Annotated in this window: 49 protein-coding genes and 1 pseudogene (1 of these 50 running past the window's edge); 13 read left to right on the top strand and 37 right to left on the bottom strand. The window is 64.0% G+C overall.

Annotated features, from left to right (window positions below; all coding sequences use genetic code 11):
* On the top strand, positions 1-709 hold the final stretch of the coding sequence (locus ASD04_RS14975; protein WP_056258606.1) for a hypothetical protein. The gene continues 839 nt to the left of window position 1, outside the view; 709 of the gene's 1,548 nt are visible here — the last part of the coding sequence; its start codon lies beyond the left edge, outside the window; it ends in the stop codon at positions 707-709.
* A gap of 16 nt (positions 710-725) precedes the next feature.
* On the opposite strand, the gene ASD04_RS14970 is transcribed toward ASD04_RS14975, so the two are convergent.
* The 21 genes from ASD04_RS14970 to ASD04_RS14865 all read right to left on the bottom strand — a co-directional run bounded on the left by ASD04_RS14970 (position 726) and on the right by ASD04_RS14865 (position 23,026).
* On the bottom strand, positions 726-1,124 hold the full coding sequence (locus tag ASD04_RS14970; protein ID WP_056258603.1) for a VOC family protein: 399 nt from the start codon (positions 1,122-1,124) through the stop codon (positions 726-728).
* Positions 1,125-1,390: 266 nt separating this feature from the next.
* The gene (locus ASD04_RS14965; RefSeq protein ID WP_056258600.1) at positions 1,391-1,981 is read right to left on the bottom strand and encodes an SCO family protein; all 591 of its coding nucleotides are present in this window, start codon (positions 1,979-1,981) and stop codon (positions 1,391-1,393) included.
* Positions 1,981-2,466, bottom strand: coding sequence for a copper chaperone PCu(A)C (locus ASD04_RS14960; RefSeq protein ID WP_056258598.1), 486 nt, complete (start codon positions 2,464-2,466; stop codon positions 1,981-1,983). The genes ASD04_RS14965 and ASD04_RS14960 overlap by 1 nt, the downstream gene beginning before the upstream one ends.
* A gap of 51 nt (positions 2,467-2,517) precedes the next feature.
* Entirely contained in the window at positions 2,518-2,898 is a 381-nt protein-coding gene (locus ASD04_RS14955; RefSeq protein WP_056258595.1) for a hypothetical protein, read from the bottom strand.
* 68 nt (positions 2,899-2,966) lie between these two features.
* On the bottom strand, positions 2,967-3,878 hold the full coding sequence (locus ASD04_RS14950) for a LysR family transcriptional regulator (RefSeq protein WP_056258593.1): 912 nt from the start codon (positions 3,876-3,878) through the stop codon (positions 2,967-2,969).
* 35 nt (positions 3,879-3,913) lie between these two features.
* Positions 3,914-4,651: a TSUP family transporter gene (locus ASD04_RS14945; protein WP_056258590.1), complete on the bottom strand. Its 738-nt coding sequence runs from the start codon at positions 4,649-4,651 to the stop codon at positions 3,914-3,916.
* Positions 4,652-4,766: 115 nt separating this feature from the next.
* Positions 4,767-6,665: an ABC transporter ATP-binding protein gene (locus ASD04_RS14940; protein WP_056258587.1), complete on the bottom strand. Its 1,899-nt coding sequence runs from the start codon at positions 6,663-6,665 to the stop codon at positions 4,767-4,769.
* The gene (locus ASD04_RS14935; RefSeq protein WP_082531257.1) at positions 6,662-8,518 is read right to left on the bottom strand and encodes an ABC transporter ATP-binding protein; all 1,857 of its coding nucleotides are present in this window, start codon (positions 8,516-8,518) and stop codon (positions 6,662-6,664) included. Before ASD04_RS14935 ends, ASD04_RS14940 begins: the two co-directional genes overlap by 4 nt.
* Positions 8,519-8,690: 172 nt before the next feature.
* A complete protein-coding gene (locus tag ASD04_RS14930) occupies positions 8,691-9,665 on the bottom strand; it encodes a heparan-alpha-glucosaminide N-acetyltransferase (RefSeq protein WP_056258585.1) in 975 nt (324 codons plus the stop codon).
* A 166-nt stretch (positions 9,666-9,831) separates the two neighbouring features.
* Positions 9,832-11,664 carry a DNA helicase RecQ gene (recQ, locus tag ASD04_RS14925; protein WP_056258583.1) on the bottom strand — a complete coding sequence of 611 codons (1,833 nt, stop codon included), beginning with the start codon at positions 11,662-11,664 and terminating at the stop codon, positions 9,832-9,834.
* 165 nt (positions 11,665-11,829) lie between these two features.
* Complete coding sequence (locus ASD04_RS14920) at positions 11,830-12,147, bottom strand: hypothetical protein (RefSeq protein WP_056258581.1); 318 nt, start codon at positions 12,145-12,147, stop codon at positions 11,830-11,832.
* 315 nt (positions 12,148-12,462) lie between these two features.
* The gene (locus ASD04_RS14915) at positions 12,463-13,014 is read right to left on the bottom strand and encodes a DNA-3-methyladenine glycosylase (RefSeq protein ID WP_056258579.1); all 552 of its coding nucleotides are present in this window, start codon (positions 13,012-13,014) and stop codon (positions 12,463-12,465) included.
* Between the two features lie 170 nt (positions 13,015-13,184).
* The gene (locus ASD04_RS14910) at positions 13,185-14,195 is read right to left on the bottom strand and encodes an ABC transporter ATP-binding protein (protein ID WP_244488332.1); all 1,011 of its coding nucleotides are present in this window, start codon (positions 14,193-14,195) and stop codon (positions 13,185-13,187) included.
* Between the two features lie 144 nt (positions 14,196-14,339).
* Positions 14,340-15,311: an ABC transporter ATP-binding protein gene (locus tag ASD04_RS14905; protein WP_056258575.1), complete on the bottom strand. Its 972-nt coding sequence runs from the start codon at positions 15,309-15,311 to the stop codon at positions 14,340-14,342.
* Positions 15,301-16,245 (bottom strand): ABC transporter permease, encoded by a 945-nt coding sequence (locus ASD04_RS14900; RefSeq protein WP_082531285.1) that lies wholly within the window; start codon positions 16,243-16,245, stop codon positions 15,301-15,303. Before ASD04_RS14900 ends, ASD04_RS14905 begins: the two co-directional genes overlap by 11 nt.
* A 270-nt stretch (positions 16,246-16,515) precedes the next feature.
* On the bottom strand, positions 16,516-17,487 hold the full coding sequence (locus ASD04_RS14890) for an ABC transporter permease (protein WP_056258570.1): 972 nt from the start codon (positions 17,485-17,487) through the stop codon (positions 16,516-16,518).
* A 75-nt stretch (positions 17,488-17,562) separates the two neighbouring features.
* Entirely contained in the window at positions 17,563-19,242 is a 1,680-nt protein-coding gene (locus ASD04_RS14885) for an ABC transporter substrate-binding protein (protein ID WP_162245142.1), read from the bottom strand.
* Positions 19,243-19,414: 172 nt separating this feature from the next.
* Positions 19,415-20,422 (bottom strand): LacI family DNA-binding transcriptional regulator, encoded by a 1,008-nt coding sequence (locus ASD04_RS14880; RefSeq protein WP_056258565.1) that lies wholly within the window; start codon positions 20,420-20,422, stop codon positions 19,415-19,417.
* A 374-nt stretch (positions 20,423-20,796) separates the two neighbouring features.
* Positions 20,797-21,858, bottom strand: a complete 1,062-nt coding sequence (locus tag ASD04_RS14875) for a D-TA family PLP-dependent enzyme (RefSeq protein WP_056258564.1) — start codon at positions 21,856-21,858, stop codon at positions 20,797-20,799.
* A complete protein-coding gene (locus ASD04_RS14870; RefSeq protein WP_056258561.1) occupies positions 21,855-22,631 on the bottom strand; it encodes an SDR family oxidoreductase in 777 nt (258 codons plus the stop codon). Before ASD04_RS14870 ends, ASD04_RS14875 begins: the two co-directional genes overlap by 4 nt.
* 11 nt (positions 22,632-22,642) lie before the next feature.
* Positions 22,643-23,026 carry a RidA family protein gene (locus ASD04_RS14865; protein ID WP_056258558.1) on the bottom strand — a complete coding sequence of 128 codons (384 nt, stop codon included), beginning with the start codon at positions 23,024-23,026 and terminating at the stop codon, positions 22,643-22,645.
* 200 nt (positions 23,027-23,226) lie between these two features.
* Between ASD04_RS14865 and ASD04_RS14860 the strand changes: the two genes are divergently transcribed.
* A complete protein-coding gene (locus tag ASD04_RS14860; RefSeq protein ID WP_056258556.1) occupies positions 23,227-24,687 on the top strand; it encodes a M81 family metallopeptidase in 1,461 nt (486 codons plus the stop codon).
* A 205-nt stretch (positions 24,688-24,892) separates the two neighbouring features.
* On the opposite strand, the gene ASD04_RS14855 is transcribed toward ASD04_RS14860, so the two are convergent.
* The 8 genes from ASD04_RS14855 to ASD04_RS20010 all read right to left on the bottom strand — a co-directional run bounded on the left by ASD04_RS14855 (position 24,893) and on the right by ASD04_RS20010 (position 34,075).
* A complete protein-coding gene (locus ASD04_RS14855; RefSeq protein ID WP_056258553.1) occupies positions 24,893-26,905 on the bottom strand; it encodes a beta-N-acetylhexosaminidase in 2,013 nt (670 codons plus the stop codon).
* A gap of 199 nt (positions 26,906-27,104) precedes the next feature.
* Positions 27,105-27,971 carry a MurR/RpiR family transcriptional regulator gene (locus ASD04_RS14850; RefSeq protein ID WP_056258550.1) on the bottom strand — a complete coding sequence of 289 codons (867 nt, stop codon included), beginning with the start codon at positions 27,969-27,971 and terminating at the stop codon, positions 27,105-27,107.
* Positions 27,972-28,181: 210 nt separating this feature from the next.
* Positions 28,182-29,258 (bottom strand): sn-glycerol-3-phosphate ABC transporter ATP-binding protein UgpC, encoded by a 1,077-nt coding sequence (ugpC, locus tag ASD04_RS14845; protein WP_056258548.1) that lies wholly within the window; start codon positions 29,256-29,258, stop codon positions 28,182-28,184.
* A 197-nt stretch (positions 29,259-29,455) separates the two neighbouring features.
* A complete protein-coding gene (locus ASD04_RS14840; protein WP_056258546.1) occupies positions 29,456-30,670 on the bottom strand; it encodes a sugar ABC transporter substrate-binding protein in 1,215 nt (404 codons plus the stop codon).
* Positions 30,671-30,787: 117 nt separating this feature from the next.
* On the bottom strand, positions 30,788-31,630 hold the full coding sequence (locus ASD04_RS14835; RefSeq protein ID WP_056259263.1) for a carbohydrate ABC transporter permease: 843 nt from the start codon (positions 31,628-31,630) through the stop codon (positions 30,788-30,790).
* A gap of 110 nt (positions 31,631-31,740) precedes the next feature.
* Positions 31,741-32,625 carry a sugar ABC transporter permease gene (locus tag ASD04_RS14830; protein WP_056258543.1) on the bottom strand — a complete coding sequence of 295 codons (885 nt, stop codon included), beginning with the start codon at positions 32,623-32,625 and terminating at the stop codon, positions 31,741-31,743.
* A gap of 10 nt (positions 32,626-32,635) precedes the next feature.
* A complete protein-coding gene (locus ASD04_RS14825) occupies positions 32,636-33,790 on the bottom strand; it encodes a Gfo/Idh/MocA family oxidoreductase (RefSeq protein WP_056258541.1) in 1,155 nt (384 codons plus the stop codon).
* A gap of 150 nt (positions 33,791-33,940) precedes the next feature.
* The gene (locus tag ASD04_RS20010; protein WP_280137679.1) at positions 33,941-34,075 is read right to left on the bottom strand and encodes a hypothetical protein; all 135 of its coding nucleotides are present in this window, start codon (positions 34,073-34,075) and stop codon (positions 33,941-33,943) included.
* A gap of 92 nt (positions 34,076-34,167) precedes the next feature.
* On the opposite strand from ASD04_RS20010, the gene ASD04_RS14820 reads away from it, so the two are divergent.
* The 4 genes from ASD04_RS14820 to ASD04_RS14805 all read left to right on the top strand — a co-directional run bounded on the left by ASD04_RS14820 (position 34,168) and on the right by ASD04_RS14805 (position 38,272).
* A complete protein-coding gene (locus tag ASD04_RS14820) occupies positions 34,168-34,659 on the top strand; it encodes a hypothetical protein (protein WP_056258540.1) in 492 nt (163 codons plus the stop codon).
* Positions 34,660-34,825: 166 nt separating this feature from the next.
* Entirely contained in the window at positions 34,826-36,013 is a 1,188-nt protein-coding gene (locus tag ASD04_RS14815) for an MFS transporter (RefSeq protein WP_056258538.1), read from the top strand.
* Positions 36,013-37,443, top strand: coding sequence for a M81 family metallopeptidase (locus ASD04_RS14810; protein WP_056258535.1), 1,431 nt, complete (start codon positions 36,013-36,015; stop codon positions 37,441-37,443). Before ASD04_RS14815 ends, ASD04_RS14810 begins: the two co-directional genes overlap by 1 nt.
* Before the next feature lie 49 nt (positions 37,444-37,492).
* Positions 37,493-38,272, top strand: a complete 780-nt coding sequence (locus ASD04_RS14805; RefSeq protein ID WP_056258532.1) for an SDR family NAD(P)-dependent oxidoreductase — start codon at positions 37,493-37,495, stop codon at positions 38,270-38,272.
* Positions 38,273-38,619: 347 nt separating this feature from the next.
* On the opposite strand, the gene ASD04_RS14800 is transcribed toward ASD04_RS14805, so the two are convergent.
* The 3 genes from ASD04_RS14800 to ASD04_RS14790 form a co-directional block, all read right to left on the bottom strand.
* Positions 38,620-39,822: a mandelate racemase/muconate lactonizing enzyme family protein gene (locus ASD04_RS14800; protein ID WP_056258529.1), complete on the bottom strand. Its 1,203-nt coding sequence runs from the start codon at positions 39,820-39,822 to the stop codon at positions 38,620-38,622.
* 158 nt (positions 39,823-39,980) lie between these two features.
* Positions 39,981-41,336, bottom strand: coding sequence for a mandelate racemase/muconate lactonizing enzyme family protein (locus tag ASD04_RS14795; RefSeq protein ID WP_056258527.1), 1,356 nt, complete (start codon positions 41,334-41,336; stop codon positions 39,981-39,983).
* A gap of 118 nt (positions 41,337-41,454) precedes the next feature.
* Positions 41,455-42,159 (bottom strand): GntR family transcriptional regulator, encoded by a 705-nt coding sequence (locus tag ASD04_RS14790; RefSeq protein WP_056258524.1) that lies wholly within the window; start codon positions 42,157-42,159, stop codon positions 41,455-41,457.
* A gap of 366 nt (positions 42,160-42,525) precedes the next feature.
* On the opposite strand from ASD04_RS14790, the gene ASD04_RS14785 reads away from it, so the two are divergent.
* The 6 genes from ASD04_RS14785 to ASD04_RS14755 all read left to right on the top strand — a co-directional run bounded on the left by ASD04_RS14785 (position 42,526) and on the right by ASD04_RS14755 (position 49,157).
* Complete coding sequence (locus ASD04_RS14785) at positions 42,526-43,929, top strand: extracellular solute-binding protein (protein ID WP_244488341.1); 1,404 nt, start codon at positions 42,526-42,528, stop codon at positions 43,927-43,929.
* A 79-nt stretch (positions 43,930-44,008) separates the two neighbouring features.
* On the top strand, positions 44,009-44,968 hold the full coding sequence (locus ASD04_RS14780) for a sugar ABC transporter permease (RefSeq protein ID WP_156461269.1): 960 nt from the start codon (positions 44,009-44,011) through the stop codon (positions 44,966-44,968).
* Between the two features lie 275 nt (positions 44,969-45,243).
* A complete protein-coding gene (locus ASD04_RS14770; protein ID WP_056258518.1) occupies positions 45,244-46,128 on the top strand; it encodes a carbohydrate ABC transporter permease in 885 nt (294 codons plus the stop codon).
* 11 nt (positions 46,129-46,139) lie between these two features.
* Positions 46,140-47,225 carry an ABC transporter ATP-binding protein gene (locus tag ASD04_RS14765; protein ID WP_056258517.1) on the top strand — a complete coding sequence of 362 codons (1,086 nt, stop codon included), beginning with the start codon at positions 46,140-46,142 and terminating at the stop codon, positions 47,223-47,225.
* A 2-nt stretch (positions 47,226-47,227) separates the two neighbouring features.
* Positions 47,228-48,382: a mandelate racemase/muconate lactonizing enzyme family protein gene (locus ASD04_RS14760; protein WP_056258514.1), complete on the top strand. Its 1,155-nt coding sequence runs from the start codon at positions 47,228-47,230 to the stop codon at positions 48,380-48,382.
* A gap of 28 nt (positions 48,383-48,410) precedes the next feature.
* Positions 48,411-49,157 (top strand): ribonuclease activity regulator RraA, encoded by a 747-nt coding sequence (locus ASD04_RS14755; RefSeq protein ID WP_056258509.1) that lies wholly within the window; start codon positions 48,411-48,413, stop codon positions 49,155-49,157.
* A 207-nt stretch (positions 49,158-49,364) separates the two neighbouring features.
* On the opposite strand, the gene ASD04_RS14750 is transcribed toward ASD04_RS14755, so the two are convergent.
* Entirely contained in the window at positions 49,365-53,747 is a 4,383-nt protein-coding gene (locus ASD04_RS14750) for a VWA domain-containing protein (protein WP_056258502.1), read from the bottom strand.
* On the opposite strand from ASD04_RS14750, the gene ASD04_RS19480 reads away from it, so the two are divergent.
* Positions 53,746-53,925 carry a hypothetical protein gene (locus tag ASD04_RS19480; protein WP_156461268.1) on the top strand — a complete coding sequence of 60 codons (180 nt, stop codon included), beginning with the start codon at positions 53,746-53,748 and terminating at the stop codon, positions 53,923-53,925. The genes ASD04_RS14750 and ASD04_RS19480 overlap by 2 nt on opposite strands.
* Positions 53,926-53,959: 34 nt before the next feature.
* Here ASD04_RS19480 and ASD04_RS14745 read toward each other — a convergent pair whose 3' ends face one another.
* The 4 genes and pseudogenes from ASD04_RS14745 to ASD04_RS14730 form a co-directional block, all read right to left on the bottom strand.
* Positions 53,960-55,264: a TRAP transporter large permease gene (locus ASD04_RS14745; protein WP_056258498.1), complete on the bottom strand. Its 1,305-nt coding sequence runs from the start codon at positions 55,262-55,264 to the stop codon at positions 53,960-53,962.
* Positions 55,261-55,758: a TRAP transporter small permease gene (locus ASD04_RS14740; RefSeq protein ID WP_056258497.1), complete on the bottom strand. Its 498-nt coding sequence runs from the start codon at positions 55,756-55,758 to the stop codon at positions 55,261-55,263. The genes ASD04_RS14745 and ASD04_RS14740 overlap by 4 nt, the downstream gene beginning before the upstream one ends.
* A gap of 73 nt (positions 55,759-55,831) precedes the next feature.
* Entirely contained in the window at positions 55,832-56,956 is a 1,125-nt protein-coding gene (locus tag ASD04_RS14735) for a C4-dicarboxylate TRAP transporter substrate-binding protein (protein ID WP_056258495.1), read from the bottom strand.
* Positions 56,957-57,036: 80 nt separating this feature from the next.
* Positions 57,037-57,546 (bottom strand): annotated as a pseudogene (locus ASD04_RS14730) (amidohydrolase family protein); the annotation flags it as partial.
* Positions 57,547-57,671 lie beyond the last annotated feature (125 nt).

Genomic DNA, 57,671 nt, shown 5'->3' with positions numbered 1-57,671 from the left:
CGTTGCCACGGAAGACCGGCGCGACGAGGCCGCCAAATCGCTGGGGCAGCTGTCGCAGGGCGGCAATCCGGCCTTCGAGGGCGCGCTGTCGGAACTGGCGAGGGCGCTGGGCCGCGAGGATATCCAGACCCTGCTGGCCGAGGCCCGCCGCACCCGCACCGGCCAGGACGACACCATCGTCGCGCAGATCGACGACGCGCGGGCCCGGGCCAAGGAAGAGGAAAACGAGACGCGCGAGCAGAACGAGCGGCTCAAGACCCTGGCGGCGCGGCGGCGCGAGCTGGAAGACATCCAGTGGGAATTCAAGAAGCAGCGGTTCGACGATCCGCGCTCGACCTTCCGCGACGACAAGCTGGTGGGCGACGTGCTCAACGACTTCCTGCGCGGCGGCATTTCGGCCGCGTCCTATTGGGACCAGTGGCGGCGCAGCCAGAACTGGAGCGCCGGCACCTCGGACTGGGGGGGCGGTGTGGGCCTGCCCAATAATGGCCGTTCGCGCTCCAATTCGCCCTGGCCTGATGCCGGCGGCAGCACGTTCAACTGGCCCGATTCCAGCTTTGGCGGCGGGGGCAGCGGCAAGACCAAGAGCAAGGGCGGTTTCGGCGGGGGCTGGGGCGGCGGTTCAGGCGGGGGCGGATTTTCGCGCCCGCGCACCGGCTCGGTGGGTACGCGCAAACATTCCGGCTTCAAGACGGGCGGCGGGTTTTAGGGGTAGTGTCATGCCCTCAATTCGCCGGCGGCTGGGCCATCAGTTCCCAGACATTGCCTTCGCTATCCTCGAAATAGGCAGAGTAACCCCATTCAGACTGGGTGCCTTCGGTAATGATGGCGCCGCCGGCCAGCAGCACCTTGCGCAGGATGTCGTCGACCTCGGCGGGACTCGTGGCCTGATGGCTCAGCACGAAGCCGGGCGTGCCGGCGACGGCGACATCCTTGCCCGCGGTCTGGGCGATCTGTTCGCGCGGGAAGAGGACGAAGGAAAAGTCGTCGGGAAAGAAGAAGGCCACATGGTCGTCCCCTGCCCCGATCTGCTCGTCGGCAATGTCGAACAGGGCCCGATAGAAGGCGAAGGCCCGCTCCAGATCGTCGACGCCGATGGTAATGATGGAAATCGACGGCTTCATGGGCGGCTCCTGTTGTTCCCGTTAGACTAGCCACCGCGTCATTCCCGCGAAAGCGGGAATCCCTCTTCAGGCCTCACAGAGGGAGATTCCCGCTTTCGCGGGAATGACGACGTGGCTGGGAGGCAGTTTTACTCGTAGTAGACCGAAATCCGCTGGCCGCCGATTTGGTGGACCTTGATGCCCATGTCCCAGATATCGGACAGCGCCGCGGATCGATCATGTGCTCAAACTGCCCGACCCGAACTTATTCGGATCGGGCTTGTGCGTCAGGACTTGGCCAAAAGGTTGCGCAGCTTGCCAAGCGCCGTCGCCATGTCCTCGCGATAGGCGATGGTGCCCTGGAACTGGCCCTTGGCATCGAGCAGGAAGACCGAGGCGGTGTGGTCCATGGTGTAGCCGCCGCCCTCGAGCGGCACCTTTTCATGGAACACGCCCCAGGCATCGGCCAGGCGATCGATCTGGTCGGGCGCGCCGGTAATGCCGGTGATGCGGTCGCTGACCCAGCTCACATAATCGCCCAGCACCTGGGGCGTATCGCGTTCGGGGTCGATGCTGACGAACCAGGCGCGGAGGTCCGCCCCCTCATCGCCCAAGGCGTCGAACCAGGCGCTCATCTCGGCCATGGTGGTGGGGCAGACTTCGGGGCAATGGGTGAAGCCGAAGAACAGTGCTGAGGGATGGCCGACAAAGACGGTCTCGTCGACCGGGTTGCCGTTCTGGTCGACGAGGTCGAAATCGGCGACGCCGAAGCCGCTGGCGGGCGGCGACTGGCGCAGCAGGAAGGCCGCGGTGCCCCCCGTCAGCGCCAGCGCGACCACCGCCACCCAGAGCCAGGTACGGATGGTGCGAAGGGCCATCAGTGTGCATGCTCCATGGCCGTCGGCGCATCGGCGGCCGCGGCCTCGACCGGCAGCAGGATTTCGACCGTGCCGGCCTTTTCGAAGGTCAGGGTCACGGTGACACTTTCGCCTTCGACCAGGGTCTGCTTGAGGCCCATGAACATGATGTGGAAGCCGCCGGGGGCGAGCACAACGGTCTCGCCGGCCGGAATTTCGAGCCCGTCGGCAAGCTGGCGCATCTTCATGACATCGCCCTGCATGGCCATTTCATGGATCTGGGTTTCGCCGGCAATGTCGGAGCTGACCGAGACCAGGCGGTCGGGCTCGGTGCCGGTATTCTCGATGGTGAGAAAGCCCCCGGCGACCGGCGCATTAGGCAGGGTGGCGCGGGTGAAGGGCAGCGAGATGTTGATCGGCCCCAGATGGGTGACGCCATTATGGGCGAAAGCGGGGGTGACGAGGAGGATGGCAGCCGCAAAAGCAGCGCGAAGCAGACGGATCATGATGATATTTCCGGTGATTTGAATGGGTCTGGACGGCCAAAGGCCGGTGGTTCAGACCGAAACCGGAGGCCCGCGCGGGCCGCCTGATGGCGCTACGGCGCGCGGCAGGAAAGCAGGAAGCGTCGTGGATCGCTGCGCCGCCAGAGCGATGTCATGGCGTACCGGCATGGCATCGAGCACGGGCAGGACAAGGTCGGTCTTGCCGATGCCGGCGGCGGGGCATTTGGCGACGAGGACGTCGTTGTCCTGGCCATCGGCACCTGATGGCGTGCAGAGCACCCAGCTCGCTTCCGTGGTGGCAAAGCCCAGTTCCTCGAAGGCCAGTTGGCTGGCGCGGGCATGGTGCATCGGCGCCAGCACCGTCAGCAGATAGATGGCCAGCACGGCAAGAGCCGTCCCGATCTCCCTGCTCATGGTGCGTGTCTGGTGCATGCGGCTACTCATAGGACGGCGGGCGGAAAGGGGAAAGGGATCAAGTGTCGCAACGAGATTATACCCGGCTACACGCTTGGCGCATAAGTTTCGCTGCACAGGGCGATGAAGCTCTTCATCGCCGCCGACAGGGGCGAGGTCTTGCGGCGCGCCACCAGCAATTGGCGCAGCGCCCAGGGCTCGGCCAGGGGCGCGCAGACCAGGTCCGTGCCGGCCAGCAAATGGAGACTGGTGGAGCGCAGGAAGCCGATGCCGAAGCCGGCCTCGACCATGCGGACCAAAGCCGGGAAGCTCTCGACGCGCACGCTTTCGACCAACGGCTTGCCGGCCTTCCTGGCCGCCTCGCCCAGCAGCCGGTCGAGCGAACCCGCCTGATGGATGCCGACGATGGGATAGTCGATCACCGTATCGAAACCGATATCCCGGCGCGGTTCGATCGCGGCGGCGAGCGGGTGATCGGGCGGCACCAGCACCCAGACGCGGTCATCCTCGAAGGCCTTGATCTCGAAGCGGGTGAAATCGTAGTTGTCGGAGACGATGGCGATATCCGCCCTGCCCTCGTCCAGCGCCAGCAGCGCCTTGGCGGCGCCCATCTCCTGGATATCGAGGGCGATGCCATCATGCTTGGCCGCATAGCGCGCCAGCAGTTCCGGCAGCCGGCCAGTCAGGGCCGAGCTGGTGCAGGCGAGCCTGAGACTGCCGCGCAAGCCGCTGCCGAAATCGGACATCACCGCATCGAGATCGGCAATGGCGCGCAGCACGGTTCGGCAGCCCTGGGCATAGGCCTCGCCCGCAGAGGTCAGCTTGACGCCATGCGCCGATCGGTCGAACAGCACGACGCCCAGCCGGCTTTCAAGGTCCGATACGCGCCGGCTGACCGCCGAAGAGGCAATACCCTCGCGCTCGGCCGCGCGGCCGATGGAGCCGGTTTCGGCCAGCAGAAGGATGAGGCGCGCCGTGACGCTGTCGAATGGTGCCATGTCGTCTCCCTGAACCGGCACCATACTCATCGGCGTCAGATCAGCAAGCTCAGGCCGCGCATCAGGTAGTAAATACCGATGGCGGTGACCAGCAGCCGCGTCCAGGATTTGAAATTGGCATCGGTGAGGCGCTGCAGCACCCAATAGCCCGCGCTGGTGCCGAGCACGGCAAAAGGGGCCGCCAGCGCCACGGCGCCCCATTCCCAGCCGGTCAGCACCATGGTCGCATTCCAGTAGAACAGCACCTTGCCGACATGGTTGATCACCTGTGCCGCCGCCTTGGTGGCGATGATAGTGCGCCGGTCCATGGGCGTGCGGATGAAGAACATGTCGACGGTGGGGCCGGCGACGCCCACGGCCAGATTGACGCCGCCACCCAGAAAACCGCAGATGAAGGCATGATGCGGCTTGCTGGCATCGAGCGACAGCCAGGATTGTGGAATCCACAGCAGGATGGGCAGGAGGCCGATGGTGATGCAGACCGTGGCCAGATCGGGCACGTAACGCAGGCTGAACAGCAGAGCGGCGGCGGCGAGCAGGCCCATGGCCATGATCGACAGCACGCGCCAATCAATGAAAGCGCGCGAGAACCAGGCGCGCGAGCCGTTGGCGATAATCTGGATGGCGCCCTGCACCGCAATGGCGGTGCCGACCGGCAGGATCAGCAGCAGGATGCCCAGCAGCACCAGTCCGCCCGCCATGCCGAAGATGCCCGACAGCATGGAGGTGAAGAACACCGCCACCAGGAGGGCGGCGGTAATCGAAAGAGTCATGACCCGATCCCCAACACCCTGTTGTCATGCGCCCGGCGCTCGATTTGCGCCATGACGGATGCGGCAAGAGGGGGTGCCGAAGGGGCGTTTGCGCGTGTGGCCCACCCCACCGGACTTACGTATTCGCGGCCTTTGCATTGACCTGGGCCACCAGTTCGTCGGGGATGTCGTCGAAGCTGGCATAATTCATGTTGTAGAGCTTGGCGTAGAGGCCGTTCTTTTCCATGAGCTGGTCGTGGTTGCCGGTCTCGATCAGTTCGCCATTCTGCAGCACGATGATGCGGTCGGCGCCGCGGATCGTGGCGAGGCGGTGGGCGATGACCATGCCGGTGCGGCCTTCGAGCAGGGTCAGCAGCGCCTTCTGGATTTGCCGCTCGGTGTAGCTGTCGATATTGGCCGTGGCCTCGTCGAGCACGAGGATCTTGGCATCGGCGACCAGCGCCCGGGCGAAGCTCAGCAGCTGGCGCTGGCCAAGGGACAGGTTGGAGCCGCGCTGCTCCAGCATGCCGTCATAGCCGCCCGGCAGGCGGGTGATGAAATCATGCGCGCCGACGGCCTTGGCGGCGGCGATCACATCCTCGCGGGTGGCCGAGGCCTTGTTGTAGCGGATATTGTCGAAGACGCTGCCGGTGAACAGGAACGGCTCCTGCAGCACCATGGCGACCTGCTCGCCAAGGCTTTCCTGGGTGATATCGCGCACGTCGTGACCGCCGACCAGCACGGCGCCGGACTGCACCTCGTAGAAACGGTGGACCAGCGACATGGCGCTGGTCTTGCCCGAGCCGGTGGGGCCGACGAGAGCGACCGTCTCGCCGGGATTGACCTTGAAGCTGACATTGCGCAGCACCGGGCGGTCGGCAGCATAGCCGAAGACCACGTCCTTGAACTCGACCGAGCCATCCATGTCCCGCGTCAGCGCGATGGCATCGGGCTTGTCGTTGATCGAGGCCGGGATATCGAGCACTTCGGTAATGCGGCGGCCCGAGGTCATGGCGCGCTGCATGATGGAATATTGCATGGTCAGCGAGCGGATCGGGTCGAAGAAGCGCTGGATGTAGAAGATGAAGGCGACGATGACGCCGATCTCCAGGCTTCCATTGAGCACCAGCGAGCCACCCACGACGACCACGATGGCCATGGCGATGCCGGTGAGGCTATCGACGATGGGCACCATGACCTGGGCAAAGCGCGAACCGGTCAGCTGGGTCTGCAGGTTGTTGTAGGCCTTGTCGTCATAGAGGTCGAAATTGACCTTCTGGCGATCGAGATTCTGCACGGTGCGCACGCCGTTGATGCCCTCGGCCATGGCGCCGGCGGTGATCGAATTGGTTTCATGCGCCGCCCAGAAGGCGCGCTTGGCCGGCGGCAGCCAGAAGATGCGCACGATGAACAGCACCGGCATGGTGCTGAGCGTGAGCAGGCCCAACCGGAAGTCGAGGGTCAGCAGCACGAAGACGATGCCGAACAGCAGCACCAGGTCGCCGACCGAGATCACCGAGGTTTCGAGGAATTCCTGCATGGAATTGACGTCGCCCTGCAGCCGGCTCATCAGGCGGCCGACCTCGGTCTTGTCCATGAAGCTCAGGGAAACGCGCTGGAGCTGGGCAAACATGGCGCGGCGCATGTCGAACAGCACGTTTTCGGCCACCTGCCCCACCTGGCTTTCCTGCACCCAGGAGGCGGCATAATTGACCAGCACGGCGAAGGCGAAGGCGCCCACCGCCCAGAGCAGATTGGTCGAATTGCCGCCCTGGGTCATGCCGCTGTCGATGGCGCGGCCGATGATCAGCGGGATGGCGAGCTGGGTGGCGGTAAACACCAGCACCGCGGCAACCGAGAGGTAAATCTTGGCCTGGTAGGGACGCACGAAGGCCCAGATGCGCCGCACCGTGTGGGGATCATAGGCCTTGCCGAAGATTTCTTCTTCGATGCGGTGACTGCCGACGCTGGCGCGCGGCGGGCGCTGGCCCGGAAAGGCGGCGACTTCGCGGTCGTCTTCTTCGATGGCGCTCATTGGGCGGCGCTCCCGATTTCGATATCTTCGGTGGGGCGGGTCTGCAGGTCGTAGAGCGCGCGATAGCGACCGCCCATGGCCAGCAATTCCTCGTGGCTGCCCTGCTCGACGATCTTGCCGCCTTCGAGGAAGAGGATGGTGTCGGCATGCAGGAGCGAACTCAGGCGATGGCTGATGACCAGCGTCACCCGGTCCCTGGCATAGCGCTTGATGGCGCTGCGGATGCGGTGCTCGGTGCCGGCGTCGATGGCGGCGGTGGAGTCGTCGAACACCATCACCGCAGGCTTCAGCACGAGGCTGCGGGCGATGGAGAGGCGCTGGCGCTGGCCGCCCGAAAGCGACACGCCGCGCTCGCCCACCACCGTATCGTAGTCGGCGGGCAGGCCCATGATGTAATTGTGCAGTTGCGCGCTTTCGGCGGCCTTTTCGATCTTGGTTTCCTTGGACCACGGATCGCCATAGGCGATGTTGTTCTCGATGGTGGTGGTGAAGAGGAAACTGTCCTGCTGCACCACGGCCACGGCGCGGCGCAGGGATTGCAGCGACACCTTGCTCACATCCTGCCCATCGATGGTGATGCGGCCGCCGCTGACGTCGTAGAAGCGCGGGATGAGGTGGGCGAGGGTCGACTTGCCGCTGCCCGGCGCGCCGACAATGCCGATGGTCTGGCCGGCGCGGGCCTCGAAGCTCACGCCATTGAGCGTGGAGTGGGTGGCACCATCATAGGTGAAGCGCACATCCTCGAAGCGCAACGTGCCTTCGCTGATCTTGAGCTCGGGCACGCCCGGCGCATCCTCGATGGCCAGAGGCTGGTCGAGGAAGTCGTAGAAGCGCTCGCCGCAGGTGGCGGCGCGGGCATAGGAATTGACCATCAGCCCAAGCTGGCGCACCGGCATCTGCAGGATGGTCATGAAGGTGAGGAAGCTCGCCAGCGTGCCGACGCTCATCTCGCCGGCAATGACCTTGTTGCCGCCGAACCAGAGCACCAGTCCCATGGCGGCGAAGAAGGAAAAGGTCATGGCGCTGGTATTGCGCACGCGCACATGTACGCGCTGATGGGAAAGCTCCAGCGCCTCCTTGCTGGCCACGTCGAACTTGGCCAGCTCGAAGTCCTGCCCCGAAAAGGCGCGCACCACGCGGATGCCGCCCAGGTTTTCTTCCATGACGCGGCTCAGGGCCGAGAGCTTCTTCTGCAGCACCAGCCAGGTGGCGCGCAAAGTGAGCTGGGCCACCGAGGAGCGCCAGGCGACAAAGGGCACGAAGCTCAGCGCCAGGAGGCCCAGCAGCATATCGGTGGTGAGCAGCATATAAGCGCCGACCCCGATCAGCACGGCCAGCAGGATGGTGCGCACCAGGCCGGTCGAGAAGAACATGCGCAGGCCATCGAGATCGAGCAGGCCTATGGTGATGAGGTCGCCGGTATGGACCTTATCATGGTAGGAATAGGATAGGCGCTGCACCTTGTCGTAGAAGGCCAGCCGCAATTCGTAGCCGACATGATGGCCCACCGATTCCGAATAGTAGTTCTGGACCAGGGTGAAGAAGCCGCGCGCCACCGAGACGCCGAGCAGGGTCATGGCGCTCCAGAACAGAGCCTGTTCCGCACCGGCCTGGCCGCTGCCCAGAATATCCTGGGCCTGATCGACCGCATGGCCCAATAGCCGCGGGATCAGCAATTGCAGCACCGAGGCGACGATGGTGGCGCCGATCGCGGCGGCCGCCTGCCAGGGGTGGCGGAGGGAGTAAAGGGCAATTCGCGTCAGCGGCCCACGCCCCTTGCCGGCGTGAGCGGCGGCCACGTGAGCCCGAGCATCGCCGCGTGAATGGACGCGGCCAGCCTTGTCGGTGGTCAAGGAAGTATCCAGACTTCAATATATGTGTGGGTCCGAACGGGCGGGGAGGAACCTTAGCCGAAGCTCGGACAAATCAACTCGCAGTGATCAATCAACGCTCATTCGCACTGCCATTCAAGATCGATTTTGCGCAAAAACCGCAAATATTAACGTTCTAATGCAACCGATGGGCTCATTGAGCCAAATTCAGCTCGGGATAGATCACAGCGGAACATTGCCGGTTCTGTGCATCGAGCAGAGCCTGTTCGGCGGCCGAGACCATGCCGGTCTGGATCGCGTTCCAGAGGTCGTTGCTCTCGACTCCGGCGAGCCCGCATTGGCAATAGGTGACGCACATAGCGGCCGGCGTGCCTCCTGCTTCGCAGGTGGATTGGCACGAGCGCAGGAAATCGGCGTCGCGCATGGCCAGTTGCGGTTGGAGAATCGCGGCGGCGGGATAGACCAGCCCGAGCAGGATGGGCTGGTGCAGCAGGTAGACCAGCAGGCTCCAGCGGCCGAGCAAGGCGAGCAGGCGCGGCAGGCGGCCGGTGGGGGCTATGGCGGCGAGGCGGGGCGCCAGACCCGAGGCGAGGACGAAGCGCGTGGCGATGATGCCGAGCAAGACGGCGCCGAACCAGGGGAATACCGGCACCAGATCATTGGTCGGCGGCGGCACCTGCCAGAAGCCGAGCCAGGACCAGGCTTTCTGGTTGAACAGCGGATCGGAATGGAAGAATGGCAGGGCGATGACGACGGCGGCAACCACGATGGCCAGCCAGAGCGGGGTGCGCACGAAAGCCAGGCCCATGAGGCTGAACAGCGCGATGGCATGCAGCACGCCGAAGTAAACGAAACTCTGCGGGAAGACGACATAGGTCGCCACGGTGATGATGATGGCGCCGGCCAGCACGAAGAGCCAGCGGCGCCAGAAACTGGACCAGCGGATGCCGTTGCCGTGGCCAAGCACGAGGCCGACGCCGACAAGGAACAGGAAAACCGCGAGAATGGAGCGGGCAATCAGCACCCATTGCGGGTCATAGCCGACATCGGCGGCAATGAAGCGGAAATAGCTCAGGTCCCAGCACAGGTGATAGGCCACCATGGCGATGATGGCGACGCCGCGGGCGATATCGACGATGGCGAAGCGGGGACGGAGTGTGTCTATCAAGGGAAGGCTTCCTCGCTAACTCCCAAATCCCCCTCATCCGGCGCTGCGCGCCACCTTCTCCCCGACGGGGAGAAGAATAGGCGTGGCACCTTCTTATTCCTCTCCCCATCGGGGAGAGGGTGGATCGGCCGAAGGCCGAGACGGGTGAGGGGGTTGTCCCGTTTCATCACCCCACCATCCTGCGCACCACAGCCAAAAAGTCCTCGCCATAGCGGTCGAGCTTGGCCTGGCCGACGCCGGGGAGGTTCAGCATGTCGTGCGGATGGGTGGGCCGGGCCAGCGCCATGGCGCGCAGGGTCGCATCGTGGAAGATGACATAGGGCGGTACGCCCTGGGCCTTGGCGAGGCGGGTGCGTTCCTCGCGCAGGGCCTCGAAGAGCGGCAGGGCATGCTCGGGCACGCTGGCAGCGCGGGCCAGTGCGCGGCGGACCTCGATGGATTTTTTCGGCCGGTCCTTGCGCAGGGTCACCATGCGCTCGTGCTTGAACACGGCATGGGCTCCCTCGCCCAGCGTCAGCGCGCCGTGATTGGCGTGATCGACGACGATGAGGCCCATGGCCGTCAACTGCCGGATGACCGATTGCCAGACCTTGGGATCGAGATCGGCGCCCTGCCCGAACACTTTCTGGTGCTGGTGGCCGAAACGCTCGACCTTTTCGGTTTCCTTGCCCATCAGCACGTCGATGACATGGGCGGCGCCGAAGCGCATGCCGGTGCGATAGATGGCGGCCAAAGCCTTGATGGCGGCCTCGGTGCCATCCCAGGTTTCCACCGGGGAGCGGCAGGTGTCGCAATTGCCGCAATTGCCTGCATGGGCCTCGCCGAAGTGGCTGAGGATGGCCTTGCGCCGGCATTCGGCGGTTTCGCAGACGCCGAGCAGGGCATTGAGCTTGCCGTGCTCCAGGCGCTTGACCTCATCGGGAGCATTGCCCTCGTCGATCATGCGGCGGCGCTGCACCACATCGGCCATGCCATAGCTCATCCAGGCATCGGCGGGCTGGCCGTCGCGGCCGGCGCGGCCGGTTTCCTGGTAATAGGCCTCGATGGAGGCCGGCAGGTCCATATGGGCGACATAGCGCACATCGGGCTTGTCGATGCCCATGCCGAAGGCGACCGTGGCCACCATGCAGATATTTTCTTCCTTGAGGAAAGCATCCTGGTTGGCGCTGCGCCGTTCGGCGCTGAGGCCGGCATGATAGGGCAGAGCCGGAATGCCCTTGCCCGAGAGCCACGCGGCCGTGTCCTCGACCTTGGCGCGGGAGAGGCAATAGACGATGCCGGAGTTGCCTTTGTGCGCGGCGAGGAAGGCCAGCAGCTGCTCGCGCGGCTTGTCGCGCTCGAGAATCGAATAGGAGATGTTGGGCCGGTCGAAGCTTGACGTGAACACCTGCGCCTGTTCGAGCCCCAGCCGCTCGATGATGTCTTCGCGCGTGGTGGGATCGGCCGTGGCGGTCAGCGCGACGCGCGGTACGCCGGGGAAGAGTTCGACCAGATGGATCAGTTCGCGATATTCCGGGCGGAAATCGTGGCCCCACTGGCTCACGCAATGAGCCTCATCGATGGCAAAGAGCGCGACGTCGATGCCCGACAGCATATTGGCAAAGCCCGGCGTCGCCACGCGCTCGGGCGCGACATAGAGCAGGTCGAGCTGGCCGTTGCGCAGCTTGCGGCGGACCTCGGCGGATTCTTCGGCATTCAGCGATGAATTGAGCGCCGCCGCAGCAACGCCGGCCTGCTTCAGCGCCTCGACCTGATCGCGCATCAATGCGATGAGCGGGGAAATGACAATACCGACGCCCGGCCGGCAGATGGCCGGAATCTGGTAGCACATGGACTTGCCGGCGCCGGTGGGAAACAGCACGACCGCATCGCCGCCGCCCACCACATGATCGACCACGTCATTCTGCTGGCCGCGGAAGCTCTTGTGGCCGAAGACATCGCGCAGCACGGCGAGCGGATCGCGCGAGACTACGCGCGGCCCCGCGTCAAACAGATCCATGCCCGATTCAACAGTGCTCACCCCGCCCTTGGATCACAGGGGCGGGGTGAGCCGCAAGGCGGCAGAAATCACGCCGTCGCGCTATCCACCGACGATCCCGCCGCCGGAAAAGCATGTCGGCAAAGTTGCCCGCGACCGAACGGGTGAAGGCGGCGATGGCCCCTCCTAGTGGTGCGCGTGGTGCTCGGCATTGCGCTTGCGGGTGGCAGCGGCCTTCTTGGCCGACGCAGAGCGTTCCGCCGCGGAGCGGCTGGCGGAAGCCTCGCCGCCCTTTTCACCGCCCTTGTGGGCGGCGGGATGGCCGGTATGCTTGCCACGGCCGGAGCCGGATTTCTTGCCGCCGCCATCATCCTTGTTGACGGTGGCCCAGGCGCGGCGTTCGGCCTCCGCGTGGGACACGCCGCGATCCTCGTAGCCTTCCTCGATATGTTCGGCCTTGCGCTTCTGCTTGTCGGTATAGGCGGATTTGTCACCCTGGGGCATGGCTCGTCTCCTTATGCGGACAAGGCCGGCACGGGTGGGACAAGGGCTCGGCTGCCACTGCGTTGGCCGAAGCGGGAAACCGGAAAAACCGCTTCGTTCCCTATACCACCATGTCCGGTTGACGCGGGCCGGCCTCTGGAAGAGGAAGCGCTTGAGGCGGAGGATGGTTCCCTCTTCTTCCTTACCTCTCCCTTTGGGGGAGAGGTCGACCCTCTTGGGTCGAGTGAGGGGGCCTTCCCCAAACACCGCACCCATTAAAGGCCCCCTCACCCGGCACTGCGCGCCGACCTCTCCCCCAAAGGGAGAGGTGAAGATTCAGCGCAGCGGTTTGCTGAGGAAGGGGGAGCCGCGGCGGACGAAGCGCCAGGGGGTTTCGACGCCCTTGGTGATGCCGATGCGCGGGCCGGTGGCGATATCGTGGCTCCGGTCGGCCGGCAGCAGGTCGAACGGGGCGGCGTCAAGCGGCAGGGCATTGTGGGCGATGGTGATCCCCAAGGCCTGGCAGAGCTTGCCGGGACCGGAGCAGAGCTGGCGATCGGGGAGACCGCCGCGGCGCTCCTGCATGAGATGGACGCCATGGGCCGGTTCGAGCGCGCGGATCAGCACGGCGCTGCCGGGTTGGCAGACGAAGTTGAGGCACCAGTGGATGCCGTAAATCTTGTAGACATAGGCATGGCCCGGCGGGCCGAACATGGCCGAATTGCGGGGCGTCGGGCCGTTGAAGCTGTGCGAGGCCGGGTCCGTGGGGTCATAGGCTTCGACCTCGACCACGGGACCGCCGACGCCGTCGACCAGCAGCGTCATGCCGATGAGGTCGCGGGCGACATCGGGGGCGGGGCGGGCGAAGAAGGCGGGGGGGAGGGTCATGACAGCGGTTTGAGCCCATCCTGCTCGATGCCGTCAACTATCCACGATGTCATCCCGGCGAAGGCCGGGATCCATCCCGAGCGTTTCCCACGTCCACTGCCGGGCCAGTCATCTCAGGATGGATTCCGGCCTTTGCCGGAATGACATCGCGCAGGCGGATGATCCCGACGCTAGATATGATGACACCGCACCATATGCGCCGGCCCGACCGCCGTTGGCGCGGGCATGACCTCCTTGCAGATCGCGGTCACGCGCGGGCAGCGGGAGACGAAGGGGCAGCCTTTGCTCTGGGCGGTCCAGAGGGGGATATCCACGGCCCGGCGGGTGCGGGTGGTCGAAATCTTGCGGGCAGGGTTGGGCACGGCTTCGATCAGCAGTTGCGTATAGGGATGCTGCGGCCGCTCGGTGATTTCCTCGCTCGGACCCTGCTCCACCAGATGGCCGGCATAGAGCACGGCGGTATCTTCGGCGAAGTAGCGGGCGGTGGCGATGTCGTGGGTGATGTAGAGCGCGGCGAGCTGGCGCTGCACCTTCATGTCTTCGAGCAGGTTGAGAATGCCCAGCCGCACCGAGACATCGAGCATGGAGGTCGGCTCGTCCGCCAGCAGCACGACCGGCTGCACGGAAAGGGCGCGGGCAATGGCGACGCGCTGGCGCTGGCCGCCGGAGAGTTCATGCGGGCGGCGCTTGAGATAATCGGCGGCGGGGCGCAGGCCGACACGATCGAGCAGCGCCAGCATTTCCTGCTGCACGGCCTTGCCCTGGAGGTCGGGGCGGTGCAGGCGCAGCGGGCGCTCGAGGTGGTAGCCGATGGTCTGGGTGGGATTGAGCGAACCGAACGGATCCTGGAATACCATCTGCACATCGGCGCGATACTGGGCCAGTCGCTTGCCGGAGAATTTGGTGATATCCTCGCCTTCGAAGGTGATGCTGCCGCGCGTTGGCGTATAGACGCGGGCCAGCATGCGGGCGCAGGTGGACTTGCCCGAACCGGACTCGCCCACCAGCGCCAGCGCACGGCCGCTGACCAGCTTGAGAGAAACCCCCGACAGCGCCCGCAACACGGTCTGGTTGAAGAAGGTGCCGCCGAGGATGAAGTCCTTGTCGACGCTGTCCATTTCTATGACGGCGCGGCCGGTGTCCGGCGTGATCGGGGCGTGTTCAAGTTCAGTGAGAGACATGTGAGCCTCCCACCTCTCCCTTGGGGGAGAGGTCGACTTGCGCAGCAAGGCGGGTGAGGGGGCCTTGTCTTGATGTGCGGAGGAAGGCCCCCTCACCCGGCCCTTCGGGCCGACCTCTCCCCCAGAGGGAGAGGTGAGAAAGGTCTAGTTCAGCAAGTGACATGCCGCCTCGCTTTCATGCTGGGGGTAGAAGCGCAGTTCGGGCGCGGTTTCAGAGCACACCGCCATGGCGTGGGGGCAGCGGGGCGAGAAGCGGCAGCCTTGCGGCAGCGCCCGCAGATCGGGCGGGGAGCCGGCAATGCCCTCGAGGCGCTGACGCGGGCCGGTCAATGGCGGGAAGCTGCTGCCGAGGGCGCGCGTATAGGGGTGTTGCGGATTGGTGAGGATCGAACTGGCGGGGGCCACTTCCACCAATTCGCCGGAATACATGACGCCGATGCGGTCGCAGAATTCGATCATCAGGCCCAGATCGTGGGTGATGAACAGGACCGAAAAGCCGAGGCGGCTCTTGAGTTCGACGATCTGCTCGATGATGTCGCGTTGCACCACCACGTCGAGCGCGGTGGTCGGCTCGTCCATGATGATGAGGCGCGGATTGAGCGCCAGAGCAATGGCGATGCAGATGCGCTGGCGCATGCCGCCGGAGAATTGATGGGGAAAATCGTCGAGCCGCTGCGGCGGGATGCCGACCAGCTCGAACATTTCGACGGCCCGGGCGCGGGCGCCCTTTTCACCCAGTTCGGGATTGTGCGTCTCGATGACGTCCATGATCTGCTCGGAAACCGGGATCACCGGATTGAGCGCGTTCATGGCGGACTGGAAGACGAAGCTCACTTCGCGCCAGCGATAGGCCTTGAGGCGGGCCTTTTCGAACTGCAGGACTTCCTCGCCGCCGAAGCGTACCGAGCCGCCCGAGACCAGGCCCGGCAGGCGGGTCAGGCGGGCCAGGGCGAAGGCGACGGTGGACTTGCCGCAGCCGCTTTCGCCGGCGAGGCCAAAGGCCTCCCCCTCGCGGATATCGAAGTCGATGCCGTTGACGGCGCGGGCGATGGAATTGTCGCCCACATAGTCGACGGTGAGGTTGCGGACCTCCAGCAAAACCCGGTCAGAAGACATCGGCGCTCCTTCCACGGCGGCTGAGGAAGCGCCTGATCCGGCCAATCTTGCGGCTCGCCTTGAGCTGCGGATTGGTAATTTCGTCGACCGCAAAGTTGATCAAGACGAGGGCCGCGCCGGTGAGCATGATGGCGATGCAGGGCGGCCAGATCTCCCACCAGGCGCCGCTCTGCAATGCGAGGTTCTTTTGCGCCCAATAGAGCATAGTGCCCCACGTAACCGAATTGGGATCGCCCAGGCCGATGAATTCAAGCGCCGCTTCGGCCAGGATGGCGGCGATGGTGCCCAACACGAAGCCGCCCATGACGAAGCTGAGCATGTTGGGGAAAATCTCGATGAGGATGATGCGCCATTTCTTTTCGCCCATCAGCTCGGCCGCCAGCACGAATTCGCGGGCGCGGAGGGCCAGGGTCTGCGTTCTTATGGTCCGGGCGGCCCAACCCCAGCCGGTCAACGCCAGCACCAGGCCGATGACGGGTGGCCCGGCGGTTTCGACCATGGTGGCGATGACGATGATGAGCGGCAGGCCCGGCAGGACCAGCACCACATTGACGAAGAAGGTGATGATGTCGTCGGTGCGGCCACCGAAATAGCCGGCCGAAATGCCGAGCGCCAGGCCGATCATCGCCGCGGCGAGACCGGCGCCGATGCCGACGGTCAGGCTGACACGGCCGCCATAGACCAGCTGGGTAAAAGCGTCCTTGCCCATGCGGGTGGTGCCCAGGACGTGCTCATAGCCGGGCTGGACATGGGGCTTGCCGGCGCGTCGATTGGGATCGTAGCTGGTCAGCAGCGGCGCGAACAAAGCGGTGAGGATCAGCGCCAGCAGGATGACGACGCCGACCATGCCCTTGCCATTGGTGACGAAGGCGGCAAGGCCGGGCGGCAGGCGGCTGGTCCAGCCGGGTCGCGATTTGAGGCCGAGTTCGGCCATCAATTCGGCCTGGGTCGGCGGCGGGTTATCGGTCACCGTGGGGATGGGGCGGGAGATGCCCAGTGGCATGGATTGTGTAAGTTCAGCCATAGGTGCGGCTCCTGCTGTTCTTCTCCCCGTCGGGGAGAAGGTGGCGCGCAGCGCCGGATGAGGGGGACGCTGTGGACGTGGCGCGATTCCCCCTCACCGACTCGGCTTCCCCGAGCCACCTCTCCCCGACGGGGAGAGGAATAAGGGAGGTCATGGGGGCCACAATACTCATCTTGCCCCTCATGTCCTGAGCCGGGGATCGAGGATGACATTGGCGATGTCGGACAGCAGGTTTGCCACCAGCACGGAGGCGGTGAGCAGCAGCAACTGCCCCTGGATGAAGGAATAGTCGCGCGAGCCGATGGCGGTGAAGGTGAATTTGCCGAGGCCCGGATAGTTGAACACCTGCTCGGTCACCAGCGCGCCGCCGAGCAGGAAACCGATGGAGAGGGCCAGAGCGGTGATCTGCGGCAGGATGGCGTTGCGGGCGACATAGCGATAGCGCACGCGGCGGTCGGATAATCCCTTGGCTTTGGCGAGGATGACGAAATCCTCATTGAGCAGGTTGATCATCACGTTGCGCATGCCCAGGTGCCAGCCGCCGAAGCTGACAAGGAAGATGGACATGACCGGCAGGGTGGCGTGGTAGAGCACGCTGCCGATGAACTCGACGGAAAAGGCCGGCATGATCGAGGTGCTATGCGCCCGCCCCAGCGGAAACCACTGCAATTGCAGGGAGAAGGCATAGAATAGCAGCAAGGCCACGATGGCCGGGGTGAAGGCGTTGAGCATCACGTTGATGGGGGTGAAGAAGCTGTCGAAGAAGCCGCCGCGATGCCAGGCGGCGTGGATGCCCATGAAGCTGCCGATGGTGAAGGCGAAGAAGATCGCCAGCCCGACCAGCACCAGCGTCCAGGTGGCGGCATAGAATAGCAGCGAGGCCGTCGGCTCGGGAAACTGCACGGTCGAGATGCCGAAATCGAGCCGCATGATCGAGCCGACATAGGTGACATATTGCTCCCAGAGCGAGCCGGTAAAGCCATAGGACTTGCGGATGGCCTCGACCTGGGCCTCGTTGAGACGGCCCTGGAAGGAGGCGATGATGCGCGCCGACGGATCGCCGGGCATCAGCCGCGGGATGAAAAAATTGAAGGTGACCGCCAGGAAGAAGGCACCGATGTAGAAGGCTAGCCGCCTCAGCAGGAAGATCATGCCGTCTCCTTTCCCTCGACGAAAGGCAACTGCCGGCGGGCCGAGTGACCCGGTCCGCCGGCCTTCGCGGGAGGTTTACTCGGCCACCGGCTGCAGGCTCAGGGCATGCAGCACGCGCTCACGGGTGCCGTCATGCACCTGCGGACGGTAACGCGGATCGTCTTCGGTCACCCAGCCGGTGAAGTGGCGGGTGGAATATTCGTACCAGGTCGGGTTGGCGAACAGCGAGATGACCGGCACGTTCTCGGCCACGAGCTTGTGGACTTCGCCGATATCGGCGAGCTGCGCATCACGATCGGAGGTGCTGCGGAACTTGTCCAGTGCCTCTTCGATGCCAGGGATTACCAGCTGGTGCATGGCCTGGAAGTCGATCTGGCCGGGCACCATCTGGCGCGGGTTGAACATCGGCTGGTACTGGCTGAACGGCGTCGCGCCGCCATTGGTCCACATGACATAGACGTCGAAATTGCCCTGCGGCACGCCATCGAACCAGGCGCCTTCATCCATGGTCTTGAGGCTGGCATTGATGCCGACATCCTGGAGGTTTTCCGCGACGGTCTGGCCGGTATTGACCCAGTCGGTCCAGCCCGACGGCATGGAGATGCCGAAGGAAATCGGCGAGCCGTCGGGATTGTCGCGCCAGCCGTCGCCGTCCTTGTCGACGAAGCCGGCGGCATCGAGCAGTTCCACGGCCTTTTCGGGGGTGTACTGCATCAGCCATTCATAAGGCTGAAGCGCGGCTTCGTCGTACCAGGTGTTGAACATCTCGCCGGTGCCGATGGGGAAGCGCGTATGCGTGGTGAGGCCAAAGGTTGAGATATCCACCAGCGTATCGCGATCGATGGCGACCGACATGGCCTTGCGGAATTCGAGATTGTTGAATGGCGCCTTGGTGGTGTTGAGCTGCAGGTTCACGTCCGAACCGGCGGGCAGCCAGTAATTGTTGAATTCGGACTGCGGCAGGAAAGTGATGTCCGGGTCGGTGAGGCCATCGCCCAGCCAGTCCAGATCGCCGGCAGAGAGCGCCGCGACGGTCTGCTCGTTGCCGTTCATCTGTGGGAAGCTCAGGCAGTCGATCTTGTTATCGGCATTGTAGTGGCTGAGGGTATTGCGGCAGACTTCATAGCCGCTGCGCGAGAAATTGCGCACTTCGGTCCACGGGCCGGTGGCGACGGGCGTGGTATTGGCGAAGTTCTTGGGATCGTCGACGCTGCTCCAGATATGCTCGGGCAGCGGATAAATCTGGCCCTGGCCGTAGCGCGCCAGCGAGTCCGGTTCGTGCAGGTTGAAGCGGACGGTCAGGTCGTCGATCTTCTCGGCGCTGACGACGTTGCCGGTGCCGGTTTCCTCGCTATAGACGTCGATGCCCATGGGGTAATCGGGGTGCGCCTTGGCGTAGTTGAAGGTGAACACCACGTCGTCGGCGTTGAAAGCCTCGCCGTCGCTCCACTTGGTGTCGGGACGCAGTTTCCAGGTGACGCTCTTGAGGTCCTCGGCGATCTCGTAGGACATGGCCAGGCCCGGAACGTCGGCTTCGGGGTTCCAGACATTTTCGATCCACAGCGGCTCATAGGTAAAGTCGCGCGTGCGCTGCTGTGGGCCGGTGGGATTGTTGGGGTTGAAATTCTCTACCATGGCATCGGTGTGATAGGGCAAGAGGCGCAATATCACCTCTTCCTGCCCGACGGCCGGCACGATGGCGCTGGTGGTCAGCAAGGCGCCGGCCAGCACGGTCAATAGTCCGATCTTATGCAAGGTCTTTTCCTCCTTTGGCGGGTCGCCCACACTCCCATGTGAGATCGATCCCATAAACTCCCTGTGCGGCCGCGGCGCTGCCGTTGCCAACGATAGTCGTCTCGCCTCCTCGTGCCGGCGTCTCCTGCGCCAACCGGCCAGACGGTCGTCCCTCCTCCCTCGCCTCCTTTCGCTAAGGCCTGGCGGGACCGACGCTGTCGCGCACGACCAGCGAGGTCCCGATAGTGGTCTGCAGCATGGCCGAGCCGGGCTCGCCCAAGAGCTTGAGCAGCAGGTTTGCCGCAGTCTCGCCGATCTCGTCGACCGGCTGCCTGATAGTGGTGAGCGGGGGCCACAGGTGGCGCGCGTGAAAGGCATCGTCGAAGCCGATGACCGACACGTCCAAGGGCACCGACTTGCCGGCATGGCGCAGGGCCAGCAGCACACCGGCCGCCATATCGTCGTCGCCGGCAAAGATGGCGGTGAAATCATGGCCTTCATCGAGCAGGGCCATGGTGGCCGAATAGCCGAATTCCTGGCTGAACTCGCCGTTGACCACCTTGATATCGGCCATGCTCATGCCGTGGGCCGCGAGTGCCTCGGCAATGCCCTCGAGGCGGGCGGCGGTATCGCCGAAATCAGCCTGGCCGGACAAATGGACGATCTTGCGGTGGCCGTGGTCGAGCAGGAAGCCCACCGCATCGCGGGCGCCGCCGAAATTGTCGAGCTGCACCGAGCCGCGGGCAACCTCGCAGCCCATGCGGCCGATCATCACCACCGGGATATGGGCGGCGCGGATGATCTCGACCACGTCCGCGCGCAGCGGGCGTTCCAGATAGAGCAGGATGCCGTCGCAGGAGCGATCGACCAGTTCGATGATGGCGCGGGCCTCCTCGTCCTGGTCGGCATAGCCCGACGACACCATCAGCGCCTTGCCGGCCTTACGGGTGGCGCGCTGCAGGCCATAGACCATGTTGGCGAAATAGGGCGTGCCCACATCGACCACCACGGCGCCGATCATGTTGGAGCGATTGGAGCGCAGGGCCTGGGCCAGGGTATTGGGGCGATAGCCGAGCTCTTCTATGGCCTTCTGGATGGCGCGGCGTTTTTCCTCCGAGACATAGCCGTTATCGGCCACGACCCGGGACACGGTCGACCGGGACACGCCCGCTCGTTTCGACACATCATCGATGGTCGCCATGCCGTCCTCAACTCCCCTGCGGCCTCTTGTGGGACCGATCCCATATGGTGAAATCGTTTGCGGCGGGGAGTCAAGAAGACCACTTGCGACTTTGGTAGATTTTGATCGCGGGGAAAATTCGCCCCGCCGAGCCCTATCGCGGCGGGACTAAGTATTTTGATCCAAAGCGCTTTTGGTCTACGACGAAAGTATAGGTTTGGCCGCAAAGAGGTATTGAAACCCTTCAAAGTGGCTTCAAAGTGGTATTACAAACACCGTGTCATTCCGGCGAAGGCCGGAATCCAGCCTGAGATGACTGACCTACCCTAGACGCGGAAGGACCTCAGGATGGATCCCGGCCTTCGCCGGGATGACACCGTGGTTGGTGAAGGCCCTCAATCCACCCTGCCCCGCGCATCCACCTTCACCGTCTCCACCACCCTGCCCCCCGAAATCAGCGTCACCCGGTCGAACAGGTTGCTCACCACGCAGGCGTGGTTGGGGATGATGCGGAGTTTTTCGCCGATTCTTGGCTTGCTGGTGCAATGGGAGAGATCGATGGTGCCGTGCTCCTCGCTGAGGCCCGAGATGATCGCCTCGGGATAGGCCTCGATCAGGCCGAAGCCGGTCATGCCCAGCGTGTCGCTGGTCAGCGCCTTGGAGCCGGCGTCGATGATGGCGCGATCCTCGGTGGGGCGGCTGACCACGGTGGCGAGGACCGTTAGGGCGCAATCGTCGAAGCTCCCGACGCCTTTGGCGACCTGAAAGCGGTCCATATAGATATAGGTGCCGGGGCGGTGTTCGGTGGCGGCAGCCACCTCGTGGGCGCGCCAGATATCGGGCGTGCCGCCATTGGACACCACCGCTGGGGGCAGACCGGCGGTGGTCAGCAGCAGCCTGACGGCGGCGAGCCAGGCGGCATTGGCTTCCACCTGCCCGGCTGCGGGATAAGTCATCAGGCCGCCGAAGCGCAGGCCGGGGGAGTTGGCGATCTTTTCGGCCAGAGCGAGGGCGGCGGCAGGGGTCTGCACGCCGCAGCGGCCCATGCCGGTATCGCATTCGACCAGCACGGTGAGCGGGATGGCGGAGCCGGCAAAGGTGCGCGACAGGCCCTCCACGGTTTCGGGGCTGTCGGCGGTTACGCTGATATGGACGCGAGCGGCAAGCGCCTTGAGGCGGGCGAGCTTCGGCGCGCCGATGATATTGTAGGGCAGGAAAATTTCGCTGATGCCGGCATCGGCGAAGACTTCGGCCTCGCCCAGCTTCTGCACGGTGATGCCGACCGCGCCCAGTTCCATGGCGCGCTTGGCGAAGCGGGGCAGCTTATGGGTCTTGATATGAGGGCGCAGCTTGATGCCGTGGCTGTCGGCATAGGCCTGCGCGCGGCCGAGATTAGCCTCGACGCGGTCGAGATCGATAAGGACGGCGGGGGTGTCGAGTTCGAAAATGTCGGTCATTTGCCCCTCAAGACTTCATCGACGAAACGCAGATTGCCCGCGGTGAGCCCGGCATCGACCGGCAGCACGGTGCCCGTTATCCCCGAAGCCGCGTCGGAGCAGTAGAACAAGGCCGCGTTGGCGACTTCCGATGGCAATACCATACGCCCCAGGGGATAATGGGGGAGAACATTGTCGAGCAGGGTGGGATCGGCTTCAAGCCGATGGTCCCAGGCCGGGGTGCGCACCGAGCCGGGGCAGATGACATTGGCGCGGACGCCTTCGCCGCCGCGCTCCACCGCAATGGCCTTGGCATAGGCCACCAGTCCCGCCTTGGCGGCGGAATAGGCCGGATTGCCGAAATGGGCCAGGGCATTGACCGAGGAGATGAAGACCAGGCTCCCCCGGCCCCGCTTGGCCATGGCCGACACGATGGGGTCGGTCATGGCGTAGGCGCCATTGAGGTTGATCGCCAGTTCGGAGGCCCAGACATCGTCATCGACCTGGCCGAGATGCTCGGCGCGGGTGAAGCCGGCATTGGAGACGACGGCGTCAGGCGCGCCATTTGTGGTGAGCCAGGCGGTGACGGCGGCGCGGGTAGCCTTGGGGTCGGCCTGGTCGAACAGGATTTTTCCAGCCAGATCAAGGCCTTCGAGCATGGCGGCCTCCCGATCAGCGCCAATGACGCTGGCGCCGGCCTCGCGGAAGGTCTTGACCAAAGACTGGCCGATACCGCCGCCGGCACCTGAAATGAGGACGGTCTTGCCATCGAGGCGGAAGGGGGACGGCGTCATGGGTATTCCTCTTACGGCCCCTTATACGCCACGCAGTCGATTTCGACCTTGCAGTCGACCATCATATGGCTCTGCACGGCGGCGCGGGCGGGTGGGTTGTCGCCGAAATAGCTTTTATAAACAGCGTTGAAGCTCCAGAAATCTCTGGGATCGTCGAGCCAGACGCCGCAGCGCACGACGTGTTCGAGACCGTAGCCGGCTTCTTCAAGGATGGCGATGAGGTTCCGGATCGTCAGGTGGGTCTGCTCGATGATGCCAACCCCCTGAATTTCCCCATCTTTCATCGCCACCTGGCCGGAGACGAACAGGAAGCCGCCGGCTTCGACGGCGCGGGCGAAGGGCAGGTTCTGGCCGCCGGCGCCGGCTTTTTCGGCACCATATCGCTTGATGGGCATGGCAGTCCTCCTTGTCTGATTTCTGAAAGCCAATTTCGTAATTGTGGAGTTTATCGGGGGAGAACGCCGATTTCGCCCCTAATTTGTGGTCACGAATGTAAATTTCTTACGTGATTGCCGGGCATGGCCTATGCTAGCGTGCCTGGCGGCAGCTTCCGGCATGCTGGCATATTTCCTGCTGTTTTCTTGCGAGTTGCACCGTGCGTGTCTTCACCGCCGCCCTGGCCACCGAAACCAACACGTTTTCGCCCATCGCCATCGACAAGCGCGCCTTCGAGGCTTCGCTTTATGCGCGGCCGGGTGAGCATCCGGCGACGCCGACGCTGTGCACGGCGCCGATCACGGTGGGGCGCGAAGTCTGTGCGCGCGAGGGGTGGGAGCTGATCGAGGGCAGCGCCAGCTGGGCGGACCCGGCGGGGCTAGTAGCGCGGGCGACCTATGAGGCATTGCGCGACGAAATTCTTGAACAGTTACAGGCTGCTATGCCGGTGAACGGCGTGGTGCTGGGGCTGCATGGGGCCATGGTGGCGCAGGGCTATGACGACCCCGAGGGCGATTTTCTGAGCCGGGTGCGGGAGATCGTGGGGCCGGATATACTGGTCTGCGCCGAGCTCGATCCGCATAGCCACCTGACGGCAAAGCGGGTGGCGGCGGCCAATTTCTTCGTTGTTTTCAAGGAGTTCCCCCATATCGACTTCGTCGACAGGGCGCGGGATCTGTGGGCTATCGCGGTGCGGGCGCTGAAGGGCGAGATCACGCCGGTCATGAGCGTGTTCGATTGCCGGATGATCGATGTATTTCCCACCAGCAAGCAGCCGATGCGCGGCTTCGTGGACAAGCTGTATAAAATGGAAAAATCCGAGCCGGGGCTGCTGAGCCTGTCGGTGATCCACGGCTTCATGGCCGGAGACGTGCCGGAAATGGGCACCAGGGTCATCGCGGTGACCGACGGGGATAAGTCACGGGGCGACAGGCTGGCGGAAGAGCTGGGACGGGAATTGTTCTCCATGCGCGGCACTTTCATGGTCAGCCAGGTGGACGAGACGGCCGCCGTGGATGCGGCCATGGCAGCGCCGCGCGGGCCGGTGGTGATTGCCGATGTGTGGGACAATCCCGGTGGCGGCACGGCGGGCGATGCGACGGTCATTCTGGCAGAGCTGATCGCGCGGGGGATAAGGGATGTGGCGGTGGGCACGATCTGGGATCCAATTGCGGTACAGATCTGTTTCGCGGCCGGGGAAGGGGCGGAAATTCCGCTGCGTTTCGGCGCCAAATCGGCGCCCGATACGGGCAATCCGATCGACAGGCGGGTGACGGTCAAGCGCTTGGTGCGCAATGCGGAAATGCGGTTCGGGGAGAGCCTTGCGCCCTTCGGCGATGCCGCGTGGATCAGCTTTGACGGGATCGACGTGATCCTCAACTCGACGCGAGCGCAGAGCTTTGATCCAAGCCTGTTTTCGGTGATGGGGATAGAGCCGACATCGCGGAAGATTCTGCTGATCAAATCGACCAACCACTTCTACGACAGCTTCTCCAAGATCGCCTCGGAGATCGTCTATTGCGCGGCGGGAAAGCCCTATCCGAATACGCCGGCGACGACGCCCTATCGCAAGGCGCGGCGGGATATCTGGCCGATGGTCGAGGACCCCTGGGCGCGTTAGCAGGGGGCCGAATGCGCTAGCAGACTGTTAGCATTGAGGATGGCGGGGTGTGAATCTGGCTTCCTTCTCCCTCTATGCTGTTCAACCCACCGTGTCATTCCGGCGAAGGCCGGAATCCATCCCGACATGTACAATGCGCGGTGATGGTTGAAAGACCATCAGGATGGATCCCGGCCTTCGCCGGGATGACACCGAGTTGTGGATATCAGTCCGCAGCCCAGTTTCCGTACATGATGGGCATGGTGCCAACGAGGGCCTTGAAGCGGTTCCAGCTTTTGCGCTCGGGGGTGGTCCAGCCGGATTCGGCGATGGCCGAGAGGCGGGGGAAGACCAGGCGGTCGAAGATGGCGCGATCGGTCATGCTTTCGGACCAGATGCAGGCCTGGATGCCGAGCAGGTGCTTGAGGCCCTGTTCGGACATGCCGGCGCGGCTTTCGAACTCATAGGTCTCCTGCGGGCCCGACCAGCCCGCCCAGCCGGCGCCGGGCTCGGCCCAGGCCTGGCCGTTGGCCATGTCGAGATAGTAGCGCTGGCCGGGGGAGACGACGATGTCGTAACCGCGCTCGGCCAGTTCGGCATTGATCTCGACATTGCGCCAGCCGATGACGAAGGCCTTGTCCTTGTCGACGGCATCGCCATGGGCGGCTTCTTCCCAGCCGCCGGTGATGGCGCCCTTCTGCTTGATGATTTCGTGCACGCGGCGGATGAAGGCGGCCTGGATGAGGGCGGTGGGGGAGCCCTCGATCTCATCGGCGCCACCATGGTTGCCGAGCTGGTTGAACTGCTTTTCGTGCTTGCGGCGCATGTCGGGGCCGCCGAGCTTTTCGATCATGTCGAGGGCGAGCGGGGAACCGGACCAGGCGGCGAGTGGGACCTCGTCGGCGCCGAGATGGAAGATGCCCGCGGGGAAAAGCTCGAGCATTTCGTCGATGACGGTTTCGACGAATTCATAGACCGGCTCGTGCGCCGGGTTGAGGCTGTTGTTGGGGAAGCCCTGGACGGACTGGTATTCGCCGGTCTCGTCGGGATCGCGCAGCCAGGGCAGCGCCTGCAGGGCGGCGTAGAAGTGGCCGGGCATGTCGATTTCGGGAATGACCGCGATGGCGAGGCTATCGGCCAAAGCGACGATCTCGCGGATCACGGGCTTGGAATAATAGCCGCCTGTCGGGTGCGGGCCGGAGCCGAGCAATGGCGGCAGGGCCTTGCCGTGGCCGCGCCAAGCGCCGATTTCGGTGAGGGCGGGATAGGCATCGATCTCAACGCGCCAGGCCTCGTCTTCGCTGAGATGCCAATGGAACTTGTTGAGCTTGTTCCAGGCCATCAGCTTGATGAGGCGGCCGACTTCGGCGCCGGAATAGAACTGGCGGGCCACGTCGAGGTGGCAGCCGCGATAGGTGAAGCCGGGTTCGTCGGTGATGGTGCCACCAGTGGGGAAGAGGAAGGTCTGCGGATATTGTCTGGCCCCGCGCAGGATGTGGCCCAGGGTGACGAGGCCATAGAACATGCCCTGGCGCGTGGAGGCTTCTACCGTCACGGCATCGCCGGCAAAGAGGACTTCATAGGCTTCGACGCCCAGGCCGGCGCGATGGCGGATGATGACCGGCAGGCCGGCTTCGGAGGCGGGCCGAACGATGCCTTCGACGGGGAAGAGATCGGCAACGAGGCCGGCAAAGGCCGTGGCGGCGCGGGTGGCGTCATCGCCCACCGGCTTGAGATCGAGGCCGGGAGGGGCAGTTCGGGCGCCTGTGGTGGCGACCGATTTGGGCCAGGGGATGATGGAGACGGGCACCGGCGCCTTGGCCGGAACGGGGAATTTGGCGGCGCCCTTGAGCAAGGGGGAGTTGTGGCCCTTGGCCTGGGTGGGGGCGGTGGCCAGCGTGACGATGGTGCCATCGGCGAGGGCGACATAGCCGGAATTGGCGCCGTCGCTCCAGTGGCGCAGGCCGTAGGAGAGGCCGCGGGCGGTGGACTTCCAGGTCTGGCCGGGTTCGAGCACGAAGCCATCGGGCGGGGCGATCAGCGTGTGATTGGAGAGGCGCTTGAGCAGGACGCCGTTTTCCAGCGTGGCATGGGGATCGATGCGGGCCGGACCGGAAAAGCCGAGCTGGAAATCGCGGACGGCCGTATCGCCGGTATTGGTGAGCTCGATGCCGTAGCCGAGGGGTTCACCATCGGTGGCGGGGGTCCAGGTGGTGACGAGGGAGAAGGATGTGGTCATGAAATTCTCAAATGGCTGGATGTTGGTTCCCCTCTTCCCTTGAGGGAGAGGGTGGAAATCCGCGTGCAGCGGATTTGCGGGTGAGGGGTGCTGCGCCATCCCATGCTACGAGCGTATTGATGGTCCCGGGACCCCTCATCCGCCCTTCGGGCACCTTCTCCCTCAAGGGGAGAAGGGGAAAGAAACCCGGAATACATCACTAATCCCCCAGGGGCTGGGCGTCGTCGCCGTCGCGGTTGACGACGAGCTGGTGCTTGATGCGGCGCATGCTGGCCACGGCGGGAGAGCCCAGGCGCGTGGCGACGGTCTGGGCCAGGATGTCCACCGCCGCAAGAAGCGCATAGCGGCCGGGGGTGGGCCGCAATATGTCGGGATTGTCGCGCCGGTCGATGGGCAGCAGAATATCGGCCTGCTCGGCCATGGGGGAGTTGGAGCGGGTTATGACGATGCGGGTATGGCCATACTCGCCAGCAACGGCCATGGCATTGACCAGCGGCAGGTTGTTGCCCGAGAGCGAGAAGGCGACGATGGCGGTGCCCGGCGGCGAGGCGGCGGCGCGCATCATCTGCACCTGATGGTCGGTGGAGGAGGCGATCTTGAGGCCGAGGCGGAACAGCCGCATTTCGGTTTCCGACGCGACCATGGAGGAGGAGCCGCCCGAGCCGAAGGCCAGCACATAGCTGGCCTTGACCATGGTTTCGGCGGCGCGCTCGACGGCGTCGAAATCGAGATGGTCGAAGGTTTCATAGATGGTCGACTGGATGCCGTTGACCACGCCCTGGGCGATTTCGCGCACGCTCGACGGGCCGGCGGCCGGAGCGAAATAGCGCTGGCCGACAAAGCGCGACTGGGCCAGCCGCACCTTGAAATCGGCATAGGAGTCGCAGCCGAGACGGCGGCAGAAGCGCGTGACGGTGGGCGGGGACACCTCAGCCTGGGCGGCCAGATCGACGATACTCATCTTGAGCACGCTATCGACATCGGCGAGGACGATTTCGGTCAAGGCGCGTTCGGAGCGGGTGAACTCGTTCTTCTCGGTCTGCAGCAGGCCGACAATGTCCAGCATGATTTCCCCTCATATTCCGCGTCCTGACACGCAACCAGCGGCGGCGCTTTCGCCTCCCTCCTCCTTGAGGGGAGGACTGAGGGTGGGGTCGATGTGTGGCCCACAAAGCCACCCTCCCCAGCTCTGCTACGGCCCTTCGGGCCTAGCTCCACTACCCTCCTCTCAAGGGGGAGGGTGGGATAGAGCCGCAGCCTCACACCGCAGGACGTCCTAGTAGACCGCCAGCCCTGCCTGGTCAAAGAGATGGACCTGATCGAGCGCGAAGCTCACCTCGTGGGACTTGCCCTCGGGAACATCGGGGTCGCCCTCGAACAGGCCAACGAAATTCTCGCCGCCGGGCAGGGTCGAATAGGTGACGGTGTGGATGCCGAGCTCTTCGACGATATTGGGCGTCACGGTGAAGGTGACCTCGCCCTTGCCCAGATGCAGATGCTCGGGACGGATGCCCAGCGTGACCGGCTGGCCGGCAATGGCGCGCGACTGACGCGGCAGGGTGATGGCGCCCAGGGCGCCCATATCGATGGTGGCGGAGGTGCCGTCGGCCGCGGTCACGGTGCCGTTGATGAAGTTCATCTTGGGCGAGCCGATGAAGCCGGCGACGAAGATATTGTCGGGGCGATGGTAGAGCTCGAGGGGCGAGCCGACCTGGGAGATGACGCCGGCATCGAGCACCACGATCTTGTCGGCCATGGTCATGGCTTCGACCTGGTCGTGGGTGACATAGATCATGGTGGAGCCCAGCCGCTTGTGCAGTTCCATCAGCTCGATGCGCATCTCGGAGCGGAGTGCGGCGTCGAGGTTGGACAGGGGCTCGTCGAAGAGGAAAATCTTGGGCTGGCGTACGATGGCGCGGCCGATGGCGACGCGCTGGCGCTGGCCGCCGGACAGGGTGCCGGGGCGCTGCTGCAGGCGGGATTCGAGCTGCAACACCTTGGCGGCGGCGCCGACGCGCTGGTCGACCTCGGCCTGGGGCAGGCGCTCGACGCGCAGCGGAAAGGCAATGTTTTCGTAGACCGTCATATGCGGATAAAGCGCATAGGACTGGAACACCATGGCGATGCCGCGCTGCACCGGGGGCAGGTCGTTGACGACCTTGCCCGATATCTCGATCTCGCCGGAGCTGACCTCTTCGAGCCCGGCAATCATGCGCAGCAGGGTGGACTTGCCGCAGCCGGAGGGGCCGACGAAGACCACGAACTCGCCCTCGGAAACCTCCAGGTCGATGCCCTTGATGATGTGGGCTTCGTTGAAGGATTTTTCCACGCGCTTGAGGCTGAGCTGGGACATATCGACTCCTTGGAACCTGCTCCACCCGCATGGAATGGGAGGTGTTACCGTGAACCGAGCGGGGCCCGGTCGCTCCCTCTCCCCTGAGGGGAGAGGGTTGGGGTGAGGGGTTAGACTCTCGGCATGAGTACCGGCAGTGAACCCCTCACCCGACCCTTCGGGTCGACCTCTCCCCTCAGGGGAGAGGTGACCAGACCTTACTTGTACTGCTCGAGATCGGCAGCGGCCTTGGTGAGGGCAGCGGCCGGTTCGGCCTGGCCGGTCACGACGGACTGGACCAGCTCGATCATGACGTTCTGCAGGCCGAGATAGTCGGTCAGCAGCGGCTCGGGACCACCGAAGGCGATGCCGTCGAAGAACGGCTTCCAGTTCGGATCGGCGGCGATGATCGCGTCAACGGCCGCACCCGGACGGAGCGGGGTCAGGCCCTGCTCGGCTTCATAGGCCGACTGGTTTTCCGGGTTGGTGAGGAACTTGGCGAGATCGACTGCCTTGTCTTCATAACCGGTGCCCTTGAACACGGCCATCGAGTCGGTGATCAGCAGCGTGCCGGGACCCTTGGCGGACGGGCCGAGCGGCAGCTGGGCAACGCCCCACTTGAACGGCGAGTCCTTGAGCAGGTTGAGCGTACCGGAAGCGGCATGGATCATGCCGAGCTTGCCATCGAGGAAGATGGCGCGCACTTCGTTCTGCTCGTAGGCGGTCGGGCCTTCTTCGGCATAGGCGGTGATATCGCGCAGAGCCGTGATGGCTTCGAGGTTCTGCGGGCTGTCGAGCACGATGTTATTGTCGGCGTCGATCACCAGGCCGTCATTGGTGTAAACCCAATGCAGGAACTGGTGCATGGTATTGTCGAAGGTCTTGGCGACAACGCCGAAGCCATCGGCATCGGTGTTTTCCTCGATGGCCTTGGCGGCGGCGATCTCGTCGGCCCAGGTCGCCGGCGGAACTTCGGGATCGAGGCCGGCAGCGGCGAACAGATCCTTGTTCCAGTAGAGAGCCTTGGTCGAGAAGGCGACCGGGCGGCCCCACTGGGTGCCGTCGAAGGTTACGGTATCGGCGACGTAGGGGTAGTAAGCGGCCTTTTCCTCATCGGTCATCGGCATGTCGACGATGAGATCGTTGGAGGCGAGCTGCTTGAGGGCGCGCGAGCCGATATAGGCCAGACCCACGGGGGTACCGGCGACGGCGAGCGTGGTCACCTTGTCCTGGCACTGGCCCCAGCCCACGACTTCGACCTGAACGTCGAAACCGGGATTGGCGGCTTCCCAGGCCTCGATGGTGGAGACGTGGACGGGGCTGGGCGTATCGCCACATTCGACGAACGAGATCACCTGGTCCTGCGCGGCGGCATAGGCCGTCGAGGCAAGCAGAGCGACAACCGCACCACCCAGAATCCTGCTTTTAGTCATTTTTGTTACCTTCCCTTGCTTCACTGCCCCGAGGGGCGAGTATCTCCCGCCCCGAGGGGCAAGAATCTTGGGCCGCGTTGTTGCCCGGAAACCTAAGTCCCTGTTTCCGGCCACGGCCTAAGTCTTGACGGCGCCGGCCGTGAGGCCCGCAACCAGATATCGTTGTAGAAAGACGATCAGCACGAGCACTGGCGCGATGCCGACGAAGCTGGCGGCCATGAGCTCGTTCCACACCACTTCCTGGCGGCCGAAATAGGCGAAGAGGCCGATGGGAAGGGGCATGAACTCGGTCTTGGAGTTGAAGGTCAGCGCAAAGATGAACTGCTGCGCATAGGCTCCGATGAAGGTGGTGATGGCGACGACCGCGATGCCGGGCATGGCGATCGGCAGGATGACGCGGCGTAAAGTATAGAGGCGGCTGGCGCCATCGACCCAGGCGGCTTCATCCAGCTCGCGCGGGATGCGCATCATATAGGTGCGCAGCAGCCAGATGGCCGAGGGGATGAGGAAAGCCGCGCCGGGCACGATCATGGCCCAATAGGTATTGAGCAGACCAAGCTGGCGCATCAGGCGGAACAGCGGGATGAGCAGCACGGCGCCCGAGAACATGTTGACCGCCAGGAACGCCGCCAGCAGCGGGCCGCGGCCGGGGAACGGGAAGCGGGCGAAAGCATAGGCCGCCGGCACCACCATGATGAGCACGATCACCGTGGCCGCGGTGGAGATGAAGAGCGAATTGACGATATAGCGCCAGAAGCCGGGCACCGATTCCCACATGGTGAAATAGGCGGTGAGCGAGCCTTCCTTGGGCCAGAAGCTGTAGGGCGAGGAGAACAGCCGCGACAGCGGTTTCAGCGAGACCATGAAGCCTTCGATGAAGGGCGCCAGCACGAAGAAAAGGAACAGCGCGATGCCGGCATAGATGGCGACATATTCGTACCACTTGTAGCGGTCGATCATCGGGCGGACGGCCTTGGCGGCCCTGGCCTTCCTGGTCGCGACAGGCGCCATGGCGGCATCGTCGGCCGGATGGGCAGTCTTTTCGGCGGCGATATCGAGGGGCTGCACGGTCATGCGCGTTCTCCCGTGTTGATCTTGCCGACGACGCGGAAGTAGGCGAGGCAGAATACCGACAGGAACAGGCAGATCATCACCGCGCGGGCGGCGCCCTCGCCATATTTGTAGGAGCCGATGGCCACCTTGTAGGTGTCGATGATCATGGTTGTGGTCGAGCCGGAGGGACCGCCGCGGGTGAGGATCCAGATGATGTCGAACGAGTTGAACGTCGCGATCAGGCTCAGCATGGACATGGTGACCATGGCCGGCACGATCATCGGCAGGGTGATGCGGCGGAAGCGGTAGAAGCGGCCGGCGCCATCGGTCCAGGCGGCCTCGTAGAGATCGCGCGGAATAGATTGCATGGCGGCCAGCAGGTAGATGGTGACCAGCGGCACGCCGATCCAGACGTCGGTGACGATGGTGGCCCAGAAGGCGGTATTGCCATAGGCGAGCCAGGCGACCGGCTTGTCGACGATGCCGAAATTCTGCAGGAGGCCGGAAATCATGCCGAACTGGCCATTATACATCCAGCCCCACATGAAGATGCCGATGGCCATGGGGACGATCCAGGGCGGCATGGTGAGGATGCGGAACAAGGCACGGCCGGGCACGGCGGCATTGAGCAGAACGGCGCCACAGGTGCCGATGATCATCTTTATGGAGACCGAGAAGAAGGTCCAGATCACGGTGCGGATGATGACTTCGGAGAAATTGGCCTTGAAAATCTTGTCGTAGTTCGCCCAGCCGACCCAGTCATAGGCCGGGCGCAGGGCCGCATTGGTGAAACTGAGATTGATGGTATCGACCAGCGGATAGGCGACGATGCCGATGATGTAGAGCAGAGCCGGAGCCAGCAGGGCGAAAGCGAAGATCGAAGCGCTACGGGTGCTGGTCATCTCGGTCTCCTCAGTTCGCTCGGCCGAGGGCAGCGTCGAATTGCTGCCAGATCGGGCTCATGTCGATAACCGAGCGGGTTCGCATCGCCTGGTCCATGGAGAGGGCCAGAAGTCCCGCTTCGAGCGCATCGGTCACCGATACGGGGAGTGGCGCGCCCTCGATCATGTGCAGAAGAATATCCTCGGCCATCTGCTCGTCGGCGCCGTAATGCTGGCTGAGGCCCGAGGTCTTGTAGGTGGCATCGACCAGCCGGTCGGAGGTGCGGCTGTCGGTGACGCGCAGGAAATTGCGGATGAAGTCGCCCTCGGCCATGCCCTGCGCGCCCATCACGGCGAAGCGGCGGAAGTCGTCGGGGACATTGAGATTGGTGTGGAAGGTCAGCGCGGCGCCGTTCGCGTATTGCACGATGGCCGTCTGGTAATCGATGATGTCGCCATCGCTGTCGAAGACCTTGTCGCTGCCCTGCCAGCCGCTTGGCTTGCGGTGATAGACTTCAAGGTCGTTGACGCCCAGATTCTGCGGCGCATTGGCCGGAACAAAGGTACGGCGGCCGCCGAAGCTGGACACATAATGCGGGCGGCAGCCCATGACCCCGTTATAGAGATCGAGGTCGTGGCAGCACTTTTCCAGCATGAAGCTGCCCGAATAGCGCTCGTAGCGCCGCCAGTCGCGCATGAAGAAGGCGCCGTGATAGGGCGGGATGTGCTCGGAGGCCTCGATGGAAGTGATATCGCCCAGCATGCCATCGGCCTGGGCCTTGCGCAGGTCGACATAGAGCGGGGCATAGCGCAGCACCAGGCCGACCATCAGGTTGTCGGAGCCGTATCGGGCGATGAGCTTTGCCAGTTCCATGGTCTCCTCGACCGTGGTCACGACAGGCTTTTCGGTGAAAATCTTCTTGCCGCGCTCGAGGCCGATGCGGATGTGCTCGAGATGGAGATGATTGGGCGAACCCACCATCAGCAAATCCAGCTCTTCATTGTCGAGCAAAGCTTCGAGCGAGGCATAGGCCTTGCCGACCGAAATGCCGTGCTCGACCGTATAGGGAAGACCCGCCGGGGCGGGATCGACATAGCCGGCAACGGAAAAGTCGGGGCGGGCAGCGGAGAAGACCCGCGCCAAATAGCCCAAACGATATCCGAGGCCGATAATGCCTACCCGCATGCTGTCCGTCCCTGTTTTTAGACCGCCAATCTCTTCCGGATTGGTGTGGTATTCTGTAAACGATTTTCAAGATTAGGATCGTTCCGAAAGCAATGTCAACACGAATCCGTCACACTTTCAATACCAATTTAAGCCACCCCTGAAATTTGCTCAAAGCGGCGGCATTTTGCTGCATTTCTGGGCGTTTATATCGAGTTCACCGTCTTTTCCGGTGTGGACAAGCGTCACGGAAACGGGCAGCATGCCCAAATTGGTATTCATCTGGGCCCCAATGGCGGCTTTCATGGTGATGACACCAATGAAAATTTAGAACACAAATAGTTCATAGGGCGGCCGCGACCGGCTTGCCGCCTGACCGGAAACCCACGAGAGCTTTCATGAGCCATACCAACCCTTTCCCCAACGATCCCGACCGGGGCGCCATCTGGACCATGCTGGTGGAACGCGACATCGCCGCCTTCGTCGCCGCCGACTGGAGCATGGTCGATGGCGACTTCATCAAGGAGGGGTTCCTGGGCATCAACGGCAAGAAATCCGGCAATCCCGATGAATGGCGCATCAGCTTTCCGACGCTGGAAGCCTATCGCGACGACTGGATCCGCCAGGCGCAGGAGAGCCAGAAGCTGGACTATGCCGAGGACGTGCTGGAGGGCATCCACCGCGCGACGCGCCTTACCGAGATCGAGATCAACGGCGACATCGCCATCGCGCACAAGAAATTCGATGGCGAGATCAGGCTGCGCGATGGCGGCAAGGACGTGCTGAACTGGCAGACGCTGTATTTCCTGCGCAAGGTGGACGGGGCGTGGAAGCTGACGGGGTTTGCGGGATATCTGCCCTATCCGATGGGTGTTTCCCTCGCCCCTTGAGGGAGAGGGTGGTTCTTCAGCGGAAGAACCGGGTGAGGGGTGCTGCGCTCACCCATGCCTCTGAGCGTAGGGAGAGTCCGACACCCCTCATCCGCCCTTCGGGCACCTTCTCCCTCAAGGGGAGAAGGGGAAAACCGCTAAATTCAGATTCGCCGAGAGACAACCGATGTCCTTTCTTTCTCCGCAACGCCTGACCATGCTGGTCTTCTTTCTGCAGCCCGTCGCCTTCGGGTCGTGGCTGCCGCGGATTCCGGATGTGCAGCAGGCGCTGGGGCTGGGGCCGCAGGGGCTGGCGATTGCGCTGCTGGGGCTGCCCTGCGGCACGCTGCTGACGCTGCCCTTTGCCGGGCCGCTGGTGGGCAGGATCGGGCCGCGCATGGCGATCCTTTGCGGCTTCGTACTCTATTCCATCGCCACGAGCCTGCCCGCCTTTGCCCTGAATCCGGCGATGCTGTTCGTGGCGCTGATGCTGGCGGGATCGACCATTTCCTTTGTCGAGCTGGGGCTCAATGTGCAGGCCGACGCGGTGGAGAAGGCGACCGGCTCGGTCATCATGACGACATCGCACGGCTTCTGGTCGGTCGGCATCATGGTGGGAAGCCTGATGGGCTCCGGCCTTGCCGCGCTGGGGCTGGAGGCCAGATGGGCGATTCCGCTGGTCGCCCTGGTGGTGCTGCCGGTGGCGCTTGTGGTCTCCAACGCCCTGCCCGTCTTCGCGCCGGAAGCGCCCCGGCAGGAGCAGCAGCGCTCGGTCTGGGCGCTGCCGAGCTGGGCGCTGCTGGGCATATGCTTCTTCGTCTTCGGCATCACCATGACCGAGGGGGCCATGGCCGACTGGTCGGCGATTTTCCTGCGCGACGCGCTGGGGGCCGAGAGCGGCATAGTCGGGCTGGGCTATTCGGTCTTCGCCATGATGGTGGCGGCCGGGCGGTTCGGCGGCGACAGCCTCAAGAAGCGGTTCGGCGCGGTCAATACGGCGCGCATCTGCGGCGTGTTGGCAGTGGCGGGCGCGGCAATCCTTTTTATCGCGCCCAATACGCCGGTGGCCTTGTTCGGCTTTGCCATTATCGGGCTCGGGGTATCGGTGGGCTTCCCGCTGGCGGTGACGGCGGCGGCAAGCCTGACCGACCGCACGGCTTCGGCCAATGTGGCGATCCTGAGCTTCGTCGCGCTGCTGGGCTTTCTGGTCGGGCCACCGGTGATCGGCTTCGTGGCCGAGCATTTCGACATGCGGCTGGGCATTGCGTGCCTGGTGCCGGTTTTGCTGGTGAGCCTGCTGCTCACCGGGCGGCTGGCGACGAAACAGCGGGCGCCCGCCGCCAATCCTGAAGCCGAAATTCCCGGAGTGCTCTGATGCGCATCGCCGTTGCCGGGCTGCATACCGAATGCAGCACCTATAATCCCGTCCTCGCTCGCGAGGCCGATTTCCGCGTGCTGCGCGGGCCGGCGATGCTCAAGGACGGCTATTTCGACTTCCTGACGCATTTCCCGGCGGAATTCATCACCATTCTGCATGCCCGCGCCATTGCCGGCGGGCCGGTGGAGCGGGGCATCTATGCGCGCTGGAAGGCGGAAATCCTCGACGGGATCAAGGCGGCCCTGCCGCTCGATGGCGTCTATCTGGCGCTGCATGGCGCCATGTTCGTCGAGGGCATGCAGGATGCCGAGGGCGACTTTATCGCGGCGGTGCGCGCGGTGGTGGGGCCGGAGGTGCTGATCGCGGCGAGCTATGACCTGCATGGCAATATCAGCCAGAGGATCGTCGACAATCTCGATATCTTTTCCACCTACCGCACGGCGCCGCATATCGACGTGCCGGATACGATGCGGCGAGCGGTGACCATGCTGGTGCGGGCGCTAAAGACCGGGCAGAAGCCGATGCTGGCCTGGGCGCCGGTGCCGGTGCTGCTGCCGGGGGAGAAGACCAGCACGCAGGACGAGCCGGCACGGAGTTTCTATGCGCAATTGCAGGCGGTGGAGGACCCTGGTGGCATATGGGACGCCTCGTTCCAGGTGGGCTATGTGTGGGCCGACGAGTCGCGGGCCACGGCCTGCGCGGTGGTGACCGGCACCGACCGAACAGCGATGGCGGAGGCGGCGCGGCACCTGGCGCAGGGCTATTGGGATATCCGCGAGGAGTTTGCGTTCGGCACCAAGGTCGGAAGCATTGCGGAATGCGCCGGCTGGGCGATGGCGGCGGGGACCGGGCCGGCCGTATTGGCGGAATCGGGGGATAATCCGACCGGTGGCGGCGTGGGCGACCGGGCGGAGGTATTGGCCGAGCTGATGGCGCGTGACGCGCAGGGCGTGGTGTTTGCCGGCATTGCCGACAGGGGCGCGACGGACGCGGCCTATGCGGCAGGGGTGGGTGCGAGGGTCGATCTCAGCATCGGGGCGAGCCTTGATCCATCGAGCAAGGCTGTGCGGGCCGAAGCCGAAGTGATGTTCCTGCTTGAAACCGGCAATGAGCTGCTGCGCGAGGCGGTGGTGCGGATCGGGGGCGTGGACCTGGTGCTGACGGCGCGGCGGCGGCCCTTCCACAATCTGACGGATTTTGCCCGGCTGGGGCTCGACCCGAAGGCTGCGAAGATCGTGGTGGTAAAGTCGGGCTATCTGTCGCCCGATCTCGGGCCCATCGCCAATCCGAGCCTGATGGCGCTGTCGCCGGGGGTGGTGGACCAGTTCGTGGAACGGCTGGAGCGCAAGCACAAATCGGTGCCGCAATATCCATTCGACCGGGATTTTTCGTATAGCCCACAGGTGCTGTGGTCGAAGCGCGCGTAACCTAATCGCGTCCCGATGCGTTCCGGCAGGAACCACCGGGAGTGTGATCATGGAATTTCAAGGCAAGGTGGCGCTGGTGACGGGCGCCGGATCGGGCATCGGCAAGGCGACGGCCCTGCGGCTGGCGGCGGGCGGGGCGCGCGTCGCAGTGTTGAGCCGGACGATGGAAGAAGTCGCCGAAACGCGCGACGAGATCCAGGCCAAGGGCGGCACGGCACTGGCCATCGACGCCGATATCTCGGATGAAAGCGAGATGGCGAGGGCCCTGGAGCGGACCATTGCCGCCTATGACCGGCTCGATATCGTGGTGGCCAATGCCGGGATCAACGGCATGTGGGCGCCCATCGACGAGCTGACGCCCGACGAGTGGGACAAGACGATCAGGATCAACCTGCGCGGCACCTATCTGACGCTGCATTTCGCCGTGCCGCATCTGAAGCGCGAGGGCGGCTCGGTGGTCATCGTCAGCTCGATCAACGGCAACCGGACCTTCACCACGGCGGGCGCCACCGCCTATACGGCGACCAAGGCCGCGCAGGTGGCCATGACGCAGCAACTGGCGCTGGAGCTGGGCAGGCACCGCATCCGGGTCAACGCGGTATGTCCGGGGGCGATCGAGACGGAAATCTGGGACAATACCGACAAGCGCAATGTGGAGTCCGTTGCCATTCCGGTGAAATGGCCGGAGGGACAGATACCCATCACCGGCGGCAAGCCGGGCAAGAGCGCGGACGTGGCGGATGTGATCGCGTTCCTGGCATCGGACACGGCGCGGCATGTGACCGGGGTGCCGGTCTATGTGGATGGCGGGCAGTCGCTGCTCAGGTGAGGCACGGTCGCCCCGCTCCCACCGCGCGGCACTCCCCCTGGACGCAGGGCTATCGCATATGACGGCTCCACCGGGCGCGGGCTCCCTCTCCCCTGAGGGGAGAGGGTGGGTTGAGGGGTTCAGGGCTTGTGTAAGCACGGTGCCCAACGCGGCGCTGAACCCCTCACCCGACCCTTCGGGTCGACCTCTCCCCTCAGGGGAGAGGTGACTTGCGCTTCACTCCATATGCGATAGCCCTGCTGGACGGGGGAGGCTGGGAGGGGGGGCGGTTAGCCCCAATATCGGGGCCAAACACCCCCTCCTGCCCCTCCCCGCAAGGGGGGAGGGTGACGACTGATAATTCGGTGCTACGGCGCGAAAAACCCCGCATCCTCTTCCAGCAGGTATTTCCTGGCCCCTTCCGGGTCGATATCGAGCCCAAGCCCCGGACCCGGCAGCAGGTCCACATGGCTGTCGATGACGATCCGATCGGGGAGGCCGATGACGATGTCTTCCCACCAGGGGTCGGAGGCGCTGGGATATTCGAAGGCGATGTAGTTGGCCGGCAGGGTGGCGCAGACATTGATGAGGGCGCCGAGGCCGAGCAGGCCGTTGGCGGTGCCGTGCGGAGCCATCATGATGGAGTGCATATAGGCGTGCTCGGCCACCCATTTGAGCTCGGCTATGCCGCCGATATCGGCGGGATCGGGGCCGACGACGCGCACGGCCTGGGTTTCGATCAGTTCCTTGAAATTGTGGCGGAGGTAAATCTGCTCGCCGGTATGGATGGGCGTGGATGTGGAGGTGGTGAGTTCGCGATAGGCCTGGGGATTGACCCAGGGAACGTAATCGCCGGTCAGCATGTCCTCGAGCCACATCAGGTCGTATTTCTCGACGGCGCGGGCAAAGCGAATGGCGTCGTTGAGGAACCAGCCGGGACCGCAATCGAGGGCGAGGGACACCTTGTCGCCCAGCACCTCCTTCATGGCGGCGACGCAATCGAGCATGTGGTTGAAGCCGCGCTCGGAAATCTGCCCCTGGTCCATGGCGCCGTGATAGCCGGCCTTTTTCTGGCGGACGCCATAATGGAAGTCCTCGACATTGTCCTTCATGTTGGAGTGGAAGGAGATGCCCTGCTTGACCATGAAGAAATTCTGCGGCTGCTCCATCATCCACTTGACGTCGGCGGCATAGTCCTCGGGCCGGTCGCCGCTGCGCTTCCTGCGGATAGAGCCGTTATAAACGCGCACCTTGTCGCGCACCTTGCCGCCGAGGAGCTTGTAGGCGGGGACATTGGCGGCCTTGCCAGCAATGTCCCACAAGGCATGCTCGATGGCCGAGACGGCGGCGCCATAGGGCTTGAACGATCCGCGCTGGCGGATTTTCAGCATGCAGCGCTCGACATCGGTGGGGTCCTCGCCGAGCAGAGCCTCGCGGAAATGCAGCACCCACGGCTTGAGATAGGGCTTGGTGAATTCCACCTCGCCCAACCCGTAAAGCCCCTCGTCGGTGACGATGCGCACGATGGGGTGGCGGCCGATGACGGCGCAGCGCAGGTCGGTGATCTTCATGTCTTTTGCTCCTTTTCTTCACCTCTCCCCTGAGAGGGAGAGGTCGATGCGAAGCATCGGGTGAGGGGTTCAGACCTGGTGCTCGAGCCGAGAGGGTGAACCCCTCACCCCGACCCTCTCCCCTGAGGGGAGAGGGGACGATTGGCAGCGCGGCGTTGCTAGCTCCATGTCCGGTCCCAGGAATATTCCTCGTCCCAGTGGTCGGTGGGTTGCCAGATGCCGGTGACGCCGGGTTGCAGGTGCTGGCTGATGACCTCGTCGACCACGTCGTCGATGCCGAGGCCCGGCTTGTCGGGCACCTCGATGAAGCCATCCTTGACCAGCGGCTTGGGCAGGCCGGTGACGATATCGTCCCACCAGTCGACCTCGACGCTGTGATATTCGAGCGCCATGAAATTCTCGGTGGCCACCGCGACATGGGCGGCGGCCATGGCGGCGATGGGGCTTTCGGCCATGTGGATGGCCATGGCGACGCCATGATCCTGCGCGGCGTCGCCGAGCTTCTTGGTTTCGAGGATCCCGCCAGAGGTCAGCAGATCGGGATGGATGACCGAAATGCCCGATTGCAGCAGCGGCTCGAAGCCTTCCTTGAGGTAGATGTCCTCGCCGGTGCAGATCGGCACGGTGGTCGCCTGCTGAAGCTGGCGGTACTGCTCGGTATATTGCCAGGGGATGACGTCCTCGAGCCAGGCGGGGACGTATTTCTCGATGCGCCGGGCCAGGCGGATACCGTTCTGCAGCGAGATGTGGCCGACATGGTCGATGGCCAGCGGCACTTCGTAGCCGATGACCTCGCGGACTTCGTGGATATACTGCTCAAGCAGGTCGATGCCCTTGTCGGTGAAATGCAGGCCGCTGAACGGGTGGCGCACATTGTGGGTATCGTAGACGGCGTTGCGCGCCCGGCGATCGTCCATGGACTTGACCGGGCCGCGGCCGGGATGGATGCGATAGGCCTCGAGCGAGCCGGCTGGGGCGACGACGGCGCCCGGCACATCGGCTATCTGCATCAGCCCCAGGTCCATCTTGAGGAAGGTGAAGCCGAGATCCATGCGCGCCTTGAGGCGCCTGCCGGTCTCGGTGCCGCTGGGCTTTTCGGCATCGGTATCGCAATAGACGCGCACCTTGTCGCGGAACTTGCCGCCCAGCATCTGGTAGATGGGCACGCCATAGGCCTTGCCGGCGAGGTCCCACAGCGCGATCTCGATGGCCGAGACGCCGCCGCCCTGCCTTCCATGGCCGCCGAACTGCTTGATGCGGCGGAACAGGCGATCGACATCGCAGGGATTTTCGCCCAGGAGGCGGCTCTTGAGCATCAGCGCATAGGTGGCGCTGGCGCCGTCGCGCACCTCGCCCAGGCCGACAATGCCCTGGTTGGTGTAAATCTTGAGCAAAGCCGAAGTGAAGGGGGCGCCGACGATTTCGGCGACGCGGATATCGGTGATGCGCAAGTCGCTCGGGCGCGAGCTCATGCGGACATTGTTCTCGATGGTTTCGGCAAATTCCTTCGTCATGAAAACCTTCCCTCAATTGTCTGTTCCCCGAGGGAGGGGGTCCTTCGGTGATCACACAACCACCCCCTCCCCGGCCCTCCCCTCAAGGGGGAGGGAGGCCGACTGAAAACTCCGAACGCTACCCGCCGCTCCTGCGGGCTCCGTTTCTCTTGGCGACGCCCATCTGTTCGATGATGTGGCGGCCCGAGCCTTCGACGTGGCGGGCCACCACGGATGCGGCGCGGTCGGCGTCCTGCGCGCGGATGGCTTCGATCAATTCGCGATGCTCGCGCAACACGGCCTGGCGGCGGCTGAGCGAGGTGGGAAAGCGGCGGCTGATGGCGCGCAAAATTTCGCGATGCTTCCACCACAGCCCGGCGGCATGGCGGTTGTAGTGGCGATCGTAGATAAGCTGGTGGAACCTCGTATCGAGCTCGCCATGCTGGCGGGGATCGGCGAAATTGAGCGCCTCGATCTCGGTCTGGGCGGCTTCGAGGTCGGCAATATCGGTATCGGCGGCGATGGTGACGAACCACCGCGTCAGCGCCGGCTCGATCAGCATCTCGATCTCGATGATGTCGCGGACGAAGTCCTCGTCGATGGCGACGACGCGGGCGCCGCGATTGGGCTCCATCACCACGAAGCCCTCGCCGCGCAATTGCTGCAGCGCTTCGCGCACCGGATTGGTGGAGGTGCCGTAGGCGGCGGCAAGATCGGCGACCTTGAGCCGGGCATTGGGTTGCAGCCGGGCCGAGATGATGTCCTCGCGGATCATTTCATACACGGAGACCTGTGGATCGTTTGCGCTTCTGGGCGGCGCGATTGGGACGTCAGTTTCGCTCATAACCCTGTTTAGGCGGCTTTCCGGGACAAGCCAAGCCGGTTAGCACGTCAAAATAACGAAATAATGTACGATCCATTCGATATTGACAGACAAGTTCTGGTCTGGAAGTGTTCGGACCGGGAGAGACATGGGTCACCAAGGCCCGCCCCGACTGCAGGTTGTTAGCGCTAGCGCGATGCCTGCACTTCTGAGGAGGCGCAGCAGAGCTGCGAGGAAGCCCAGGTTCGGCCGAGGGGCTGGACGGTCTTCCGAATGTGAGGAGGACTATCGATGACTGACATGCAAGGCCGCGTCACGCGGCCGGGCCCGACGTTGCATCGGCAGGTCGTTGCCTATGCCATTGCCGCCGTGACGACCGCATCGCTGATGTCGACCACCGTCTATGCCCAATCGGTCGATCTCAGCCAGTGGTCGCCGGATTATATCAGGTCCATCGCCGGCACCGAGACCTTCGATACGGCCGGCCATTGCGCCGATGTGGTGCCACTCGATTATACCGGCAGGCTGACCTATTGGTGGACCGGCCCGACCGAAGCCTCGCCGCAGATCGAGCACACGATCAACGACGAATTCTGGGCCGCCTGGGCCAAGACCTATCCCAATATCGCAACCGACGCGCAGAACATCGACTACAACCAGTTGCTCGACCGGCTGCGGACCACCCTGCTCGGCAATGCCGGGCCGATGGTGGTGCGCCTGCAAATCCTGGGCGGGGTGGAATTCGCCTCCAAGGGCTATTTCCAGGAGCTGACGCCGGAAGATATCGGCTATCCGACCGCCGATTTCTGGCCGGGCGCCATGAAATCGGTGACCTGGGACGGCGTGACCTATGGCGTGCCGACCAATAACGAAACCATGGCGATGATCTGGAACGCCGATATCTTCGAGCGGGCCGGACTCGATCCGGAAAGCCCCCCGGCGACCTGGGATGACGTGGTCACCTATTCCAAGACCATCCACGACAAGCTGGGCATTTCCGGCTACGGCCTGGTGGCCCGGCAGAATGCCGGCAATACGCCGTTCCGCTTCATGCCCCAGCTCTGGGCCTATGGCGGCGGCGCGCTGGACGAAGCCGAGGCCAGCCCATCCTACCAGGATTCCTATCTCGACAATGACGGCGCCAAGGCGGCGCTGCAGGCGGCATTCGACATGTATGTCCGCGACAAGTCAGTGCCGACTTCGGCGCTGACCAATACGCAGAACGAAAACCAGTCGCCCTTCATCGCCGGCCAGCTGGCCATGATGATCGCCCACCCGTCCGAATATGCCAAGATGGTGGACCTGGCCGGGCAGGCGACCGGCGCCGACAAGGAGGTCGCCGATACCGTGGTGGCCAATATGCGCTATGGCCTCATCCCCGAAGGCCCGGCGCGCCGCGCCGTGGTGTTCGGTGGCTCCAACATGCACTTCATCAACGAAGAGTATGTCGAGGGCGGGTTCGATGAACAAGCAGCCAAGGCCTTTGCCTGCTTCTGGAACAGCCCGGAATGGTCGACCAAGCTGGCCTGGACCGGGTCCAACCCCGGCAACCTGGCCGGGTTCAAGACCGAATGGATGAAGGAACGCCTCGACACCATCAAGTTCCTCGACGTCACCACATCCATGCTGCCCAGCGGCATCCCCTTCCCGGTCATCCCCGAGGCGACCGAGATCATGAACATCATCGTTCCCGATATGCTGCAGAACGCATTGACCGAACGCATGACGGTGGATGAAGCGGCAGCCGACGCAGCCGCCAAGGTCGACGCCCTGCTCGGCGGCGGTCTCTAAAGGTTCCTCCCTGCCCATGCCGGCGGCGCCAAGGTGCCGCCGGTGCTTTCGACCATCGAAGGAAAGGACGGGCCTGAGCATGGCAACGGGACAAGCCGCAGGGCCACCGATCACCAGGGCGGCGCGGAAAAAACCCAATATCGTCAGCCGCATCATCAAGCATCGGGCTGATTATCTCTATGTGCTGCCGGCGCTGATCGTCATGCTCGTGGTGATCGCCTTTCCGATCTACTACACGATCGAACTGAGCTTTTTCCGCACGCCGCCCAACCTGCAGATGAAGGACAAGATCTGGACCGGGCTGAGCAATTATTCGACCGTACTCAACTCGTCGGTGTTCCATGAGGTGACCATCCAGACCATCATCTGGACCCTCGCCTCGACGGTGTTTTCATTTCTGCTGGGCCTGGGCGCTGCGCTGTCGCTGCATCGCGAATTTGTCGGCCGCGGCGTGCTGCGGGCGCTGCTGCTGATCCCCTATGTAATCAGCGCCGTGGCGGCGTCCTATGTGTGGAAATGGCTCTATCACTCCGATTTCGGGGTGATCGGGGCGATTTCGGTGGCGCTGGGCTTTACCGACGAGCCGATCAATTTCCTCGACAACCGGCAGACCGTGCTGGCCTCGCTGATCGTGGTCAACATCTGGAAGGAATTCTCCTTCGCCATGGTGATGCTGATGGCCGGGCTGCAGACGGTGCCGGACCAGCTGCATCGCGCCGCCATGGTGGATGGCGCCAATACCTGGGACCGCTTCTGGCACGTCACTTTCCCCCATCTCAAGGGCGTGTCGATGGTGACGATCCTGTTGCTGATGGTGGCCAATTTCAACTCGTTCATCATCCCCTTCGTGATGACCGGCGGCGGGCCGGCCGACGCCTCCCATATCTGGATCACCCATATCTACCAGCTCGCCTTCGGGCGGCAGCAATGGGGCGTGGCCTCGGCCTATGCGGTGATCCTGTTCGTGGTGATGATGACGCTGGGCTACTTCTACGTGAAGGCGCTGACGCGCGGCGACGAAAACCGGGCGGGAGGCTGAGCGATGGCGGTTCGGGCACAGTTATCGCAGTCGTTCTTCTATCTTTGGCCGGAAATCGTTCACGGGGCGGGTTTTGCCTGCATTGCCTTCCCAATCACTGTGTCATTCCGGCGAAGGCCGGAATCCATCCTGAGGTCGCCCAACGCGAGAGGGAGGTGGATGAATCTCAGGATGGATCCCGGCCTTCGCCGGGATGACATCGTGATTTTTGAGGCGAGGGTGCCGCGCACCGGTCTTGGCCAGACCTGCGCCATATCCTTTCCAGGAGCCCTCACATGACCGATGCAACCGCGTCCCGCATCCGCCCCGTGGTGAAAAAATCTGTCGACTGGTGGCGCTGGGCGGGGCGGGTGTTTCTCACCTTCCTGCTGCTGTTCACCGTGCTGCCGATGGCCTGGATGATCCTGACTTCGGTCAAGTCGCAATTCGCGGCGATGCAGTATCCGCCGCAATGGTGGCCGGCCGAGCCGACGCTGAACAGCTATTTCAAGCTGCTCAACCCCAATGAGCGGATCGGCCAGGATTTCCTGCGCTACTTCTGGAACAGCTTCTATGTCTCGCTGCTGACCACGATACTGGGCGTGGTGGTGGCGGTGCCGGCAGCTTATGCCTTTTCGCGCTTCCGCTTTCCAGGCCGCAACTTCATGTTCTTCGCGGTGCTGGTGCGCAACATGTTCCCGGCCGTGGTGTTCCTGATGCCGCTGTTCCTGCTGATGCGGTGGATGGGGCTGGTCAATACCCACGGCTCGCTGATCCTGACCTACCTGACCTTCGGGCTGCCGCTGTCGATATGGCTGCTCAAGGGGTTCTACGACAACATCCCCATCCAGCTCGAACAGGCGGCGCGGATCGATGGGGCGACGCGGTTGCAGGCGTTCCTGCTGATCGTCATGCCGCTGTCGACGCCGGGCATCATCGCCACCTCGATCTTCTCGTTCATCGGGGCGTGGAACGAATATGTCTATGCCTACACCTTCCTGTCGCGCGACGACCAGATGACCCTGCCGGTCGGCATCCAGCGGTTTTTCACCGAATTCGCCACCGACTGGCCGGGCCTGATGGCGGCGACTTTCCTCATGAGCGTGCCCGTCGTGGTGATGTTCCTGGTCCTGCAGAAATACTTCGTGCGAGCCCTCACCGAAGGCGCCGTCAAACATTAGGAGATCCGTTGATGGCCGAGGTCGTCCTCCAGAATGTCATGAAGACCTACGGCAATCTCTATGCCGTCAACGATGTCTCGCTCACCGTCAATGACGGCGAATTCGTCGCGCTGGTCGGCCCGTCGGGGTGCGGCAAGACGACGACGCTCAACCTGATCGCGGGGCTGCTGCCGATGAGCGGCGGCGATATTTCCATCGGCAACCGCGTGGTCAACGATCTCGACCCCAAGGACCGGGACATCGCCATGGTGTTCCAGAACTACGCGCTCTATCCCAACAAGACCGTCTACAGGAACCTGGCCTTCCCGCTGCAGATGCGGAAGCTTCCCAAGGAGGAGATCAACCGCAAGGTTCAGGATGCGGCCAAGCTCCTCGACATCACCCACCTGCTGGAGCGCAAGCCGCGCGAATTGTCGGGCGGGCAACAGCAGCGCGTGGCTTTGGGGCGGGCACTGGTGCGCGATCCGGCAGTGTTCCTGATGGACGAGCCGCTGAGTAACCTCGACGCCAAGCTGCGGGTGCAGATGCGCAGCGAGATCAAGCGCTTCCACCACAATCTCAATGCCACCGTGGTCTATGTGACACATGACCAGCTCGAGGCGGTGACCATGGCCGACAAGATGGCGGTGATGAGCGGGGGCCTGCTGCAGCAATACGACACGCCGGCTAATGTGTTCGCCAACCCGGTCAATACATTCGTGGCCAGCTTTGTCGGCAGCCCGGCGATGAGCCTGATCCCGCTCGAAGCGGCGGGGAATGCGCTGCGGAGCCCGGAGGGTTGGGAATTGCCGCTGTCCCAACTCAATGCGCGCAAGGCGGCCAATTCGAGCACGAACAAGATCGTGCTCGGCGCGCGGCATTCGACGCTGAAACTGCACAAGGCGGCGGTGCCGGGGGCGGTGCCGGGCAAGATCTATACGGTGGAGCCCACCGGCGACGTGACCTTCGCGCAGGTGTTCATCAATGGCGCGGTGGTCAACATCAGCCTCGACCCGACCGCCAGGATCGAGCCCGACGAGACTGTGTGGATCGAATTCGACCAGGAGCGTATGCACCTGTTCGATGCCGAGACGACGATGGCGCTGAAGGCGATCTAGAAATGAAAATCACGGCCATCATCCCCTACCCCACCTGGGTCGGCATCCGGAACCAGCTCATCGTCAAGGTAGAGACCGACGAGGGCATTTATGGCTGGGGCGAGAGCGGGTTATCGGGCCGCGAAAAGGCGGTGGCCGGGGCCATCGAGCATTACCGGGAATTTCTCATCGGGCGCGATCCGATGGCGATCGGGGCGCTGTGGCAGGAAATGTATCGCAGCCAGTATTTCGAGGGCGGGCGGGTGCTCACCGCCGCGATTTCGGCCATCGATATCGCGCTCCATGACATCAAGGGCAAGGCGCTCGGCGTGCCGGTTTATCAATTGCTGGGCGGCAAGCAGCGCGACCGGATTCCGACCTTTGCCACCACCAGGGGACCGTGCGGCCCCGAAATGATCGAGCAGGCGCGCGAGCTGATGGATATGGGCTGGGACTGCATTCGGCTGTTTCCGCATGGCCACGGCAATCCCGAGATCTACGAGCCGCGCCAGAGCATCGGCGAGACGGCGAAATGGTGCATCAAGACGCGCGAGGCGCTGGGCGCGGACGTGGTGCTGGGGGTGGACTACCACCATCGGCTGTCGGTGGCGGAGGCGGCGAGTTATTGCCAGAAAATGCCATCGGGCACGCTGGATTTCCTCGAAGAACCGATCCGCGACGAAACGCCGGAAGCCTATGAAGCTTTGCGCAAGCTGACCGACGTGCCCTTTGCCATCGGCGAGGAATTTGCCAGCAAGTGGCAGTTCCTGCCCTATATCGAACGCGATATCCACCAGTTCAATCGGATCGACGTGTGCAATGTCGGCGGGCTGACCGAGGCGATGAAAGTGGCCGGGTGGAGCGAGGCGCATTATGTCGACATGATGCCGCACAATCCGCTGGGGCCGATCTGTACCGCGGCGACTATCCACTTCGCGGCGGCAGTGGCCAATTTCGCCTGGCTGGAAACGCGCGCAACGCCGGGCGAGCTCTATCATGGCTTCGACAATGCCGAGATTTTCATCACCCAGCCGCGGCTCAACGGCGCCGTCTATGAGGTCAGCGACGCGCCGGGGCTGGGCGTGGAGGTGGATGAGGCGCTGGTGAAGCAACAGAGCTTCAAATTCTGGGAAGCGCCGCATCTGCGGCGGGCAGACGGTTCGGTGACGAACTGGTAAGCTTCAGCACGCAGTGGAGGAACCAAGCATGATCAAGACCGCCGATATCACGCGGCCACCCCGGCACCTGATCGAGGGGCTGAAAGACCTCGGTGCCGCGACCATCGCCGGCACGCTGGGTCATATGGGTTTTCGCAACCCGCATATGACCGGCATCCTGCCCCAGACCATGGGCAAATCGATCTGCGGCCCGGCCCTGACGCTGCAATGCCTGCCGCAGCGGCCGGACCTGTTCAGCGAAGGCGAATATGCCGACCCGGAAACGCAGCTGCATCGGCATGTGCTCTATCATGTGCAGGAAGGGGACGTGGTGGTGGTGGATGCGCGCGGCGACATGCGCTCGGGCATCTTCGGCGACATGATGAGCACCTATTTCAAGGGTCGCGGCGGCGCCGGCATCATCATCGACGGGGTGATGCGCGACCGCCCGAATGTGGAGAAGCTCGACCTGTCGCTGTGGCTCAAAGGCTGGTCGCCCAACTACCACGTGCAGACGGATATCTACCCCAATGCCGTCAACGTCACGATTGCCTGTGGCGGCGTGACCGTCGTTCCGGGCGATATCATCGTGGCCGACGACGACGGCGCCGTGGTCGTTCCGGTGTCGATGGCCGAAGCTGTCATCGAGCAGGGCAAGTCGCATGCCGAGTGGGAAGAATTTTCCCGCATGAAGCTGATGGAGGGGGCGTCGCTGCAACGCTATTACCCGCTCCATGCCGATGCCCAGGAAGAATACCAGGCCTGGCGCAAGCTCAATCCGGTCAAGCACGGCTAAACGCTGCCCCTCGACGGTAGGGCTATCGCCCTATGGAGGAATTCCATCGCTCACTGAGCGCGGGCTCCCTCTCCCCTGAGGGGAGAGGGTGGGGTGAGGGGTTCAGTGCGGGGAATGGCATAGCGCTAGACGCGGCGCTGAACCCCTCACCCGGCGCTGCGCGCCGACCTCTCCCCTCAGGGGAGAGGTGACTTCGGCGCCACCTCCTCAACCGCCGAACAGGCCGCCGGGCAGTTTGGGCAGGACCAGAACAGGCGCTGCCGGAGCGGCCGGGGCGGCGGGTTCCTTGCGCGGCTCCGGTTCACGCTTGGGTTCAGCTTTGGGGACCAGAACATCGGGCAGTTCGGGCGTGATGCAGCGATTGCCGAGGGGGATGGTGCCCGGCGGGCAGACACAGGCGGTTCCCGCATTGTTGGGCACGGCGGGCGGGTTGCACTGGATGGGCTCGGGCCGAACCGGGGGCTCATCGGTGGCGACGCATTGGTTGCCCTGCGCCCTGGTGCCGCGCGGGCAGATGCAGACCGTGCCATCGGCGCTGGGCTGGGCCGGGGCGTTGCAGGAGATGGCGCGCTTGTCATCGGGCTGCGGCGGGCGCGGAATCGGCAGGGGAGGACCGGCGACGCTGAAGGGCGCGCAATTGCCCCATTGCCCGCCTGTTGGCGCGGTGGTCGGGTTCACGTCGGCAAGCGCCGCTTCATAGTCTGGCGGCACCGTGGTCTTGCCATCGGCGACGAAGCAGTTGCGATAGCCGCTGCCGGCAGGAAGCGGGTCATCCAGCGTCACCGAGAAGGTGATGGACTGGTTGACCGGCAGGCTGAGATTGGCCAGGCACTCCGATGGCGTGGAAGTGCCGCTCCAATCGGCAGGCCATGCGCAGATGGTGGGCAGGGCCGTATTGGTGATGCTCGAAATCGGGGCGGTTACCCCGGTCCCGGCATTGGAAACGCCGTCGCCGAACAGCACGGGACCGCTGAAATCCTTGCACTGGGCCCGCACGGTGATGGTGAAGCTGCAGGCGGGACTGCCGCCGGGGACGCAGACTTCGGGAAAATCGGTCTTCTTGGTCACCCATAGATAGGATGAGCCGCAATCGGGCGGGGTCACCGGCTCCTTGTCGCGGACGCAGAGGCTGGCCGAGGCCTCGTCATGCTCGTGCACCGGGCCAAGCAGGGCGCTGGCCATGTTGCCGGGGACTGAATTCAGCGCGCTGTCGGATGCGGTCACCTGGGCGTAATTGGCCAGGCACCGCCAGTTGGGCGTCGGGGCCGGATTGGGCACCAGCGTCGTCTGGAAACTGAGGGTGGCGGTGGCGCCGGCGGCGATGGTGGGAATGGTCCAGCTCACCGTGCTGCCGCTGACCGTCGCCGGCTGGCTGAAAGCGGTGGGATTGGTGAGATCGACCGGCAGTTCGTCCTCGACCGTCACACTGGTCAGCGCGGATGTCGACGTGTTGGTGACCGAGAGGGTCACCGTGGCGATGACGTCGCCGCTGACATAGTGGAAGTCGACATAACCAGGATTGATGGTCTTGGTGAGGTAGAGATCGGCGCAGGCATTGCGGGCCAGCGTGGTCAGATCGGCATCGAGCGAACCATAGCTGCTGGAAAGGGAGCTGGTGCCCAGCAGTGCATCGAGATGGGTCGAGACACTGCCGATGCCGATGCCGACAATGGGCGTGCCCTGGCCGTAGATGAGGTTGACCGCCGCGATGGCTTCGTTGGTCGCCAGCACCGAATTGGTGGTGTAGGCGACATTGCCGCTGCCATCGAGATAGGCGGTAGGGGTACCGTCGGTGATGAAGACGATGATGGTATTGGGGCTGGGCAGCAGCCCATTGGCCGCCAGCAGGGCCGCTTCCCAATTGGTGCCGCCGCCGGCGGCGGGGTTGTAGCCGTTTGTCACCAGCGGGAAGGTGCCCGAGCCCATCGGGTAGCTGACCACCGCACTGTCCGAGAAGCGGATCACCGCGGCCTGCGCGCCGTTGCTGTTGAAGATATTGGCGGCATTGGTCAGGGCATTGTTGACGTAATAGGTGGCGTTGGCATCGGCGATGGAACGGGATTCGTCGACCACGAAGATGACATTGGTGCCGCAGGACGGATCGTATTCGGGTTCGTCGTCGGGTTCATCGAAATCGTCGTCGTCCTCGACCACGGTGACGCAGCTTTCGTCGTTGAGACCGTAGCTGTCGGCCAGCCCCGATGCGGGCAGCACGCCGACGGTGGCGCAATTTTCGAACGTGCCTGTTTCGTCGATGGTGGCGTCGAGCCGGATTTCGGAGGTGGCGCCGCTGGCCATGATGCCGCTGCCGGTGAACTGGCAGGTGATGCTGGCCGGGCCGGTGGCCGGGATGGGGGCGCAGGTCCAGTCGGCGCCGGAGGCGGCCGTGATGGTGATGCCGGCGGGAATGGTGTCGGTGACGCTGAGCGCCGCAGTGGCGTCGAAGGCATCCTCGACATTGCCGACCGTCAGCACGAAGGTCCCTGCCCCGGCCACGGCGCCGGGTTCCCAGGTCTTGTCGAGCCGCACGTCGATATCGCGGAGTTCCTCGTTGACGAGGTCGGTGCAGGAATAGCCGACCTCATCGTCATCAAGGGTCAGCAGGGCGCAATTGGTGGCGTCGACCGCAGCACCCTGGTCGGGCAGTTCGATCTCGACCGCGATCGACGAACTGTTTCCCAGCGCGGACAGGCTTTGCCAGTCGATCCTGCATTGCGCCGGATCCGCGGGGGCGAAGGGGGGCTGGGTGCAGGTCCAGGGATCGGCCGAACCGAGCGAGATGATGGTCTGGCTGGCCAGATTGCTGCCGAACATCATCTGCTCGTCCACCACCAGGTCGCCGGCAAAGGGCACGCCGTTGGAGGTGACGGTGATGAGGCACAGGCAGCGCGGCAGGCCGGTTTCGGGATCGATGGCGCAGGCCTGGCAGGTCTTGATTATGTCGAATTCAGGCAGCGCACAGTCATCGCCCAGGCAGGTGGGATCCTCGGGATCATCAGGCTCGTCGGGCGTGTCGGGATGTTCCGGGTCTTCGGGATAGCTGACATAGGGCGGATCGGTTTCGTAGCCGGCGCCGCCATAGGTGCCGATATAGGGTGGGGCGCCGCAGCCGCGGCGGTAGACCGCCACATCGCCCTCGTGGCCGTTGACCTCAGTGGTGCCGGGGAGCGGACCGAGATCGAGCATATAGCTGAACCAGGGCGGGGTGTTTTCGGGTTTGACCGGACCGGCGGGTCCGACCTGCAGCCCGTCGATGGCCAGGGGGCCGCCAGCCAACAACTGGTCGGCAAGGTCGTCGTCCTGGCGCAGGTCGTCGGCGGTGCTGAGCAGGGAGGCTTGGCAATAGGTCAGATCGAGGAGGCCGTTCTGGTCATAGCCGTAGCCGATATCCACGCCGCCTTCGCTGCGCCGGTTGTCGCCACCGAAGCCGATGGCATATTCCTCAGGCTCTTCGATCCAGCGGCCGGGTGTCGCCGGGTCGTCGGGGCTTTCGAGCCAGTAGCGATAGGTGCGCGCCTCGCCGGTTTCGGCGAAGCCGGTATAGTCATAGGTGGCGGTAATCTCGCCGCGCTGCGCCAGGATCATTGCGCCCAATTCGGTGAAGACGATATCGCTAACGGGGAGCTTGGAGGGACGCTTGGGCACGTCGAGTTCCCAGCGCGGATCGGTGGCGAAGGCGCCCGTTTGCGGGTCGATGCCGACCGACCAGACCTGGCTGTCATCGAGCACCGCGTAGTAGAGGCGGCCATCATGCACGGCGAGACCCCAGACCTGGCGGTCGGGGTCGGCATAGCCCCAGCTGTCGGGGTCCTCGGTATCGAAATCGCCCCGGGTGATGTCGAGCGCGCCGGCCGGATCATAGGGTACCGGCGGCAGGCCGGCGGCACCGCGGCCGGCGACGCCGTGATCGAAAAGTTCCAGCTCGGCGCCATCGAGACCGAAGCGGTGGATCATGCCGGTAGCACGGTCGGAAACGAAAAGCTGCGCATGGGCCGCGTCATAGGCGATATTGCCGAGGGCAGCGCCGGGATTGGCGGCGCCATCGAGGGTCACATCGGCAAAGAGCGTGACCGCACCGGTAACGCCATCGACCTTCCAGATGCTGCCGGGGCCGCCGTCGGGCCCCCAGAGACCGGGCATGAAGGTGGCGCCCGGTTCGCCTTCGAGCAGGCGCTCGGGGCGGCCATCATTGTCGGTATCGGCTGCGACGATGGGCAGGCCATAGGCCGAGGTCGCGGTGAGATAGATATTGGGATATTCGGCATCGTCGAGGGTGACGCCGAAGACCTGGCCGACGTCGCGGGCCAGCACCAGATGCAGATCAGGCGCGACCGAGGCGCGGGCGTCCCAGATATAACCGGGCGCGGCGAGGCCGACGATGCGGGCAGCAATGCCGTCGAGATCGATCAGCGTCTCGTCGATGGGCTGGGCATCGTCGGGCAAGGTCAGCGGATCGGGCGCGACGGTGCCGGAAAAGCCGGTCACCACGGCATCGCCGAGATCGATGATGCCGGCGGGCAATTGCTGGCCGAGGGCGGCGCCGGGACCGGCCAGAACAATCGGCATGGCAAGCAAGAGCGTTCTGAGCATGGCTGTCCCCCGTCGTCCGGGTCTGGCCATGCCCATCGGCACGGCGCGGCGTCGTTACGGCAACGACGCCGGCCAAGCAGATGACAATCCAGCTCCCGCGACCACGGCGCTTACTCAACGCCCGATCAAATATTCAATCAAGTATTATTATTCCAAGAACTTTCAGTCGCTGGAATAATACTGGCGCAGCAAGATGTTAGGCCCCGAGGAGCCTAACGTACCATTTCGGGCAGGAACAGGATGATATCGGGGAACACCACGATTGCGGTGACGACCACCAGGTCGGCGAGCAGGAACAGGGTGACGCCCTTGAACACGTCGGTCAGCGACGCATATTCGCCGGCGACGTTACGGATGACGAAGACGTTCATGCCCAAAGGCGGCGTGATCATGCCGATTTCGAGCAGCTTGACCAGGAATACGCCGAACCAGACCATGTTGATGTTCTGCGCATCGAGCACTGGCATCAGCACAGGCAGGGTGACCAGCATGGCGCCGAACGGCTCCATGAACATGCCCAGGATCAGATAGATCACCACGATGACGAACATCAGCTCGAAATAGTTGAGATCATAGCTCTGCACCGCGCCGCTGATCAGCCCGGCGGCGCCGCTGAGGCCGAGAAAGCGGGTGAACATCACTGCGCCGACGCCGATGATGAACAGCGAGGCGCAGGTGCCCAGCGTTTCGAGGATCGACTGCCGCAGCACGGCCCATTTGAGCCGTCCGGTGATGGCGACGAGGCCGATGGCGCCCGCGGCCCCGATGGCGCCGGCCTCGGTGGCGGTGAACAGGCCCGAGAACAGTCCGCCGAAAACCAGCAGGATCAGCGCCAGGATCGGCCAGACATTGAGCAGCACCTTGCGGCCATCGAGCTCGTCGACACCCACCGCCTTGGCGGGGATGATATCCTTGCGTAGCCAGGCGATCAGCACGATGACGAGAATGTAACTCGCCGCCGTCAGCAGGCCCACCGAAACGCCGCCCATGAAGACCGCCGTCACCGAAGTTTCGGAAAAGACGCCATAGATGATCATCAGGATGGAGGGCGGGATCAGCGCGCCGATGGTGCCGCCCGCCGCCAGGGCGCCGGTGGCGAAACTGGGCTTGTAGCCGGCGCGGACCATTTCGGGGATGGCGATGCGGCCCAGCGAGGCGGCAGTGGCCAGGCTCGATCCGCAGACCGAGGCAAAGCCGGAGCAGGCGACGATGGCGGCAATGCCCAGCCCCCCCGGCACTTTGCGCAGCCCGAGCTTGGCGGCATCGAACAGGCCCGAAGTCAGCCCGCCGTGATAGGCGATGAAGCCCATCAGCAGGAACATGGGCACGGCCGACAGCGTCCAGCTGGCGATGAATTCGTAGGGGGTGTTGGCGAGGATGCCGATGGCGGGCGCCAGGCCCAGCATGGCCCACACGCCGGCAAAGGCGATGGCCATCATGGCAATGGCGATAGGCACCTGCAGCGCCAGCAGCACGAACAGGAAGGCGAGGCCGGCAAGACCAAGAGTGAGGTTCATTCCGCTGTTCCTTGCTTGGGCATCAGGCCCCGATAGAGCGTGACCAGTGCTGCCAAGCCAAAACCGACGGGCAGCACGAAGTAGCCGGGCCACACGGGTATGACGACGCTGAGGGAAAGCACGAAGCTGCGGGCGGAAAATTCACGCATGGCCACCACCCAGGTCGTATAGGTCAGCGCGGCATAGACACCGGCGGTCACCAGGGCGACGAATATCTCATTGATGCGGCCGATGCGGCCCTTCATCAGCGGCGCGAGAATTTCGATGGAAATCATCTCGCCGCGCCGCTCCGCCCAGGCGAGGGGCAGGAAGGCGATGAGGATCATGTAGTAGTAGGACACGATCTCCACCGTGGCCGGAACCGGCGAATGGGTGAGCTGCCGCATGACGACATAGGCCGTGATGTGAACCAGCATCGCCACCACGCCAACGGCGGCCAGCAGCGCCAGGCCGTCGGATATCCGGACGACCAGCCGGTCAAGACTCTCGCGCATCGCTTTTGACTCCACGAAGTCGATATCGGGGAAAAGATGCCCGCGGGCGGATCACCACCCACGGGCTCGTGGCTCAGAGGCCGTAGGTGGACCAGTCCACCTTGTCCCAGACTTCCGTCTGCACGGCCGCCGCAATGGCATCGACATCGCCATTGGCGGCGTCGGTTATGGCGGTCCACTTTTCGACCAGGGCCTGGAAGCGGGCGATCTTTTCGGCCGCGCCGGTGACGCCGAGCTGACTTTCGGCCACCTCGATGGCCGAGGCAACGTCGGTGAAGCGGAACTCGTTGGTGGCGTCGAGCAGGTCCTGGCTGGCCGGGATGATCTCCATGCCGGCATCGAGCGCGGCCTGGCGGGCAGCGGCAGCGCGGTCATAGCCCCAGCTCTGGGTGAAGAGCGCGCTGGAGCGGTTGGCGGCGCGGGTCAGGCCGGCCCGCAATTCGGGCGTCAGTTCGGCCCAGGTACCGCTGGCGACGGTGAAGTTGGACGTGGTGTGATAGGTGCCGAGCGGCAGGTCGATGATATACTTGGCCACGTCCACCAGGCGATAGGAGATCAGGTCCGACACCGAAGCCATGGTGCCATCGAGCACGCCCTGGGACATGGATTCGAAGGTGTCGCTGACCGGCACCTGGGCCGGTGCGGCGCCGAGCGCTTCGGCCCAGCGGGCATAGGGTGCGCCACCCGAACGCAGGCGCAGGCCCTGCAGGTCGGCCAGGGAATTGACCGGCTTGGTGGTCAGCAGCACGTAGATGTCGGACGAGCCGGCGCCGAGGAATACGCCGCCCATGGCCTTGAACTCGGCCTGGCATTCTTCGCAGGTCACCACATATTCGGTCACCGCCGCGCCCATGGCATGGGGCGTGGTAGCAAGGAACGCCAGATCGGCCGTCAACACCGTATTGGGCAGGTCGCCCGCAGCGAAGAGCGGCAGCACGTTGCCCACTTCGGCCAGCGAAGATTGCAGCGCCTGCTTGACGGCAACAATGCCGACCACTTCGGGGCCGATCATCAGGCCCGTCAGTTCGCCATTGGTCTCTTCGGGCAGGAATTCCATGAAGCTGTTATACATGGGGTCGGTCGCCGGGTGGGCCGGCGGCGCACCTGAAGCGAGACGCAGTTCACGCGCATCGGCGGCGGTGCCGGCAGCAATAGCGGCCAGCGACGCAACGGCGAGCAGTTTTGCAAGCTTATTCATTCTGTCCTCCCGCGGCCGGAGGATCCGACCGCACTCTCTCTTGGTTTCTAGTCTCCAGCCGCATTTTTGCGGTCTTGTGGTTAGATTCCGAGCAGGCGGCGCGCGTTCTCCTTGAGGATCAACGGTCGAACCTCCGGCTTGATATCCAGTTTCTCGAAATCGGTGAGCCAGCGATCCGGCAGGATGGCGGGCCAGTCCGAGCCGAACAGCATCCGCTCCCTGAGGAGGCTGTTGGCGTATTTAACGAGGATCGGCGGAAAGTATTTCGGCGACCAACCCGAGAGGTCGATGTAGACGTTGGGCTTGTGGGTCGCGACGGCCAGAGCCTCTTCCTGCCAGGGGAAGGAGGGGTGGGCCATGATGATCTTGAGGTCGGGGAAATCGGCGGCGACGTCGTCGATATACATCGGGTTGGAATATTTGAGGCGCAGGCCATAGCCTCCGCGCATGCCGGCGCCCACCCCGGTCTGGCCGGTATGGAACAGGGCCGGCACACCGGCTTCCTGGATCGCCTCGTAGAGGGGATAGGCCGCGCGGTCATTTGGGTAGAAGGCCTGGTAGGTCGGGTGGAACTTGAAGCCCCGAACGCCTCTGTGGATGGCTCCCGCATTGCAAGAGATAATTCGACGTTCTGGCGCATTGGTCGGGTGCAGTCTTCTGTCCGGCCTGTTGATGCAGCCATTAGAGACTGCTGATCTCTTCGGGGGTCAACGGC

This window comes from Devosia sp. Root436 (genome assembly GCF_001426345.1).
Lineage (GTDB): Bacteria > Pseudomonadota > Alphaproteobacteria > Rhizobiales > Devosiaceae > Devosia.
This window is presented reverse-complemented; position numbering and strand designations above follow the sequence as displayed.

Bases quoted from the DNA above. Each gene is read 5' to 3' on its own strand.
- ASD04_RS14805 (WP_056258532.1), top strand. From the start codon at position 37,493: ATGGAATTTCAAGGCAAGGTGGCGCTGGTGACGGGCGCCGGATCGGGC.
- ASD04_RS14945 (WP_056258590.1), bottom strand. From the start codon at position 4,651: ATGACTCTTTCGATTACCGCCGCCCTCCTGGTGGCGGTGTTCTTCACC.
- ASD04_RS14880 (WP_056258565.1), bottom strand. From the start codon at position 20,422: ATGGCGACCATCGATGATGTGTCGAAACGAGCGGGCGTGTCCCGGTCG.
- ASD04_RS14740 (WP_056258497.1), bottom strand. From the start codon at position 55,758: ATGCGCGAGAGTCTTGACCGGCTGGTCGTCCGGATATCCGACGGCCTG.
- ASD04_RS14735 (WP_056258495.1), bottom strand. From the start codon at position 56,956: ATGAATAAGCTTGCAAAACTGCTCGCCGTTGCGTCGCTGGCCGCTATT.
- ASD04_RS14850 (WP_056258550.1), bottom strand. From the start codon at position 27,971: ATGCTGGACATTGTCGGCCTGCTGCAGACCGAGAAGAACGAGTTCACC.
- ASD04_RS14960 (WP_056258598.1), bottom strand. From the start codon at position 2,466: ATGATCCGTCTGCTTCGCGCTGCTTTTGCGGCTGCCATCCTCCTCGTC.
- ASD04_RS14770 (WP_056258518.1), top strand. From the start codon at position 45,244: ATGACCGATGCAACCGCGTCCCGCATCCGCCCCGTGGTGAAAAAATCT.
- ASD04_RS14755 (WP_056258509.1), top strand. From the start codon at position 48,411: ATGATCAAGACCGCCGATATCACGCGGCCACCCCGGCACCTGATCGAG.
- ASD04_RS14965 (WP_056258600.1), bottom strand. From the start codon at position 1,981: ATGGCCCTTCGCACCATCCGTACCTGGCTCTGGGTGGCGGTGGTCGCG.
- ASD04_RS14780 (WP_156461269.1), top strand. From the start codon at position 44,009: ATGGCAACGGGACAAGCCGCAGGGCCACCGATCACCAGGGCGGCGCGG.
- ASD04_RS14750 (WP_056258502.1), bottom strand. From the start codon at position 53,747: ATGCTCAGAACGCTCTTGCTTGCCATGCCGATTGTTCTGGCCGGTCCC.
- ASD04_RS14785 (WP_244488341.1), top strand. From the start codon at position 42,526: ATGTCGACCACCGTCTATGCCCAATCGGTCGATCTCAGCCAGTGGTCG.
- ASD04_RS14955 (WP_056258595.1), bottom strand. From the start codon at position 2,898: ATGCACCAGACACGCACCATGAGCAGGGAGATCGGGACGGCTCTTGCC.
- ugpC (WP_056258548.1), bottom strand. From the start codon at position 29,258: ATGTCCCAGCTCAGCCTCAAGCGCGTGGAAAAATCCTTCAACGAAGCC.
- ASD04_RS14810 (WP_056258535.1), top strand. From the start codon at position 36,013: ATGCGCATCGCCGTTGCCGGGCTGCATACCGAATGCAGCACCTATAAT.
- ASD04_RS19480 (WP_156461268.1), top strand. From the start codon at position 53,746: ATGGCTGTCCCCCGTCGTCCGGGTCTGGCCATGCCCATCGGCACGGCG.
- ASD04_RS14830 (WP_056258543.1), bottom strand. From the start codon at position 32,625: ATGACCAGCACCCGTAGCGCTTCGATCTTCGCTTTCGCCCTGCTGGCT.
- ASD04_RS14745 (WP_056258498.1), bottom strand. From the start codon at position 55,264: ATGAACCTCACTCTTGGTCTTGCCGGCCTCGCCTTCCTGTTCGTGCTG.
- ASD04_RS20010 (WP_280137679.1), bottom strand. From the start codon at position 34,075: ATGAAAGCCGCCATTGGGGCCCAGATGAATACCAATTTGGGCATGCTG.
- ASD04_RS14840 (WP_056258546.1), bottom strand. From the start codon at position 30,670: ATGACTAAAAGCAGGATTCTGGGTGGTGCGGTTGTCGCTCTGCTTGCC.
- ASD04_RS14855 (WP_056258553.1), bottom strand. From the start codon at position 26,905: ATGACCACATCCTTCTCCCTCGTCACCACCTGGACCCCCGCCACCGAT.
- ASD04_RS14870 (WP_056258561.1), bottom strand. From the start codon at position 22,631: ATGACGCCGTCCCCCTTCCGCCTCGATGGCAAGACCGTCCTCATTTCA.
- ASD04_RS14820 (WP_056258540.1), top strand. From the start codon at position 34,168: ATGAGCCATACCAACCCTTTCCCCAACGATCCCGACCGGGGCGCCATC.
- ASD04_RS14920 (WP_056258581.1), bottom strand. From the start codon at position 12,147: ATGCCCCAGGGTGACAAATCCGCCTATACCGACAAGCAGAAGCGCAAG.
- ASD04_RS14865 (WP_056258558.1), bottom strand. From the start codon at position 23,026: ATGCCCATCAAGCGATATGGTGCCGAAAAAGCCGGCGCCGGCGGCCAG.
- ASD04_RS14900 (WP_082531285.1), bottom strand. From the start codon at position 16,245: ATGGCCGAACTCGGCCTCAAATCGCGACCCGGCTGGACCAGCCGCCTG.
- ASD04_RS14910 (WP_244488332.1), bottom strand. From the start codon at position 14,195: ATGTCTCTCACTGAACTTGAACACGCCCCGATCACGCCGGACACCGGC.
- ASD04_RS14970 (WP_056258603.1), bottom strand. From the start codon at position 1,124: ATGAAGCCGTCGATTTCCATCATTACCATCGGCGTCGACGATCTGGAG.
- ASD04_RS14940 (WP_056258587.1), bottom strand. From the start codon at position 6,665: ATGAGCGCCATCGAAGAAGACGACCGCGAAGTCGCCGCCTTTCCGGGC.
- ASD04_RS14890 (WP_056258570.1), bottom strand. From the start codon at position 17,487: ATGATCTTCCTGCTGAGGCGGCTAGCCTTCTACATCGGTGCCTTCTTC.
- ASD04_RS14835 (WP_056259263.1), bottom strand. From the start codon at position 31,630: ATGATCGACCGCTACAAGTGGTACGAATATGTCGCCATCTATGCCGGC.
- ASD04_RS14760 (WP_056258514.1), top strand. From the start codon at position 47,228: ATGAAAATCACGGCCATCATCCCCTACCCCACCTGGGTCGGCATCCGG.
- ASD04_RS14950 (WP_056258593.1), bottom strand. From the start codon at position 3,878: ATGGCACCATTCGACAGCGTCACGGCGCGCCTCATCCTTCTGCTGGCC.
- ASD04_RS14815 (WP_056258538.1), top strand. From the start codon at position 34,826: ATGTCCTTTCTTTCTCCGCAACGCCTGACCATGCTGGTCTTCTTTCTG.
- ASD04_RS14825 (WP_056258541.1), bottom strand. From the start codon at position 33,790: ATGCGGGTAGGCATTATCGGCCTCGGATATCGTTTGGGCTATTTGGCG.
- ASD04_RS14790 (WP_056258524.1), bottom strand. From the start codon at position 42,159: ATGAGCGAAACTGACGTCCCAATCGCGCCGCCCAGAAGCGCAAACGAT.
- ASD04_RS14795 (WP_056258527.1), bottom strand. From the start codon at position 41,336: ATGACGAAGGAATTTGCCGAAACCATCGAGAACAATGTCCGCATGAGC.
- ASD04_RS14905 (WP_056258575.1), bottom strand. From the start codon at position 15,311: ATGTCTTCTGACCGGGTTTTGCTGGAGGTCCGCAACCTCACCGTCGAC.
- recQ (WP_056258583.1), bottom strand. From the start codon at position 11,664: ATGGATCTGTTTGACGCGGGGCCGCGCGTAGTCTCGCGCGATCCGCTC.
- ASD04_RS14915 (WP_056258579.1), bottom strand. From the start codon at position 13,014: ATGACCCTCCCCCCCGCCTTCTTCGCCCGCCCCGCCCCCGATGTCGCC.
- ASD04_RS14765 (WP_056258517.1), top strand. From the start codon at position 46,140: ATGGCCGAGGTCGTCCTCCAGAATGTCATGAAGACCTACGGCAATCTC.
- ASD04_RS14800 (WP_056258529.1), bottom strand. From the start codon at position 39,822: ATGAAGATCACCGACCTGCGCTGCGCCGTCATCGGCCGCCACCCCATC.
- ASD04_RS14875 (WP_056258564.1), bottom strand. From the start codon at position 21,858: ATGACCGACATTTTCGAACTCGACACCCCCGCCGTCCTTATCGATCTC.